The following is a 57,671-nucleotide window of genomic DNA, read 5'->3' as shown; positions in this document are numbered from 1 at the left end:
GGCCATTGACGATTTACTTACAGACATTGCCAACGGAGATAAGTACATGAAAGTTTACAAGCAAATGAAAATGTACAATGACGATGAGCTTAATCCTGTTTTAAGAGGCCAGAAATAATATCTCGACTACAACTGCATGTAATACAAATATGCCAAAACCAGAACACATAATTCTTATAAGGTTTTCGGCTATGGGAGATGTAGCTATGACTGTTCCAGTTCTTAGGGCTCTCACTGAAAAATATCCACAGTTAAAAGTTACAGTCTTAACCAGAGGTTTTTTTAAACCTCTATTTGAAGGGCTAAATAATGTTGAAGTTTTTTCCGCTGATTTAAAAGTGCGTCACAAGGGCCTTTTGGGGTTATATAAATTATCTAAAGAGTTAAAGCTACTAGGTTTTGATGCAGTTGCTGATTTACACAATGTATTACGCAGTAAAATCCTTAAGTTCTTTTTTGCTGGTAAAAAAGTTGAACAAATAGATAAAGGCAGGGCTGAAAAGAAAGCATTAATAGCTGGCAAAATATTTAAACAGATAAAAACTACACACCAGAGATATGCTGATGTGTTTGAAAAGTTAGGTTATCCAATTGATTTAGCTAAGCCAAAGTTTCCCTCGAAACGAATAATACCAAAGGAAATTTCAGAACAGGTAAGGCAAGATTATTCAATGGTTGGAATTGCACCTTTTGCAGCACACAAGGGTAAAATGTATCCTTTGGATAAAATGGAGAAAGTCATAGAACAACTTTCCAAGCAAAATCAAGTTTTTTTATTTGGAGGAGGGAAAAATGAAATTCAAATACTAAATGAGATATCTGCTAAATATGAAAATGTTGTTTCTGTTGCTGGGAAATTATCATTTATGGAGGAGCTCAATTTAATATCTAATTTAGATGTGATGCTTTCTATGGATTCAGGAAATGCACATTTGGCTGCGATGTTTGGTATTAAGGTTATAACCATTTGGGGAGTTACACATCCATTTGCTGGTTTTGCTTCATTTAATCAGTCAGAATCTAACATGTTGCTGGCTGATAGAGAACAGTATTCTTTAATACCAACTTCAATATATGGGAATAAATATCCAAAGGAATATGAGGATTGTTCAGGGAGTGTATCTGTAAAAAAAGTAGTCGAAAAGGTAATGTCTACAATTTCGAATACTTAACTAAACATCGTCATAGTCAACAACAACAGAATCAGAAGTTGGATGTGCTTGACAAGTTAAAACCAAACCTTCAGCTACTTCATTATCGGTTAAAATATTGTTCTGTCTCATTTCGGTTTGGCCTTCTGTAACTCTGGCTATACAACTACTACATATACCACCTTGGCATGAATAAGGTGCATCAATATCCTTTTTTAAAGTTGCTTCGAGAATAGTTTGATTTTTAGACATTTCAAATTCAAACTCCTCTTCATCGACAATTACTTTTATTTTAGAATTACCGTCAGATACAGAAACAGTTGATTTTTCATTCGACTCAACAGGCACAGTAAACAATTCAAATAGGATGTCATTTTCTTTAATGTTATTTTCCAAAAGAACATCTTTAACACTTTGTATCATTTGTTCAGGACCACATAAGTAGAACTTTTCAATTGTGACGTCTTTATATTTATTTTTTAAAATAAGGTTAACTGTACTTTTTTCTATACGGCCAAAAAGAGCGTCTTCTTCCTGAGTTTGACTATAGATAAAGTGAACATGAAATCGATTTCCGTATGTTTCCTTAAGTTGTATTAGGTCATTAGAAAACATGGCATCACTTAAAGATTTATTCCCGTAAACTAAAATTAAATTGCTAAATGGCTCATCTTCTAAAAGTGTTTTTGCAATACTTAAAATAGGTGTTATACCACTTCCAGCAGCAAAGGCCACAATAGTTCTTGTTTTAGCATTATTTGCTTCAAACACAAAACGACCATTTGGTTCTGCAACATCAATAACATCTCCAGCATTTAATTCATTATTAGCGTAGACCGAAAATGAACCACCTTCAACTGATTTAACCGCAACAGTTAATTTTCCGCTATTTTTAGAAGAACATATTGAATAATCTCTTCTAATTTCTTCACCGTTAATCTTAGCACGAAGTGTAATATATTGGCCTGCTTCAAAAATAAAGTTGTCTTTTAAGTCTTCAGGCACATCGAATGTAATAGCCACGGACTTATCAGTAACTTTATTTATAGATTCAATTTTTAATGGATGGAATTGTGACATTGCAATAATTTTTTGCAAAAATAATGAAGCCTAACATTAAAGTAATCTTTGTTTGTAACAAATTAACAATTAAGTTTACTAATAGAAAAAACTAACCAAACAGCTATGATTAAGCATTTTATTAATTTAGAGTGGAAACAATATTTTCGCTCCTCCTATTGGCAAAAGAGCTTAGGGCTTAATATACTTCTAGTATTTTTTGCACTATACTTTATAGTTGTCTTTTTAATTCTAGGCTTTGGGCTTTTGCCTATCCTCAAGAAAGTATTTCCTGATCAAGATCCATTTGTTGTTGCCAATGGATTTATTTTTTTTTGGATAATGATTGATCTATTGATGCGGTTCTTCTTACAAAAACTGCCAGTAATGAGTGTAAAACCGTTATTAACACTGCCCATTAAAAGGTCAACTGTGGTTCATTATGTTTTAGGGAAGTCTGCCTTATCGTTTTTTAATTTCTTGCCATTATTCGCCATAATACCATTCAGTATTATGCTAATCGTTAATGATTACTGCACATCAACTGCATTAACATGGATGTTTACAATGATAATTGTAGTGTTAATCGGTAATTTTTTAAACTTTATTATTGAAGCATTTTCTGCAGAACTAGAATTTTCGTTTCTACCATTAATAATTTTTGTTGGCACATTATATGGTTTAGATGCTTTTGGAATTGTTTCTATGACATCCTTATTAGGAGATGCGTTCTTAGGTATAGCTAATAACCCAATTTTTATTTTAGTTCCAATAGCAATACTTGCTCTTTGTTATTCTTTTAACTTTAAACTTCTGAAGGACAAATTGTTTTTAGATAGTTCCTTGAAATCCAAAATTACTGAAGTAAAAGCAGCAGATTTATCTTGGACAAAACGCTTTGGTGATATAGCTCCATTTATGCAATTAGATCTCAAACTTATATGGAGAAATAAGAGAACAAAATCATCGGTATGGATTATGCTCATTGGTCTGCTCTATGGTTTATTTTTCTACCCACAGCCTATGTATAGAGACATGGTATGGTTATTTCCGTTTATTGGAATCTTTGTAACAGGTATTTTCCTAATAAATTTCGGTCAATTTATACCAGCTTGGGATAGTGGTTATTACAAAATGTTAATGAGTCAAAACATTAAGTACGAGCAATATTTGAGATCAAAATTCATACTAATGGTTTTAAGTGTAGCGATAATATTTGTACTGAGTATTCCTTATGTATACTTTGGTTGGAAAATTCTAGTTGCTCATTTTGCAGCGGCCATATACAATATAGGAGTTAACTCACACATTATGTTATATGGCGGTTCATTTAATAGAAAGAAAATAGACCTCAATCAAAGAGCAGCATTTAATTATCAAGGCACTGGTGCCGTACAGTGGATAATCGGATTACCACTTATGATATTACCAATGATAATTTTTGCTATACTAAATTGGCTCATTGGATTTGAAACAGGTATAATAGCACTAATTCTCTTAGGTATAGCAGGTATTGTTTTTCATAAAAAATTAATGAGAATTATTACTAAACGCTACCTAGATTCAAAATATAAAATGATTAACGCTTTTAGTCAAGATAATTAATACAAAGACTACCCATGATATATACAAAAGACATTTCAAAAGCATATAATGGAACTACGGTTCTTAAAATTGATGAGCTCAATATTCCAAAAGGCCAAAGTTTTGGTTTAGTTGGAAATAATGGAGCAGGTAAAACCACATATTTTAGCTTATTGTTAGATTTAATAAAACCTACAACAGGCAGTATATCAAATGGAGAAATAATTGTAGACCAAAGCGAGGACTGGAAACCTTACACTTCGTCCTTTATTGATGAGAGTTTTTTAATAGGCTATTTAACACCGGAGGAATATTTCTATTTTATTGGTGATTTGCGAGGCCAAAATAAAGCAGACATTGATGCTTTAACGTCAAAATTTGAAGATTTCTTTAATGGAGAAATTATAGGCAAGAAAAAATACTTAAGAGACTTAAGTAAGGGTAACCAGAAGAAAGCCGGTATAGTTGCTGCCTTAATTGGAAATCCTGAAGTTATAATATTAGACGAACCCTTTGCAAATTTAGATCCAACGACTCAAATCCGTTTAAAACAGATTCTCAAAGATTTGGCTGAAAAACAAGGAGTTACCGTATTGATATCTAGTCATGATCTAATGCATGTTACAGATGTATGCGAGCGTATCGTTGTATTAGAAAAGGGTGAGATTATTAAAGACTTAGAAACTAATCCAGCAACATTAAAAGAACTTGAAGCTCATTTTGCTGGCAACCTTGAACCTGTCCAAGAGGAAGAGTAGAATTTAATTATAAACAATTAAGAAACTCATATCATTTTAATGTTGTGAGTTTTTTAGTTATAGCGGGTTCCTAGTTCTGAAAAACCTATATAAAACCCCATAAATTCAAAAAGATGTTTATTTTTACCAAATAGCACACTAAACACCCAAGATTTTAGTTATCTATTAATCAAATAGAATAAACGTTGAAGACCTATATAAAAATCTTTCTACCTCTTATTTGTATTGCGATAATTACCCAAAGTTGTTCTCGTAAGAAAGACACGTTTATCAACAGGAACTTTCATGCATTAGGCACAAAATACAATGTGCTTTACAACGGTAATCTTGCCTTAGATCGTGGGATCGAAACGGTTAATGACGCATATTCGGAGAATTTCTGGGAACTACTTCCTGTTGAACGAATGAGTATAGAGGATGATATATTTCTTCCGGGTCAAACAAAAAATGCAGATTTTGAAAGAGCAGAAGAAAAGGCTATAAAAGCAGTTCAAGTTCATGGAATGAACATAGAAGGCAAGGAGAAGAACCCGCAAATTGATGAGGCTTACCTTTTATTAGGTAAAGCTCGTTATTATGATCAGCGTTTCGTTCCGGCACTTGCAGCCTTTAATAATATCCTAAATAAATATCCAACTAGCGATAAAATTAATCAAGTAAAGATTTGGAGAGAAAAGGCAGACATGCGCTTAGACAATAATGAAATTGCTATTAAAAAACTTAAGCGATTATTAGAGGAAGAACAACTTGAGGATCAAGATTTAGCAGACGCTACCGCAACTCTCTCGCAGGCTTATATCAACACCAAATCTAAGGATAGCGCCATGGCTCAGCTAGAAATTGCTGCAGAAAACACTAAGATTAAAAGAGAAAGAGCGCGCTATCTTTTTATTAAAGGACAATTATATAATGAATTTGGCAAAAAGGATAGTGCCAATATGGAGTTTGACAAAATTATTGAAATGCATCGTCAGGTTCCTCGAGCATTTTATATAAATGCGCATTTAGAAAAGTCTAAGAATTTTGACGAGCTAAATGGAGATATAGTAGCGTTTCAGGAGTATTTAATGGAGTTAGAAGAAAACCGTGAAAATCGTCCTTTTTTAGACAAGATTTATCATAGGATAGCTGAGTTTCATCGTGGTAATATGTCCGACAGTTTAGCTGAAGCTTATTATAACAAGTCTCTGAGGAAAACAACCACAGATCAGTATTTAAAAGCACTAAACTACGAGACCTTAGGCAATATGTATTTTGATAAAAACAGCTATAAAACGGCTGGAGCTTATTATGATAGTACCATGGCGGCCATGGAACCAAAGACCAAGGAGTTTAGGATATTAAAACGCAAACGCGAAAACCTTGATGATGTAATTTATTATGAAGGAATTGCTGAGGTAAATGATAGTATTCTGAAAATGGTAAGTTTACCTGAGGAAGATCAAATAGCATTTTATGCTGAATATATTGAAATACTTAAGGTCAAAGCTGAAGAGGAAGAAAAATTAAAAAAAGAGCAGTCTCAAAGGCAATCTAATTCTGGTAATATTCAGATTGCAGATAATAAAATAAATAACCGACTAGGTTCTAATAAAAACCCTGGCGGAATACCTGGAAGTATTGGTGGAAATAAGAGCAGTTTTTATTTCTACAACCCAACCACAGTTGCTTATGGAAAGAATGAATTTCTAAAACTTTGGGGAGATAGACAATTACAAGATAATTGGAGATTATCAGATCAACGCAAAAGAATAAGCAATACAGAGCAAAGTGAAGTCGTTGCTTCAGAAGATAAGGACAATACTCTGTCACCAGATTTTTACATTGCTCAATTACCAACTGAACAAAAAGAAATAGATAGTATAGCCAAAGAAAGAAATTACGCGTATTATCAATTGGGTGTTATTTATAAAGAAAAATTCAAGGAGTTGGGTCTTGCAAAATCCAGATATGAGACATTATTAAAAAACGAGCCAGAAGAACGCTTAATATTGCCATCTAAATATAATTTGTTCCGCATTTATGAAGAACTTGGCTTAAATCGCAAGGCAGAGGCAATGAAGAAGGATATTGTAGAAAACTATCCCGATTCTAGATATGCTGAAATCTTGTTAAACCCTCAACTTGAATTAGCTAAGGACGAGAATAGCCCAGAAGCAATTTACACGAATTTGTACAATAAGTTTAATGAGCAAAAATATGCAGAGGTAATTGCTGAGGCAGATGAGAACATAAGAAAATTTGAAGGGGATGATTTCGTTCCTAAATTTGAAATACTGAAGGCGTCAGCAAGGGGAAGGCTATTCGGTTTTGAAGCATACAAGGAAGCCATCAATTTTATTGCATTGACTTATGCAAATACAGAGGAGGGTAAAAAAGCACAAGAGATTATGGATAATGCCATACCTTCCCTAGCTAAAAAAGATTTTATTGCAGACGACGCCTCTAAAAACTTCAACGTAATCTATCAATTTAATAAGGATTCTGGAGAAGATATAGATAATTTTATTAAAGTTCTAAACGAGGAAGTTGCCAAAGTAAAATATTTTGACCTTACAACCTCCAGAGACGTGTATGACGAAAACACTACTTTTGTTGTAGTGCACGGTTTAAAAAGTATTTCTGGAGCTCGTGGCTTTGCAGAATTGCTTAAAACAGAAGAAAAGGATAAAAGAGGAAGACCAATCCCTCCAAAAATTACCAAACCATTCTTTCCTATTTCATCGCCAAATTATGCTATTATTCAACGACATAAAAACTTAGAAACTTATTTAGAACAACAATAAACGCATACAATTATGTTTTCTTCAGAAGCTAAGAAATCTAAAAAACATATAACTATGGAAACAAACACACAACAGAATATTATAGCGCATGGGACTAAGATTGTGGGAGATATAACTAGTCAAGGTCCTTTTAGAATTGATGGTACAGTTGATGGAAATGTAAAAACATCCGGAAAGGTTGTTGTTGGAAAATCCGGATATGTTAAGGGTACCTTACAGGGAGAAAATGCTGATTTTGAAGGGAAATTTTCTGGCAAACTTGTTTTATCAGGAACACTGTCCTTAAAATCAACAGCACATATAGAAGGTGAAGTACACACTAGCAAACTTGCTGTAGAACCAGGAGCAACATTTAATGCAACATGTAGCATGAAAGGTACAGTAAAAGCACTTACAAATGAGCCTATCAAACAACAACAAACAAGTCAAAGACCAGAAAAACAGGCTTAATTCTTACGCAAGATTATCTGGTTTGGTCATACAGATGATGGCTATAATTGGTGTTGGAACATTTGCTGGAATTAAATTAGATGAAGCATATCCAAACGAAAAAAACCTGTATACCTTAGGCTTAACATTGGCAGGAGTTATTTTATCTATTGTTTATGTAATAAGGCGTATTATTGCATCTTCAAAAGAATAACAGTTTAATATATCATGGGAGAGTTTAAGAAAAGACAAGGCGTGTTCTTACTTCAATTAATTGGTGTGACTGCAGTATTATTTGCTGTACACAGTTATTTACTCTATCATTTTGCTAAGGATATCATTTTCTTTTTTCCTGTTTGGCAGATTTACGCCTTCCATGTATTTATTACATTGATACTTTATTCCGTAATAAACTATAGATTTTCATCTGGGAAAAAAGATATTTTTAATTTGTTTATGGTAATGACATTTTTAAAAATGTTTTTGGCTATTCTTTTTTTATTGCCATTATTACTTTCAAGTTTTGAAAATAAGCAACCAGATGTTTTCAACTTTTTCATTCCATATTTTTTATATCTATTCTTTGAAGTTTTTGCATTAACGAGATTCCTGCAAAAGCCTTAAATTTTCTTTTTTCACCCTTAAGGCAAACCAATAGATTTTATAGACAAAAAACTTTACAAATTAAGGGTGAAATAATGTTTGTCAATTCATATAATGTGTGTACATTTGCAGCGAATTTAAAACAAGGTATTTTAAAGCCGTAAAGAATGACATTAAGCACCTTTAAACGTTTAGCACTAACCGTTCTGTTTTTATCAGTGAGTTTAGTTGGTTTTGCTAGAGACTCTAAAGAAGGAGGAGACGACGAAAAATTCGACCCAAAAGAAATGATTTTGCATCACGTAAAGGATGCTTACGGAATGCACATCGCAACCCTTAACCAAGGTAAGGAGAATGAATTTCATATTACAATTCCTCTTCCTGTCATTGTTTATACAGACAAAGGATTAACAACTTTTTCATCATCTGCGTTTCACCACGATTACCATGGTCATGAGATAGTAGAAAGAAACGGGCAGCGTTTCGTAAATGTTCATGAGAAAGTGTATGTCCTGGACGAAGGCGCCTCAGAAGTGACTTTTGATGCAGAGGGTCATCCTACAAATGCTCATAGGCCAAAATTCGATCTATCAATTACAAGAAATGTTTTTATGATGTGGGTATCAATAGCTGTATTGTTATTGATTTTCCTTTCAGCCGCACGCAGATATAAAAAATCTGATGAATATGTACCATCTGGTATCGCAAGTTTTGTTGAGCCTCTTATTGTTTTCGTAAGAGACGAGATAGCAAAGCCAATGATTGGAGAGCATAAGTACAAAAAATACATGCCATATTTGTTGACCATATTTTTCTTTATATGGATCAATAATATTTTTGGATTGATTCCAATACTTAATGGTGCGAATGTAAGTGGTAATATCGCATTTACATTTACCTTGGCAGCTATCACTTTTATAATTACAACATTTAGTGGTAACAAGCATTATTGGCAACACATTTTCTGGATGCCAGGCGTACCTGTACCAATGAAAATATTTTTAATGCCTATAGAGATTATAGGAATGTTTGTAAAACCAATATCACTAATGATTCGTTTGTTTGCAAACATCACAGCGGGCCACGTTATTATCTTGGCATTAATGTCTTTAATCTTTGTATTTAAGACTGAGGCTATGGCACCAGTGTCTGTAGCATTTTCATTATTTATAACTGTTATTGAAATTGTTGTTACAGCAATACAAGCATATATATTTACAATCTTGTCAGCCTTATATTTTGGTATGGCAACAGAAGAAGCACATCATTAATTTAAATTTTATATTATGACTATTACAGGAATTGCAGCGATTGGAGCTGGATTAGCAGCTATTGGAGCTGGTATGGGTATCGGAAGAATTGGTGGGTCAGCTATGGAAGCTATGGCACGTCAACCTGAGATGCACGGAAAGATTCAAACTTCTGCATTAATTTTAGCAGCCTTCGTAGAAGCGGTAGCACTATTTGGTGTTGTTGTTGCTTTCTTACAAGGGTAAAAAGTAAAATACAGAAGTAACGGTTGGTTGCTTCTGTATTTTTAAAATTTAAGTTATTTAAATAGAATAGAATGGATTTAATTACACCAGAATTTGGACTTGTTTTTTGGACTTTAATAACGTTTTTAGTCCTACTTTTTATATTAAGAAAATTTGCATGGAACCCAATCTTAGGAGCGGTTAGTGAAAGAGAAGAAGGCATCAAGGATGCTTTAGCTTCTGCTGAAAAAGCGCGCCAGGAAATGGAAAATCTTCAAGCTGATAACGAGCGTATTTTACAAGAAGCTCGTGCAGAACGTGAGGCAATGCTAAAAGATGCTCGTGAGATGAAAGCTAAGATGATTGCTGATGCAAAGGACGAAGCTCAATCTCAAGCAAGTAAAATGATAGAGCAAGCTCAAGCAGCAATTGAAAGTGAGAAAAAGGCAGCAATGGCAGAATTGAAAAGCCATGTTGCAGGTCTATCTATTGAGATTGCAGAAAAAGTTGTCCGTGACGAACTATCTAACAAGGACAAGCAGTTAAAGCTTGTTGAGAATATGTTAGGTGAAACGACTTTAAATTAATAATTGATGGCAGGATCAAGAGCAGCAATACGATATGCTAAAGCAGTACTTAGTTTAGCCTCTGACAATAAAGTGGCTGACAAAGTCAATGCAGATATGAAGCAAATTGCTTCTGCAATTGCTAGTAATAGTGATTTAAGCGCAATGCTTCAAAGCCCTGTGGTTAGATCTTCAGATAAATTGTCGGTTTTAAAGGCTGTGTATGGAGACGCTAATAATGCAACTACAAACTTGATTAACACCTTAATTACAAACAAGAGAATTGCTTTGTTGGGTGATGTGGCAAACAAGTACAATCATTTATATGATGCACTTAGAGACACTCAGGTTGCAAAAGTTACCACAGCAACTCCTTTAACTAAAGACTTAGAAAAGAAAGTTTTAGCTAAAGTGAAGGAACTCACGGGTAAATCAACAGAGATAATTAATACAGTAGACGAGTCTATTTTAGGAGGATTCGTTTTGCGAGTTGGTGACTTACAGTATGATGCAAGTATTGCCAACAAATTGAATAAATTAAAAAGAGAATTCACATTAAATTAAAAGCTTACAGTAGTAGCTAAAGACTAAAATAAAATGGCAGAAGTAAAACCAGCTGAAATATCAGCAATCTTAAAACAACAACTTTCAGGTTTTGAAGCAGGTGCTTCATTAGACGAAGTAGGAACAGTATTAACTGTTGGTGATGGTATTGTACGTGCTTATGGACTTTCTAATGCACAATACGGAGAATTAGTAGAATTCGAAGGTGGATTAGAAGGAATTGTACTTAACCTTGAAGAAGATAACGTTGGTATCGTATTATTAGGTCCTTCAAAAGAAATTAAGGAAGGTGCTACAGTAAAAAGAACTAACCGAATTGCATCTATTAAAGTAGGTGAGGAAATGGTTGGTCGTGTAGTTGATACATTAGGTAACCCAATAGATGGTAAAGGACCAATAGGAGGTGAATTATACGAAATGCCATTAGAGCGTAAAGCTCCAGGTGTAATTTTCCGTCAACCAGTTGATGAACCATTACAAACGGGTATAAAATCTGTAGACGCTATGATTCCTGTAGGTAGAGGTCAACGTGAGTTGGTAATTGGTGACCGTCAAACAGGAAAGACTACTGTTTGTATTGACACTATTTTAAATCAAAAGGAATTTTATGATGCAGGTGAGCCTGTATTTTGTGTATATGTTGCCGTAGGTCAAAAAGCTTCAACTGTTGCAAACATTGCTAAAACCTTAGAAGATAAAGGTGCACTAGCCTATACTGTTATTGTAGCAGCAAACGCATCAGATCCTGCTCCAATGCAAGTTTACGCACCATTCGCAGGTGCTGCAATTGGTGAGTATTTTAGAGACACTGGTAGACCAGCTTTAATTGTTTATGATGATTTGTCTAAGCAAGCGGTTGCTTATCGTGAGGTGTCATTATTATTACGTCGTCCTCCAGGACGTGAGGCGTATCCTGGTGACGTATTCTACTTACACTCAAGATTATTAGAACGTGCAGCTAAGGTTATTGATGATGATAGTATTGCTAAGAACATGAATGATTTACCAGAATCATTGAGACCGCTTGTAAAAGGTGGTGGTTCTTTAACAGCTTTACCAATTATTGAGACTCAAGCTGGTGACGTATCTGCATATATCCCAACAAACGTAATTTCTATTACTGATGGTCAGATTTTCTTAGAATCAGATTTATTCAACTCTGGTGTACGTCCTGCAATTAACGTAGGTATCTCAGTATCACGTGTAGGTGGTTCAGCTCAGATTAAATCTATGAAGAAAGTAGCAGGTACTTTAAAACTAGATCAAGCTCAATTCCGTGAATTAGAAGCATTTGCTAAGTTTGGTTCTGACCTTGATGCAGCAACGCTTAACGTAATTGAAAAAGGTAGACGTAATGTTGAAATTTTAAAGCAAGCTCAAAATGATCCATTTACAGTTGAGGATCAGGTAGCGATAATCTATGCTGGTTCTAAAAACCTATTAAGAGAGGTACCAGTAGAGAAAGTAAAAGAATTTGAAAGAGATTACATCGAATTCTTAAATACTAAGCATAGAGATGTTTTAGATACATTAAAAGCTGGTAAATTAACAGACGAGGTTATTGATACATTAACTAGTGTAGCAAAAGATTTATCTGCTAAGTTTAAGGCTTAAATAAAAAGAAATGTCACTCTGAGCTAACGCAAGGAGTCTTTATAAACTAAAGAATGGCAAATTTAAAAGAAATACGTAACAGAATATCATCGGTGTCTTCAACGATGCAGATTACCAGTGCCATGAAAATGGTATCTGCTGCAAAGTTAAAAAAGGCTCAAGATGCTATTACTGCAATGCGTCCATATTCTAACAAGTTAACTGAGTTGCTTCAGAGCTTAAGTGCGACTTTAGATGCCGATAGCGGAAGTAAATTTGCAGACCAAAGAGAGGTAAACAATGTATTAATTGTTGCCATTACTTCTAATAGAGGACTTTGTGGTGCATTTAATTCAAATGTTATCAAAGAAGTAAATGCTCTTATGAGCGATACTTATGCTGATAAGAATGTTTCAGTTTTAGCGATTGGGAAAAAAGCAAATGATGCTTTTTCAAAAACAGGTAATGTTATAGCAAATAAAAGTGAAGTCTTCGATGACTTAACTTTTGAAAATGTTGCAGAAATTGCTGAGATGATCATGGATAAGTTTATTCATGCAGAATTTGATAAAGTAGAATTAGTGTATAACAGCTTTAAAAATGCTGCAACTCAAATCATAATGACAGAGCAATTTTTACCAATTGTACCTGTAGAAAGTGATGCAAGTAATAACTTAGATTATATCTTTGAACCTTCTAAGCAAGAAATTGTAGAGACATTAATTCCTAAATCCTTAAAGACTCAATTATTTAAAGGAATTAGAGATTCTTTTGCTTCTGAGCATGGTGCGCGTATGACAGCGATGCATAAAGCGACAGATAATGCAACAGAGTTAAGAGATCAGCTTAAGTTAACATATAACAAAGCACGTCAAGCTGCAATTACTAATGAAATCCTTGAGATAGTAGGTGGAGCTGAAGCCTTAAATAATTAGAAATATCATTTATTCATAAAAAAACCCCAACTCTTTTGAGTTGGGGTTTTTTGTTTTTCAATACAAAATCATCTTGTATTTTATCGACGAAATGCAATAATTACCGATAATATATATTTTTATTATATTGTCATCCCAAATCTTAACCTAGTTATGTAATGAAAAAGTTATTTAAACCACTCTTTTCTCTAAGCTTCGTATTGTTGTTTTTACTATCATATCAATGTGCAAGCCCAAAAGAAACAACAGTATTCCAACAACAAACTGAGTTTAAAATTAATAAAGTATATTTTCAAGAATGGTATGCTGGTATTGATGTCGGTGGCACAGGAGTAAATATTTTTGTACCTATAGTTAGTAAACCAGATTACATTGAAATTGATAGTGTATTTTTCAGAAATTTAAAAGGCAAATTAGTAGAAAGAGGAGGGCGTTATGCTGCACTTTTGAAAAATAAATCTAAAGCATATGTTTTCAATCCAAATAATAAATCGGATCAATATCCATTTATACTTAAGGATAATGAGTGTGTAGTAAGTTATATTGAAAATAATGAAACCAAATACATAAAAATACAGCAACCTAAAGAATATGCTGGGACTTATTATGAAAATGGGGCGCCATCATTATATATAAGACCAAAAGGTAATAGCTTTGCAACCTTAGATGATGATAATGAAAATTAGAAGAATAAAAATAGCATACAATAAGCCTCGCTAAAATAAGTGAAGCTTTTTTATTGTGTATCACCAATGGTCAATATATATTTAATATTTTTGGACATCCTTATAATTGACTAATTGAGCGCATTCAAATCACTTTTTAAGCAAACATTTATTTATGGTTTGGCCACAGTCTTACCAAGAATGTTAAGTTTTTTATTGGTGCCATTATATACTAGTGAAGCGGTATTATCAAGTCCCGCTGAATACGGGAAGGTGTCCGTAATATTCTCATACTTCGTCTTATTTAATGTCATATTGGCCTATGGTATGGAAACAGCCTTTTTCAGGTTTTTTAACAAGGAGGAAGACAAGGAGAAGGTAATTGGTACCTCGACAGTTTCATTACTAATTTCGTCACTAGGGTTTTTTGTTATTGCCTTGCTTTTACAGGATCGAATTTCCAATTTCATTGATATAGATGTAAAATATATTAACCTAGTTATTTGGATATTACTTTTAGACGCCTTGGTAATTATTCCATTTGCATGGCTAAGAGCAAATGAAAAACCAACGCGATATGCCATTATTAAAATAGTGAATGTATGTGTTAATATTGGTCTTAACCTATTTTTCTTGTTAGCACTTAAAAATGTTGCATCTACAAGTGGTTTATTCGAAACAATTTACAGACCTAATTTTGAGATTAGTTACATCTTTATAGCCAACCTTGTTGCTAGTGCGTTTACACTGGTTTTAATGGCATCATTTTATATAAAGCTCAAATATAAATTTGATAGAAATTTATGGAAACAAATGATGCGTTATGCATTACCAGTTTTAATTGCAGGGATTGCCTTTTCAATTAATGAAACCTTTGACAGAATCCTATTAAAAGAGTTATTACCATCTGATATTGCAGAAAATGAAATAGGAATGTATTCCGCATGTTACAAATTAGCCTTGTTTATGACGCTTTTTGCAACGGCTTATCGTCTAGGAATAGAACCCTATTTTTTCAGTCATGCAAAATCTGAAAACCCACAAAAAAACTATGCAAATATCCTAGAGTTTTTCGTGGCATTTGGCTCAATAATATTGTTGACAGTAGTTGTATTTGCTGATGTCTTAAAACCATTTATAATTAGAAGTGAGGCATACTGGGAAGCCATGTGGATTGTGCCAATAATACTATTAGCTAATTTCTGTTTAGGAATTTACCATAATCTATCAGTATGGTATAAGATAACTGACAGAACAAAGTTTGGCGCCTATATTTCTGTAGTTGGTGCACTTGTAACTCTAGTTATTAATCTAATGTTTATTAAGACTTATAGTTATAAAGCTTCTGCTATTGCGACACTTATCGCTTATGCTTCGATGATGATGTTATCCTATTATTTTGGAAGAAAATACTATCCAATACCTTATAACTTAAAAAAAATAGGATTGTATTTATCTGTTTCAATTGGTTTATCAGCCATGTCATTTTACCTATATCGAGAGAATTATGTTATAGGAATTGTAATGTTAGTTGTATTTTTGGGAATGGTTATTTTGTTGGAAAAGAACCAACTAAAACAAATCTTAAAACAATAATTCATGAAAATTAAAATTATAAATAAATCCAGGCACGACTTGCCACATTACGAAACCATTGCCTCTGCTGGCATGGATTTAAGAGCAAGTTTATCTGAAGCCAGAATATTAAAGCCTTTAGAACGCACCATAGTTGGTACAGGACTGTTTATTGAACTACCCATTGGTTATGAAGCACAGGTAAGGCCTCGCAGTGGATTAGCGGCCAAAAAAGGAATTACGGTATTAAATGCACCTGGTACTATCGACGCAGATTACAGAGGAGAAATAGGAGTAATTTTGGTGAATTTGTCTAATGAAGATTTCACTATTCAGAACGGAGAACGAATTGCGCAATTAGTAATTGCCAAACATGAGAGAGCAGAATGGGAGTTGACAGAAACACTTACTGATACTGAAAGAGGAGAAGGCGGTTTTGGAAGTACCGGTACCAAATAATCAACCAATCAAATTAAAAAAATTCTAAAATGAAAATAATAGTCCCAATGGCAGGTCGAGGCTCACGTCTTAGACCACACAGTTTAACAGTTCCAAAACCTTTAATACCCGTTGCAGGGCAACCTATTGTCCATCGCTTAGTAAAGGATATTGCTAAAGTCTTGAAACAACCTATTGAAGAAATCGCATTCGTATTGGGTGACCCAGCATTTTTTGGCGATGATGTGGTTGATAGCTTAACTGTTTTAGCTGAAGATTTAGGTGCTAAGGCCTCGATTTACAGACAAGATCAACCTTTAGGTACGGGTCATGCCATTATGAGTGCAAAACCATCCTTGTCAGGTCCTGCGGTTATCGCTTATGCAGATACCTTGATTAGAGCGGATTTTGAGTTAGACCCTTCAGCAGATAGTGTTATATGGACAAAACGTGTTAACAATCCAGAAGCATATGGTGTTGTAAAGTTAGATAGTAATGAAAACATAGTTGAACTCGTAGAAAAGCCTCAATCTTTTGTAAGTGACCAAGCAGTTATTGGGATATATTACTTTAAAGATGTTTCTGTTCTTAAGGACAAACTTCAAGAGGTATTAGACCAGAATGTTATGAACGGCGGTGAATATCAAATAAACGATGGTATTAAGCGTATGATGGCAGACGGCAGAATTTTTAAAACAGGTGCTGTTGATGAATGGATGGACTGTGGCAATAAGACTGTAACTTTAGAAACTAATTCAAAGATGTTGGCTTTTTTAGAAGTCGATAAGGAAGAGCAACTAGTAGATAATTCAGTAGTACTAGAAAATTCTACAGTAATAAAGCCATGTTTTATAGGTAAAGGGACTGTTTTGCGCAATACAACTATTGGCCCAAACGTTTCTATTGGTACGGATTGTATAATTGAAAACAGTAGCGTTAAAAATAGCTTAATTCAAAACCAAACAACCATTATAAACGCTAATTTAGACGAAGCTATGATTGGTAATCATGTTAAGTATAATGGTGAGTTTACTAAAATTAGTATTGGAGATTATACTACAATGGAATAAAATTTGAAGTCTACATTTTAATGTTAGACAAAATGAAAGGTGAAATCAGCTAAATACATATTTATATTTCTAATCGGTATTTTTTTAATGCCTCATATATCTTTTGCTCAAGTAGACTTTAACAAAAGACCCGATGACGATTTAGGAAATGTTGAAGACGAATTTCAAGAATACTTTTTTGAAGCCCTAAAGCAAAAGGGTATTGAAAATTACGATAGAGCAGTTGATGCGCTCCAAAAATGTTTAAACCTAGACAGTAAGCGACCGGTAATTTATTTTGAACTTGGCAAAAATTACAACAAGCTTAAGAATTATGGTGCTGCCGAAGATGCCTTAAAAAAAGCGGTAAGCATGCAACCTGACAACGAATGGTTTTTAGACGAACTATATGACGTTTATTTTCAACAAGACGACATCAATAATGCCATTAGAACCATTAAGCAATTGGTAAAATATCATCCTGATTATAAGGAGGATTTGGCAGCCTTGTATGTAAGAGAGAAAAAATACAAACAAGCGTTAGATATATTAGATGAACTAGACGAACAATATGGTCTCAGCGAAGCAAGAGATGCAATGCGCAATGATATATACAGTATTACAGGAAATGCAGATGACCGAATTGAAAATTTAGAACAACGCATAGCTAATAATCCAAATAATGAAGAGAATCATCTCAAATTAATATATAGATATAGCCAAACTGGTGATAAGAAGAAAGCCTATAAAGCAGCTAAGAATTTATTAAACATTATGCCAGATTCAAAGTTTGTTCACTTGGCTTTATACAAGTTCTATTTACAGGATGGAGAAGTAGACAAGGCTATTAATTCGGTGAAGATTGCGCTGAATAGCCCAGAAATTAATGCAGATGCAAAAGCAAAAGTACTTAAGGATTTTGTGAGTTTTGTTTCAAAAAATCCAGAATATGAAGCAGATCTTGTTGAGATAACCTCACAAGTAGATGATAATAAAGATGCTCAAACACATTCTGATTTAGGTCAATATTATTTAAAGGCTGGAGACAAAGTTAAAGCACTTGCAAACTTTAAAGAAGCATTAAAACAAGATCCTAATGACTTTAAGTTGATTAGGGATGTATTGCTCTTACAACTAGACATGAAAGATTATAAATCAGTAGTTGCAGAAAGCAATGAGGCCTTAGAATTGTATCCTGCACAACCAATATTATACTTGGTAAATGGCGTTGCCAAAAATCAATTAGGTCAAAATAATGAAGCTATAGAAAGTTTAGAAACAGGTATAGATTTTTTAATAGACAATCCAAAAATGGAAGCTGATTTTTACTCAGAATTGAGTTTAGCATACAAGGCCTTGAATAATATTACCAAATCAGAAACGTTTGCTAAAAAGGCACAAGCTATTAAAGCACAACAATAAATGAAATTTACCCAAGCATATAGATACTTTACCATAATCTTACTAGTTGTTGGATTTATTTCGGCAGTTGGCTGTAAGTCAGCTAAAAGTGTTATTGCCTCAGGAGAGGCAAGTGACAAACTTTCTGCGAAACAGGTAATTAAACAGCACCAAAAAAAGGATGCTAATTTCAAGACCATGCAAGCCAAGGTTAGAATAGATCTAAGACAAGGCCAAAAAGAACAAGGTCTTACGTTTAACTATAGAATGGAAAAAGATAAGGCCATTTGGTTAAGTGCACCGTTAGGATTGGCAAGGATGATGATAACTCCTGACAAGGTTAGATTCTATAACAAACAAGACAATGAATATTTTGATGGCGATTACGCTTTGCTTAGTGACTTTGTAGGTGTTGAATTAGACTTTGATAAGGTTCAGAATATTTTGTTGGGTCAGGCCATTTATAATTTAAAGGAAGAACCACATATGGTTGAGGTTTCAGAAAACTCATATGCACTACAGCCAAAGGATCAAAACGCCCTTTTAGAATTGTTCTATCTCATCAATCCATCTCATTTTAAAATGGATAGTTTGCAATTGTATCAACAATTGAAAAAACGATTTTTACAAGTCGATTATGCGTCTTATCAAGAAGTAAAATCTCAGATACTTCCAAAGGATATTAAAATTATTGCGGTTGAAGATGCTGATGAGGTTGGTGTATCCTTAGAATTTAAGTCCGTATCTATTAACGAAGCAGTTAGATTTCCATTTAAAATTCCCGCTGGTTATAAAGAAATAGTGATAAAATAATGACTATCACTCGCACATATCTTTTTATCTTATTTAGCCTGTTTCTTTCAATGAATTTTGCCCATGCTCAAAGTGCAAAACAAAAAGCATTAGAGGCAGAAAGACAGCAGAAACTCAGGGAAATAAAACAAATTAATGCTTTATTATTTTCTAATAAAAAGGAACAAAAATCTGTAATTACCCTTATTGAAGATATTAACTATAAAATTAGCGTTAGAAAAAATCTAATAAGAATCACCAATGAACAGGCTAATTTACTTACGCGTGAGATAAACTCTAATCAAAAGGAAATAACAAGCCTGAGAGCGCAATTACAAGAGTTAAAAGACGATTATGCCGCAATGATTGTAAAATCTTATAAGAGTAAATCTGAGCAAAGCAGAATCATGTTTTTATTGTCTTCAGAAAACTTTAAACAAGCCTATAAGCGCTTACAATACCTCAAGCAATATACAGACTACCAAAAGGAACAAGGAGAAGCCATAAAAGCAAAGACCGAAGAGTTGCAAGAATTAAATATTAAACTCACGCAACAAAAAAAGGACAAACAAAAGTTAATTGAAGAAAATAGAGTTGCCAAACGAAAGCTTGAAGATGAACTAAAAAACCGAGAGGTACTAATGGCGTCTATAAAATCTGATATGAGCAAGTTTAACGCTCAGATCAAGAAGAAAAGACAAGAAGTAAGGGAGTTAGACAAAGAAATAGACCGACTCATTAAAGAAGCCATCGCGGCCTCTAATAAGAAAGCTGGTAAAAAGACATCAACAGGTAAATTTGTATTGACACCTGAGGCTAGGAGACTTGCCTCAAATTTTGAATCTAACAAGGGTAAATTGGGTTGGCCAGTTTCTAGAGGAGTAATTAAAGGAAAGTTTGGAAGACAACGTTCTTTAACTGATAATACCGTTACCCAAAACTATAAGAGTATTTATATTGCTACCGAAGAAAATGCGGAGGTTAAGTCTGTATTTAATGGTGAGGTTTCAGGGATACTTGTTGTTAAAAACGGAAATCCTGCAGTGATGATAAGGCACGGTAATTATTTATCAGTTTATATGAATATGTCCAAGATATATGTAAAGAAAGGAGATAAGGTTACCACAGGACAAGCCATTGGTCAAGTTTTTACAAATAGAATTAAAGGAGAAACCTTGCTTGGGTTTAGAATATATAAAAACGATCAGGTTATTAATCCAGAACCTTGGTTGGCTAAATACTAAAAAAATTCCCTAACATTTCGCTAGGGAATTTAACTACTAAACTAACTCAAACTAAAATTTAGAGACGGACTACTACGAAACCGTTTTTGGTTTTTCTATGGTGTCTACCATTGAAAACGTAGTAGCGTTTGCCGTTAACACGAACAATTTTATATTGTCTTGGTAATTTCTTTACAACCGTTACTGTTGCTGGTTGTTTTACAACCACTTGTCTTGCGCAAGAAGTAGTGCTAAGCGCAAAAGCTAAAACTAAAGTATAAACTAGGTATCTCATCATTAATAAATTTGGTTTAATGATAAGACTGAGTAATATTAAAAAGGTTTAAAAGCTACTCAAAAATCGCTTTTAGCTCTGTAGCATCTTGTGGCTTCATCTTACCGGCAAGTACAAGGCTTAATTGCTTTCTTCGCAATGCGCCATCAAAGCGTTCTTTTTCGAGATCTGTTTCTGGAATCAACTCAGGGACTTTTATAGGTCTTCCCGTTTCGTCTACAGCAACAAAGGTATAAATAGCCTCATTTGCTTTTATGCATTCTCCAGATTCTCTGTCTTCAATCCAAACGTCTAAATAGACTTCCATAGAAGATGTAAAAGCACGAGACACTTTAGCCTCTACAGTGACTACACTACCTAAAGGAATAGCTCTGTTAAAAGCAACATGGTTTACAGAAGCAGTCACTACGATACGTCTTGAGTGGCGTCTTGCGGCTATACTTGCGGCTCTATCCATTCGTGCAAGAAGTTCACCACCAAAGAGGTTGTTAATAGGATTGGTTTCACTAGGTAAAACAAGGTCCGTAACTACAGTTTTAGATTGAAATGCTGTTTTGGGTTGCATAAAGTTTCGAAATTTATGCAAAGATAAGGTGCTAAAAGTTAAATAGTAGTAGCTTAATCTAATTTCTTGATCAATAACCAAGCGTCGCGGTTATGTTCTCGGCGGATTTTTCGTAGCGCACGTTGTGCTTCAGCTCTGGTTTCAAAACTTGAGTAAACCACCTCATGCAGTCCATATCGGTTAACACCAATTTTTCTAGCCTTATATCCTTTAGCTTTTAGTTGGTTTACTTTTTTAATAGAATTAGCTTCAATTCTAAAAGCACCTGCAACAATATGGTAATTACCACTTTGCTTTTCGAGTGAGAGTGTTGCAGCTGGTAAAGGATTACTGATTACAAATGTTGCTTCTTGTACCTTGGCATCTAATTGAGCATTTGCTTCTTCTTGGGCAATCTGGTTATGGTTTTCTATACTATTATTATAATAGTTATAACCAAAATAGCCTCCTAAGCCTAAAACCAAGACCGCTGCAGCAGCATACTTTAACCAATTAGTGTTAGATCGTTTCTCTGGAGTTAGTGCAATTGGCGCAACAGATTCAACTTTTTCTGCCTTTTCCTTGTAAACTTCTCTAGTTATTGATTCTGAAGAATAATGTGATAAACCGAAAGCATCAGTTAAATAATTGATATGATTAGATGGCTCAAAAACTATCTTTCCATCACTATTTAAAATAAGCTCACCAATATTCTCAAACTGAATGGTTTCACCTTCAATTAAATAAGACTTAATTGAACGCACTTGTTTAGAAACTTTATTTAACGCATTGTTGTAAGGTATCTTTTCTACCTCGGCAATGTAATTAGCTATAAGACCATCATTGCTTTGCAACTGCTCGTTAAAAGACAATACTTTTTTAGGTGGATAAAACGTATGTGTAGACTCATGTATTTTTGCCGATACACGATTAGTTAAAAAAGCACCAAAACCTGGGACTGTAACACAGTCGTAACGGTATAGTAAATCACTTATGTAAGTTTCTAGTTGCATACAGAAACAAAGTTAAAAATTTTTGTTTTTGATGAAAGTTTGTTGGAGTATAGTTATCAACATCGGAAAATTTTAGTTTCTTGCGTTTTGCAATTCAGCAATTTACCAATGACCGAACAACAATTAATTTATACTCTAGCGCTTCAACACGTGCCAAAAATAGGTGCAACTACGGCCAAGAAACTCATAAATCATTGTGGTTCTGCGGAGGCAGTATTAAAGGAAAAGAAGTCTAGCCTTCTAAAAATAGATGGTATAGGAACGGTTACCATCGATGGGCTTTTTGATGCAGTTCACATTAAAGAGGCAGAGTATGAACTCAAATTCATTAAAGATAATAATATTGAGACTCACTATTTTACTAGTGATTCTTATCCCGAAAGATTAAAGCATTGTATAGATGGTCCCATAGTTTTGTTTCAGTCAGGTAATATAAACTTGAAGGAACAATACATAATTAGTATTGTTGGCACTCGTAAGATTACTACAAACGGGATTGCATTTTGTGAGAAATTAGTTGAAACCTTATCACCATATAATCCTGTAATAGTGTCTGGCTTTGCCTATGGTACAGATATCACAGCTCAAAAAGCTGCAGTAAAACACAATTTGCAAACTATAGGTTGCTTAGCTCATGGATTAAATCAGATATACCCTAAGGTTCATAAAAAATATGTGGCCGATATTGAACGTCATGGTGGGTTCTACACTGATTTTTGGAGTACGGATAATTTTGATAGAAATAATTTCCTAAAGCGTAATAGGATAATAGCTGGCTTGTCTGAAGCAACCATCGTTATTGAATCAGCAGAAAAAGGCGGAAGTTTAGTCACTGCAGATATTGCCAACTCATACAATAGAGATGTATTTGCCGTACCAGGAAGAACAACAGATAGTCAAAGTGTAGGTTGTAATAATCTTATAAAACAGCAGAGAGCACATTTATTATCCGATCCTTTAGACGTGCCCTATTTATTAAATTGGCAACTCGATACTAATGAAAAACCAACAGTACAAAAACAGTTATTTGTAGAATTAGATGATAATGAGAAAATCATCTACAATTATTTAAAGGACAAAGACAAGGAATTATTAGATGTTATCGCAGTAGATTGTGATATCCCAAGCTATAAAATTGCAGGATTATTGCTGAATATGGAACTGAAAGGTGTAATTAGGCCCTTGCCAGGTAAATTATTTGAAGTCATTTAGAAGATTTTATCAGTTTAATTATATAAATAATACTGGCTATTATAATTACTAAGGCCGCATATGCCAGCCAATCCATTTTTTGAGCATCCATTATTCTAGACATAATTAGCAGAATCATGGCTAGGATTGTAAGTAAAGGACTTATCAGTTCTTTTTTCATATAGCTTAATATCCTACCTTTTCTCTAACACGCTTTAATACAGAGTCTGCCACTTCTTTAGCTTTAGAGGCACCTTTTGCCAAAGCCGCATCTATTTCCTTCAGATTTTCCATGTAGTATGTATACCGTTCTCTAGGTGCAGCAAAACGATTAATTATGAGTTCAAACAACGCTTGTTTAGCATGACCGTATCCATAATTACCACCTTCGTAATTTGCTTTCATAGTTGTGACATCAGCTTCGTTGGCTAAAATACTATAAAGAGCAAAACAGTTGCAAGTAGACCAGTCTTTAGGGTCTTCTAGTGGTGTACTATCTGTTTTAATAGACATTATTTGCTTTCGCAATTTCTTTTCAGGTAAGAAAATATTAATGGTGTTGTTTTTACTCTTACTCATTTTTGCACCATCAGTTCCAGGAATAAGCATTGTGTCCTTTTGAATATCTGCCTTTGGCAAAACAAAAGTTTCGCCACCCATTTTAGCATGAAAACGAGATGCAACATCGCGCGTCATTTCTATATGTTGCTCCTGGTCCTTACCTACAGGGATTATATCAGAGTCGTACAACAATATATCTGCCGCCATAAGCATAGGATATGTAAAGAGCCCTCCATTTACATCATCTAATCGATCTGCTTTATCCTTAAAACTATGGGCAAGTTCTAACCGTTTAAAAGGGAAGAAACAATTTAAATACCATGCAAGCTCAGTAACCTGAGGCACATCACTTTGCCTGTAAAATACAGTGCTGTCTATATCTAAGCCAAATGCTAACCAAGTTGCCGCTGTAGAATAGGTGTTACTGCGTAATACTTCAGCATCTTTAATTTGGGTTAAAGAATGAAGATCTGCAATAAACAAAAAGGAGTCATTTGCCTCATCCTTAGCTTTTTCAATAGCTGGGATAATAGCGCCTAAAATATTGCCCAAATGTGGTGTTCCTGTACTCTGAATTCCTGTTAGTATTCTTGCCATGTCAACATCCTGTTTTAGCAGGATTTCTTTTAAATGTTAAACGAAGAGCAAAGATAATTTTTTTAAAGGAACTATTTAATTAGTTTTGAAGCTATGGCAATAATAAAGTATCCATTTTGGATTTTTTATAGAGTGTGGTTTTATGTACTTGTTGCATTGCCAATTATTCTATTGCTTCCAATTCTTCTTATTTCAATTTCGAGAGAAAAGTGGTATCCATTTTTCTTTAAACTAGCACGTTTTTGGGCAAAGTTTATTCTAATAGGAATGGGTTTTAATTACAAGATTATTAGAAATCAGAAACCCGAACCTAAAAAGAGTTATATGTTTATTGCCAATCATACCTCAATGGTTGATATTATGTTAATGTTGGTATCCGTAAAGAATCCGTTCGTTTTTGTGGGGAAAAAGGAACTGGCTAAAATTCCGCTATTCGGTTTTTTCTATAAGCGTACCTGTATATTAGTAGATAGAAGTAGCGCTAAAAGCAGACAGGCGGTTTTTTTGAGGGCCCAGAAGCGACTAAAACAAGGGCTGAGCATTTGTATTTTCCCTGAAGGAGGAGTACCTGAGGAGCACGTTGTATTAGATAGTTTTAAAGATGGTGCTTTTAGATTGGCTATCAATCACCAAATCCCAATAGTGCCAATGACCTTTTATGATAACAAAAAACGATTTTCTTATACTTTTTTTAGTGGAGGTCCTGGTAGGATGAGAGCAAGGATCCATGAATTTTTATCTACAGAAGGTTTAACGATTGAAGACACTAAAGCACTAAATGAAAAGTCGAGAAAAATAATTTGGGACGAGTTACATAAACCTTTAAAAACATAAAAGCTACCCTAACCATGAGTAGCTTTTGTCATCATTGCATTCATCATTGCTTTCTGTATTGCAATAACCTAACCTAACTTAAATTTACCTAAAACTTAAAACTTAATCCTGTATACACTCCAATAAAGAATGGTCTAAAATTACCAGACGTATTATTGAATGTATTCAGTTGATACTTGAACGTTGGTTCAAGATTAAAATTCCATTTTTTGGACAGGCTATAATCTAAACCTAATCCAAAGTTTGCACTAAAACTTGTGCTATTAATATTGTTTGCCTCACCAATGAGAGTAGAACTACCATTGATATCTGCGTATATTTCATTTTCACTTAAGAAGAATGTACTAAAGCCACCAATAAAGTTAACGCCAAAACGTGAATCTAATAATCTATACTCTAACTCAAATGGTACTTCAATAAAACCAAACCTTTGATCTAAATCACCAACAAATTGAGTGTTAAATGCCTCTGGCATTGTCGCTCTATTAATCATAGAAGTACTAACCAAGGAAACAGATTGTACACCGTTACTTAAATCTACATTGCTTAATTGTGCGTTAACACCTCTAGAAACAGCATCAGAACCAACAAATCCAATAACATCTGCTGTAGTATAATTTAGATTTACTCTATTAACACCTGCTCTAACTTTTAACCTGTCAGTAATTGCGTATGAACCAGCAATACCATAGCTCATATTAATATCACTGCTCTTTGAGTTTTCGTTAAATTGACTATGCACAGGAGAGCCTTGTCCTAAAGAACTAAAATAAACAGGTGCAACATTAGGCGCTATGCTCCACCTGTTTTGCTTATCCTTTTCTTTTTCATTATTGGCTTTATCGTTTTCTGCAATAGCATTTTCTACAGATTGTTTGTTCACCTCATCAAATATTGAAACCGCATCTTCATTTTTCTCACCTGAAGCTGAATTGTCTTTTAACTTATCGCCGGTTTCATTGGTGTTATTTTCAGCAACCGCATTTTTAGATTTCTCTAATTCATTTTTAACAACATCTTTCATTTCAGTATTTGAAATGACACTTGAGTTATCAATTTGCTCTTTATTATTATCGGTAGTATTTGAAGCAACTTTTGTTGATGACTTGTTGTTTGCAACATCTAAAAGTTCATTGACAGAATTAGGTTTCTCTGGTTGTTGAGATGTCTTGTTAGAATTATCAGCAACCTTAGTTTTCTGTAGTTTATCTGAAGTAATATTATTAATTAGTTGCTTGGTATTTTGAGTAGCATCTTCTTTTGAAGATTCCGAAGCGTTCTCATTTGTATTATCAGCAACTTTCGAGGTATTTTCATCTGTAGAAATCAGCTCTTCTTTCTTAGAGATAATCTCGTTTGTATTATCGTCAGACACATCTTCTGTAGATTCAGAATTATTTTCTTCTCCTTTAATTTCAACGTCTACTACAGGTGTATTTTGATGTTCTGTTGGGTTATTATTGAATACTGAAACGCCAACAGTTAATAATAAAGCAATAACCGCAGCCACGCCACCTATTTGCCACCATAACATAATTACTCTGCGCTTCTTCTTTTTATTAGGCAAACTTTCACTAATGCGATCCCAAACCGCATCATTAGGCGTAACTTCAAAATCCTTAAACTTTTCTTGAAAAAGTCTATCTATGTTTTTCTTATTACTCATTTTATATTGATCGCGAATTTAAATTCGCTTTATAATCTTCTATTTTTTCTTTTAAAATCATTCTAGCTCTCGCTAAGTTAGATTTTGATGTTCCGGTTGAAATGTTAATCAATTCGCTAATTTCCACATGTGAATAGCCATCTAATACATACAAATTAAAAACCAATCTATAGCGATCTGGCAATTCTTGTATAATCTGTAATAAAAAATCTATACTAACATCACCATCATTAATATCAACACTTACATCTTCTATTCGTTCTTCATTAACAATGTCAAAAACGCCAGCACTATCTCTATAGCGTTGCAATGATGTATTAATCGCAATTCGTTTTAACCAACCTTCAAAAGAACCTTTATTATTATACTGATCTATTTTACTAAATACAGTTATAAATGCATCATGCAGATTATCCTCTGCTTCAGCATAGTTTTTAGAATACTTAAGACAAAGCGAAAATAATTTACTTGCAAACTGCTTGTATAATTGGCTTTGTGCTTTAGCATCTTGTTTTATACAATTATTTATGAGTTGATCTAAACTCACATTTTTTCGGTAATTAATTAATAATTATTGTACTACTGGTACTTCTACCAAATAGTACTGGTCTTGTCCGTTACTATCTTTGCCCTGATAAAATTTAAATATGTAGGTTTCGGTTCCTGTTACAGAAAATTCAAAACTTACAGTTACTTCTCCAGACTGCTGTGCGCAATCAAGATTAGTATATACAGAGTTAACAACCGCTATGGTTCTCTCATGCCCATCAATATCGTAGGCAAAATTATTAAACGCATAACAAAATGTAGGGCGCGTATAGGTTAATAGAATGTCATAGGTCTCACCATACACAAATTCCTCTGGCATTTCTACAGAATCAATTGGCATTACTTCAAGGTAGTAAGACGGTTCATCTTCATCCTCAAGACTACATGAGCACAAAAATGAAAACAGTATCACAGCTATTAAACCAAACCTTTTCATAAATAATTTTAATCAATTACATACAGTAGATGCAAAAAACCTAAAAGGGTTGCGTCCTAAAACAAAAAAATCCTGAAATTTTTCAGGATTTTAAAATATTACTTAGAATCATTAATGAGCGCCCTCACTTTTTCTTCTAGTTCATCCATTAAATCCGGATTATCTTTTATCAGAGATTTTACAGCATCTCTTCCTTGGCCAAGTTTAGTGTCTTCGTAGCTAAACCATGATCCACTCTTCTTCACAATGTCATGTTCTACCGCTAAATCTAGTACTTCACCAACTTTAGAAATTCCTTCGCCATACATTATATCAAATTCAGCAGTTCTAAATGGAGGCGCAACCTTATTTTTTACAACCTTAACACGGGTTTTATTACCCATAACATTACTGTTGCTGTCTTTTATTTGTGTAGAACGTCTTATATCTAAACGTACAGAAGCATAAAACTTCAGTGCATTTCCACCTGTAGTCGTTTCAGGGTTACCAAACATTACACCAATTTTTTCACGTAATTGGTTAATGAAGATCATTGTACAGTTTGTTTTACTAATTGATGCCGTAAGCTTTCTTAAAGCCTGAGACATTAAACGCGCATGTAATCCCATTTTTGAGTCTCCCATTTCACCTTCAATCTCACTCTTTGGTGTAAGTGCGGCAACGGAATCAATTACTACAATATCAATTGCACCAGAACGCACAAGATTATCTGCAATCTCTAATGCTTGCTCACCATTATCTGGTTGAGATATGATAAGGTTTTCTAAATCAACACCTAATTTTTCTGCATAAAAACGATCAAAAGCATGTTCTGCATCAATAAAGGCTGCAATTCCACCTGCTTTTTGCGCTTCAGCGATAGCATGTAACGTTAGTGTAGTTTTACCAGATGATTCTGGGCCATAAATTTCAATTACTCTTCCTCTTGGATAACCTCCTACACCCAATGCAATATCCAATCCTAGTGAACCAGAAGAAATGGCATCTACATCCTCTATTGCCTGATCACTCATTTTCATTACAGTACCCTTGCCATAAGCTTTGTCTAACTTATCTAAAGTTAGTTTTAGCGCTTTTAATTTTGCGTCTTTTTCACTACTCATCTAAACGTTTTTCTTAATTAATTGAACATCAAAAATACCACTTATTTTAATTATTTCAATTTTATGACGCAACCATTTTACACTTTTTACATCTACTAAATGAAAAAGGAAATAATTGCTATGAAAGCCTTTTAAAAAGTTGAGATAAGTCTTTTAAAATTTTCTACTTTTTAAATAAACCAAGTTAGCAAAGCATTAGGTGTTTCAGCTACTGTATTGAGACGGTAGCTGATAGCCGATGTAGATTAACCTTTTTAATTAGTTTTAGTTATAGTTAGTTAATCTAAGGAAAGCACTTTAATACTTTTAAGGTGCTTTTTTAATGCCGTTAAGTGAAAAAAATTACCTTTGTGCTTTATTCTTTAACCTTAAAACATTAGTATAGCATGCAACTGTACAATAACTTAAGTGCTAAGGAAAGAGCGGAGTTAATTGAAAAAGCGGGAAAAGAACGCTTAACAATCTCTTTCTATAAGTACGCCAAAATTGGCAATCCAGAAATTTTTAGAAACCACTTGTTCTTAGCGTGGGACCAATTTGATGTCCTAGGCAGAATTTATGTCGCAAATGAAGGTATAAATGCCCAACTTTCTGTGCCAGCAGAAAATTTTGAAGCGTTTAAAAACCACCTTGACACCATTTCTTTTTTAGAAAATGTAAGATTGAACATTGCTATTGAGCACGATAATTTTGCCTTTTTAAAACTAAAGGTAAAAGTGCGTCATAAAATTGTAGCAGATGGTTTAAACGATGATTCCTTTGATGTAACAAATAAAGGAATACATGTAGATGCGGAGCAGTTTAATGAGCTTATTGAAGATCCAGATACGGTATTGGTAGATATGCGAAATCACTACGAAAGTGAAATAGGCCATTTTAAAAATGCCGTAACTCCAGATGTAGATACGTTTAGAGAGTCCTTAGACCTAATAGAAGAAGATTTAAAAGAACACAAGGAGGACAAAAAGCTTGTAATGTATTGTACAGGTGGAATTAGATGTGAAAAGGCCAGTGCCTACTATAAGCACAAGGGATTTAAAAATGTTTATCAGTTAGAAGGAGGTATTATTAATTATGCCAGACAGGTTGAATCTAAAGGTTTAGACAACAAGTTTATTGGTAAAAATTTTGTCTTTGACCAACGTCGATCAGAGCGAATAAGTAATGACGTAATAGCAAATTGTCATCAATGTGGCAAACCAGCTGATTTGCATACAAATTGTGCGAACGAGGGTTGTCATTTATTATTTATTCAATGTGATGAGTGCAAAGAAAAAATGGACAATTGCTGTTCAACAAACTGTCAAGAGATTATTAAACTGCCATATGAAGAGCAAAAAGCAATGCGAAAAGGACAAGGCAACAGTAATGATATCTTCAAAAAGGGAAGGGCAGATCATCTGCCTTTTAAAAAGGACTTGAGAAATATTTTTGATACATTAAAACCACAATAAAAAAAGGCTCTTGAAAAAGAGCCTTTTTTAATATTAGTTTTTAATAAACCTATGTATTTTGGTTTCTCCAGATTCTCCTTTTAACGTCAAGAAGTACATCCCTTTGGCAATATTTGACAGGTCTATACTTTTAATGCCAACTGAATTTTGATTGCTTATAGCTAAAATAGACTTTCCTGTAACGTCAATAATATTAGCATTTGTAATGATTGTATTAGTGTCAATTTGCAAAACATCAGTTGCTGGGTTTGGATATATTGAGGTGCTTTCTGAAGAATCTTCATCAATGCTTAATGAACCGACGTTAAAGGAATGAGAAACTGTTTCTCCAAAATATGTAGCCTCCCAAGTCCATTCACCACTCATTGCAAACACACCACTAAAATTCCAGTAGAAGTAAGATGAATAAAAATCGTTGTTTAAATCAAAATTCCAATTATACAAAGTTGAATTATCAGGCCTAGTTATTTTTAGATTAATTGAAGAACCAGCAACTTGGTCCCTCAGGTAAAAAGCAAAGTAAATGTTATCAGCATTATCAAAACTATCACTTTCGTTTGTAGTTTCTGTTGTTGGGCATGCGTTAAAAACTGGCGGAGCTGAGTGAGTTATAACAGCATTGATGCCCGGACTATTATATGGTCTCTGAGTTTGCCACCAAGATTCAGTATTCATGGTATTGCAAGTGCCAGCGTATGGATCTACCAATTGAGTGTAATTAGCATCTGTGTAAACCTCAAAATGCAAGTGCGGGCCAGTGGATACACCAGAACTACCCATAACGCCCAAAAATTCGCCTTCACTAACCATATCGCCAATATTTTTTGAGGTTAATGAACCGTTCTTTAGATGACCATACCAAGCAATACTACCATCGCTATGTTGAATATAAACAGCATTCCAAGGCGTCGTGGTGCTAAAGTCACAGCTACGATCAAAATTCCCATCGTTTTTTGCAATGATTTGACCAGGTGCTCCAGCAATAATTTCAACCTCATCATTATCCATCAAATACCACCCGAACGGCCATGAATAAACGTCAAGGCCTTGATGGTTATAGCCATTAGTAGTATCATACGATCTGGCACCGCAGTTATAATCTGTAAGCTGATCAGGAAATGAAGTATTATGGTCTACATAGTTTGAAACACCATAGATTTCATTGTATGATGACGAACTAGATTTTTGTACTGGCCAAATGAATAAAGGATGTGTACCTCTGTTAGCCTCATTGTAGGCTAATCTATTTTGAGATTTTAGGAGTGCAATTCCACTAGAAGTCTCTTGTTCGATTAATGTACGTTGTTGGTCAGTTAGGCAGGATTCCTGTGGTGGATTAAAAATGTATTCACCTCCATTAGGTTCTTGTAAAGGGCTCTGGGAAAAACAAAATGTTAATCCTATTACCAAGCTTAAAAAAGTAATAATTGTTTTCATATCTATAGTGGTTGATTTTTATTACATCGTAAGGTCAAAAAAATGTGAGCATTTATTAAAAATGCGTCCACTACTCAATTAGAAATAAGGAGAATATCACTTCTAATTTACTAAATAAATAATACTATCTTTACTTTTTAATTATGAATCCTCCATCTAGGTTTTAAATCTAGACTTAAGATATATTATTTTTTATGGCTTGTAACAGTTGCTCAACTGGTAAAGACGGTCAACCAAAAGGATGCAGAAACAATGGAACTTGCGGTACAGACAGCTGCAATAAACTTACTGTTTTTGATTGGTTGTCTAATATGTCATTGCCCAACGGACAAGAACCCTTTAAAGGTGTAGAAGTTCGTTTTAAAAATGGCAGAAAACAATATTTCAAAAACACTGAAAATCTCACATTAAGTATTGGAGATATTGTGGCTACTCAGGCTAAGTCAGGTCACGATGTTGGTATGGTAACTCTAACTGGTGAATTGGTTAGAGTACAAATGAAGCGTAAAAAAGTAGACATTAATGACGATGAGTCTGTTTTAAAAATCTACCGAAAGGCTACCCAAAAAGACATTGATGTTTGGTCTGCATCTAGAGACAAGGAAGAGCCAATGAAAGTTAAGGCACGTCAGTTTGCTATAGACCTTAACCTTAAAATGAAGATTTCTGATATAGAGTACCAAGGTGATGGAAGTAAAGCAACGTTTTACTATACTGCAGAAGAACGTGTGGATTTCAGAGAATTAATAAAGGTATTTGCACGTGAATTTAGAACGCGTATAGAAATGCGTCAGGTAGGATTTAGGCAGGAAGCTGCTAGACTTGGTGGTATAGGTTCTTGTGGGCGCGAATTGTGTTGTTCTACTTGGTTAACGGATTTTAGATCAGTGAGCACTTCAGCCGCAAGGTACCAGCAGTTGTCATTAAACCCCTTGAAATTGGCAGGACAATGTGGAAAGCTAAAATGCTGTCTTAACTATGAACTAGATGCTTATTTAGATGCTTTAAAATCATTTCCTAAAAATGACACAAAGCTTTATACCGAAAAAGGTACAGCCGTTTGCCAAAAAACAGATATTTTCAAAGGATTAATGTGGTATGCTTACGAAGGAGAGTGGATGAATTGGCATGTTATAACTACGGATCAGGCCAATGAAATAATTGAGAAAAACAAGAAAAAAATAAAAGTTGCTAGTCTTGAGGAATATGCAGCAGATCATATCCAAGACACTAAAAATGAGTTTGAAAACGTTGTTGGTCAAGATAGTTTAACGCGTTTCGATAATCCAAAATCAAAAAGGAAACGTAAAAACAATAGGAAGAAACGAAATCGAAACCGAAATAGAAACCAAAATACAAATGCAAAAAAGAATTCGTAATGTCTTATTAGTTGTAGTTTGTTTTTTATGCATAGGTTGTGATTCTAATGCGGTTTATGACGTTTATAAGCCAGTTCCAAATCAATGGCACAAGGATTCCTTAGCAAGTTTCACAATGCAAGCCCCAGATACAATAAATAGTTACAACCTATTTGTTAATGTAAGGAATACAAATGATTATAAGTTTAGCAATCTGTATTTAATAGTTGAGTTAAATTACCCTAACGGAAAAACACTAAAAGATACATTAGAGTATAAAATGGCAAAACCTAATGGAGAATTATTAGGTACAGGTTTTACCGATATTAAGGAAAACAAACTTTGGTATAAAGGGTATGATCAGCAATTCATATTCACGGAAGAAGGAGAATACAAGGTAGATATTCAACATGCAATGAGAGAGAATGGTAGTGTAAATGGAGTTACTAATCTCGAAGGAATTACTGATATAGGATTTAGAGTAGAAAATGCTTTAAAATAGATTATTATGGCAAAAAAGAAAGAGACAACTAACAAAGCAAAAGCTGTTGACTTTTCAAAATACATTCGCTGGTTTTGGATATTATTTGCGAGTGGTATACTGGCATTTATTTTATTGTTTCTTTTAGCTTCATGGGGAGCGCTTGGTGAAATGCCAGATCACACTAGATTAGAAAACCCAGAAACAAACCTAGCAACAGAAATTATTTCTTCAGATGGTAAAACTTTAGGAAAGTTTTATTTTAATGATAATAGAACACCAGTAGGATATGAGAATTTACCTAAGCATCTGGTAGATGCTTTAATAGCAACAGAAGATATTAGATTTTATGATCATTCTGGTATTGATGGTAGAGGTACCTTAAGAGCTATATTTAAGGCTGGTACTGGAGGTGGAGCAAGTACAATTTCCCAGCAATTGGCAAAACAACTGTTTACCGATCAAGTTTCAAAAAACAGAATTGAACGTGCGCTACAAAAAGTAAGAGAGTGGATTATTGCAATAAGACTAGAGCGACAATACACCAAAGAAGAAATTATAGCACAATATTTTAATATATATGATTTTGGAAATAATGGTGATGGTATTCGTTCAGCTTCAAGAATCTATTTCGGAAAAGAACCTCAAGATCTTGACTTAAAAGAATCAGCCATGTTAGTGGGTATGTTCAAGAATTCTTCACTTTATAACCCACGAAGGAATCCAGTTGGTGTTAAAAACAGAAGAAATGTAGTTTTAGCGCAACTTCATAAATATGAGTTTATTTCTGAAGAGGTCAAAGATTCATTACAAGCAACGGAATTAGATTTAAACTATACGCCAGAATCTCATAGAGAAGGAATTGCAACTTATTTTAGGGAGTACTTGAGATCATTTATGAAGGATTGGGCGAATGATAAAAAGAACCGTAAACCAGATGGTAGTAAGTACGATTTATACCGTGATGGTCTAAAGGTGTTTACCACTATAGATTCACGAATGCAAACGCACGCCGAGAAGGCTGTTGAATTACACATGCCGCGTTTACAAGCTGAGTTTGATAATCAGAATACACCTAAGAGAAATCCAACAGCACCATTTTTGGAGTTAGATAAATCAGAAATAGACAAGTTACTACGAGATGGTATGCGTAGAGGAGAACGTTGGAGAATTCTAAAGAAACAAGGCAAATCAGACAAAGAAATAGAAGCTTCGTTTTATGAACCTTTAGAAATGACTGTTTTTAAATGGATTGATGGAAAACCTGGAGAAGTAGATACTATTATGAAGCCTATTGATTCTATGAGATATTATAAATCTTTTCTAAGACCAGGAATGATGTCTATGGATCCGCAAACTGGTCATGTTAAAGCATGGGTAGGCGGTATGGATTACAGGCATTTTAAATATGACATGGTTAAGCAAGGAAAACGTCAAGTAGGCTCAACATTTAAACCCTTTGTTTATGCTACTGCTATAGACCAATTGCAAATTTCACCATGTGATTCATTTCCTAGATCACCAATTACAATTGAGGCAGAGAAATATGGTAATCCTGAACCATGGACTGTTGAAAATGACAATGGTAATTATTCAGGTGTACAAACATTAAAGGATGCTTTGGCAACTTCTACAAATACTGTAACTGCAAGACTTATGAATGAAATTGGTCCTCAGCCTGTTGTTGAGATGGCTAAGAAACTTGGGGTTGAGCAAGAGATTTTACCTGTTCCAGCAATTGCATTAGGAACACCAGATATTAGTGTTTATGAAATGGTGGCTGCATACTCGACCTTTGCTAATAAAGGTGTTTATAATAGACCCGTTATGGTAACTAGAATTGAGGATAAAAATGGCACTGTACTTTATCAGTTCACACCAGAGAGTAAGGACGTTTTGAGTGAAGAAGTTGCATATGTAACTGTAAACTTAATGGAAGGGGTGACTCAAGGAGGATCTGGCACACGTCTTAGGACAAAAGGTTATGATAAATGGCGAGCAGAATACAGAGAGATAATAACAGGTTATCCTTATGAATTTTCAAACCCAATTGCAGGTAAAACAGGTACCACTCAAAATCATAGTGACGGCTGGTTTATGGGCATGGTTCCAAATTTAGTAACAGGTGTTTGGGTAGGTGCAGAAGATAGAGCTGCACATTTTAAAACGATCACTTATGGTCAAGGGGCTTCAATGGCATTACCAATATGGGGATTATATATGAAGGCCTGCTATGCGGATGAATCTCTAAATGTTTCTAAGGATGAATTTGAAAAACCATCCGAATTGTCTATAAATGTGGATTGTTCTGTTGTATCCAAGAACGACCAACCTGAAGATACAGACCTAGAAGATGATATAGAAGACTTCTCAGATTTTTAAACCGTTTTCATCTTTTTTTAGTTTCTTTTTTCTGTGAAAATAGACCGTAGTTTTGTAATTTTCATGTAATAAAAATATGTTTCATGATTAACAAAAAAGTACCTGGTGTTATTGAAGCCTTAGAGGGTGTTTCAGACAATATGACCTTGATTTTAGGTGGATTTGGTCTTTCGGGAATACCAGAGAATTCCATTGCTCAACTAGTTAAACTTAATGTAAAAGGCTTAACATGTATTTCAAACAATGCAGGTGTTGATGATTTTGGTTTAGGACTTCTTCTTCAACAAAAGCAAATTGACAAGATGATATCTTCTTATGTAGGAGAAAATGATGAGTTTGAGCGCCAAATGCTTTCTGGGGAATTAGAGGTTGAACTTATACCACAAGGAACTCTTGCAGAAAGGTGTAGGGCTGCACAAGCTGGATTTCCTGCATTTTATACACCTGCGGGATATGGCACTGAAGTAGCTGAAGGGAAGGAAGTAAGAGAATTTGATGGTAAAATGCATGTATTGGAATACGCCTTTAAAGCTGATTTCGGTTTTGTGAAAGCTTGGAAAGGTGATACAGCTGGGAATTTAATTTTTAAGGGAACAGCAAGAAACTTTAACCCTAATATCTGTGGTGCCGCAAAAATTACTGTAGCAGAGGTGGAAGAATTAGTTCCTGCAGGAGAGTTAGACCCAAACCAAATACACATACCAGGAATTTTTGTCCAAAGAATTTTTCAAGGAGCACTGTATGAGAAACGCATTGAACAACGAACTGTAAGACAACGCAATTGATATGTTAGATAAGAATGGAATAGCCAAGCGAATTGCTAAAGAAGTTAAAAATGGGTACTATGTTAATTTGGGTATTGGGATACCTACATTGGTAGCCAATTTTGTTAGAGACGATATTGAAGTTGAATTTCAAAGTGAGAACGGAGTTCTTGGCATGGGACCATTTCCGTTTGAGGGAGAGGAAGATCCTGATATAATTAATGCTGGTAAGCAAACCATTACAACCTTACCAGGTGCTAGTTTCTTTGATTCTGCCATGAGTTTTTCAATGATTAGAGGAAAGCACGTTGACCTTACTATACTTGGAGCAATGGAAGTTGCAGAAAATGGTGACATAGCCAATTGGAAAATACCAGGCAAAATGGTTAAAGGCATGGGTGGTGCTATGGATTTAGTAGCGAGTGCTGAAAATATTATTGTTGCAATGATGCACACAAATAGGGCAGGAGCCTCAAAACTATTAAAGCGATGTACATTGCCATTGACTGGAGTGGGATGCGTGAAAAAAATTGTTACAAATTTGGCAGTAATTGAAGTAACGCCAGAAGGCTTTAAACTTTTAGAAAGAGCGCCTGGTGTTTCAGTGGAACAGATAGAAGACGCAACAGAAGGAAAATTAATAGTTGAAGGTGAAGTACCTGAAATGGTGCTATAGAATTTAGAGTTAAAACCGTAGTATAGAATCAATGTGTTTCATTATTAATATGTAAGAAATATCCTCAACAACCTCTTAAAATGTTAAAATACAGTGTATTTTATCGATTAATAATGTATTTAAACTGATATTCTAAAAATTAGTTTCATATTAGCAGTCCCAAATAATAATAACCAAGTTTACCATAAACTTAATTTATGATTTGCCCCAAATTTATCATGAATTTAACTTATGAAAAAAAATAATCTACCAGAACCTACTTTAACCGAAAACTACATGTTTTCCAATTTTAAAAACACTATGAGGTTAGTCTCTAATGTTTTAAAATTAACAAAGAAAATTTTCATGCTATAACCGAAAGGAATTAGCATGAAAATTTTTATTTAGACCTATTTATTTTATAATTCCCTTAGGAATAGAATCTATTAAATTTTTTGTGTAGTCTTTTTTAGGATTATTAAAAATTTCATCTGCATCACCATTTTCTTCAATTTTACCTGCATTCATTACTAAAAGTTGATCAGCCATATATTTCACTACGGCCAAATCGTGTGAGATAAATATATATGTAAATTGAAACTGATCCTTTAAGTTATTAAGTAAATTTAATACTTGGGCTTGAACTGATATATCCAATGCAGAAACGGATTCATCGCAAACAATTAATTTTGGTTCCAATGCAATAGTTCTTGCAATCCCAATGCGTTGGCGTTGGCCACCAGAAAATTCGTGAGGGTATTTATAATAGCTAGATTCATCAAGACCAACGGCACTTAAAATTTCGAATACCTTCTTTTTTCTTGCTGAATGATCAGCCCCTATATTATGAACTACCATTGGCTCTATAATAGCATCACCAACCATAATTCTAGGATTCAGTGAAGCAAATGGGTCTTGAAAAATAATCTGTATTTCTCTTCTTAACTTCCTTAATTGTTGCTTGCTTAAATTGGTTATGTCTTTTCCATTGTATTTTATAGTACCAGAGGTAGCTTTGTCTAATTGAAGTATTGCGTTACCTAAGGTAGATTTACCGCAACCAGACTCACCAACTAAACCTATTGTTTCTCCAGGAAAAACTTTAAAACTTACATCGTTAACAGCTTTAAAGGCATTAGGCTTATTAAACCATCCAGCTTTTGAATAATATTCCTTTTCCAAGTTTATGATTTCTAGGATAGGAGCCTGACTATATAATATCTTATGTTGTTCTTGGCGTTGAGAATCTGTAATCACTTCTTTATCAATATTATTATCCATAAAGTCAGTAATAGTTGGCAATTTTTTAAACCGCTTTTCGGTAGATGGCCTTGCGCCAATTAAAGCTTTGGTATAATTATGTTTAGGTGATTTAAAGATTGTTTTTGTATTCCCTATTTCTACAATTTTACCTTTATACATTACAATGACTTCATCTGCAAATTCAGAAACCAATGATAAGTCATGAGATATGAATAATATACTCATTTTGGTTTCCTTTTGGATAGTTTTTAGAAGCTCAAGTATATCTTTTTGGACGGTAACATCTAATGCGGTTGTAGGCTCATCTGCTATTAATAACTTTGGGTTACAAGCTATAGCCATAGCTATCATTACGCGTTGTTTTTGACCACCTGAAATTTCATGCGGATAAGCTTTATAAATCCTTTCTGGTTGAGGAAGTTTAACTTTCTGAAATAGAGATATGACTTCTTCTTTAATTTCTGACTTACTGAGTTTAGTATGTCGTTGTATAATTTCTAAAACTTGTTTACCACATCGCATAGATGGGTTTAGTGAACTCATAGGTTCTTGAAAAATCATTGCGATTTCATTACCTCTGACATTTTGAATTTCTTTATCATTTAACCCAGTTAGTTCATTTCCATTAAATTTTATTGATCCAGAAGTGTTTTTGGAAATTGTCTTTGGTAACAAACCCATGATTGAAAGTGAGGTAATTGATTTTCCAGACCCAGATTCACCAACTACTGCAGTAATAGAATTTGCTTTAACCGTAAAGCTTATGTTATTAAGTATTGAAACCTCTTTATTCTTGCTAAAAATAGAGACTGACAAGTTAGAAACTTCAATTATTGGCGTGTTTGACATAATTAAAAGTAAATATACAGAAGAGATTTGTTGAAATTGACACGAATATGATCAAAATCCAAGATTTTTTAGAATTTCATAAAAGGTTAAAAAACAATACATTATGAAAACAAAAATTTTATTACATTGCATTTCATCGAATAAATATGCGTTTTATGGATAAAAATTCAAAAAATAGTATATATTAGCCTCCTAATAATTTCATTACAAACCCCAAACTAATGAGAAATTTTACCTACTTAATGTTGGTGCTTTTATTAGCGCTTCAATCTTCTTACTCTCAAGAGAAGTATTCTCGAATAAAAATTTCTAACCCTAATCAACAATTAATTAATTCAATAGGTGCCCAAGGTATCGATTTGAGTTGTGGTGCGAAGCATGAAGGAGAGTCCTTAATTTTAGAACTTTCTGAAACTGCACTGAACAAATTAAACAGTATAAATGTAAACTATGAATTACAGATAGATGACATCTCAGAATTCTATGTTCAAAGGGCAGAACAGGATATGATCTCAGGTAAATCTAGTTTCAAGCCAAAAACAAAATCTCGGACTTCTATTTCAAAATCTTCAGTTTCAAGTATTGTCATGGACAATATAATTCAGTACACAGGTGAAGATGAAATAGACTTTGTTGAACCACAGAATTTTCCTGATGTTAATACACTTACTATGGGAGGTTGTTTAACAATAAGTGAAGTTGAAGCACAACTGGATGCGATGCGTAACTATTCTCAAACTAATGGTTTAAATATAGTTTCAGTAAAATCAGATGCGTCTTCCTCTGGGCAAAAAACATGGGGAAATCCTACGGACAATTATACAAATCAGCATAATAACGGACCTTCAACATATTCTGGGACAGGATCAACGAGATGGAATCCACAATCCATTTATTACATTCGTATAACTGGTAATGAGAGCTCTACACCAGAAGGGACAAAGCCACAAATATTATATACATCAATGATTCATTCAAGAGAGTTGAGTGCATTGATGAATAATATTTACTTTATGTGGTATATTATTGAGAACTACAATACAGATCCTGGAATCAAAGAATTAGTTGATAATAATGAATTATACTTTGTTCCTGTAGTAAATCCAGACGGTTTAAGATATAACGAAGAAACTAATCCAAGTGGTGGCGGAATGCAGCGTAAGAATTTAAGACCATTATCCAATGGTACAATAGACCCAAATAGAGGAGTAGATTTAAACAGAAACTTTGATTATTATTTTGGCCTTAACAATGTTGGTTCAAGTGGTACTACTAGTAGTGGAACTTATAGAGGGCCTTCTGCAGAATCTGAGCCAGAGACACAGATAATGGTAGATTTTATTGAAAGTAGAAACTTTAAATCAGCAGTATGGAATCACTCATATGCAAATTCTGTTCCTCACCCTTATGGTGGAGATCCTAGTGCCAATACAGATAGAGAAGACGAATATTATAGATGGCATGAAGAAATGACCAGATATAACCGTTATTTATACGGAGCAACTATATTTTATGAGTCCAACGGTTTGCCAGATGATTGGATGATGGGTGGTGAGCCAGATAATAATGGTTCTACCGGACTAAGTCAGGCAATTATTGCCACGACTCCAGAACATGGAGGAGAAGGCTTCTGGCCAGCAAGATCGTCAATTGTTCCTATTGCAAAAAGATCTATGCGTATTTCATTAGCAACTGCCTATTATGGTGGTAAGTATGCTAAACTTCATGATTTAACGCAAAGTGATATCACAACGACTTCTAATGTCCCATTGGATTTTGGTATTGAAAGAATTGGTCAAACACAAAGTGGATTTACTGTTACGGTAACACCAATTTCTTCTAACATATTAAACATTACATCACCAGGAACTGTTACAGGAATAGATATTAATACTACACCTGTCGCGAATACCTTCAGAAATCAGACTGAAGTTACAGCAACCATGGATTTAGATCCAACAATCCAGGCGAATGATAAAATTGAATACAACGTAAAGTTCTCAAATGATGATGGTATTATTTATGAAGCGAATTACGAAAAGTATTACCAACCAACAGTACTTTTAAGTCATAATTCTGATACTGAAAATTTAACTGATGAATGGGATCAGACGAATGGTTGGACAGAAACATCTACCGATGCATATTCTGGGAATGATGCTATATATACAGGAACACACTCTAGTAACGCAACCAAAAGATTAACTACTAAGGCAAGCTATGATTTTTCTAGCTCTTCTGAAGTTGTGATTCAATTTTACACTAAATGGGACATTGAACGTAATTATGATTTTGTTGAGGTCCTTGGCTCTCCAGATGGAGGTACCAATTGGGTTTCTTTAAAAGGAAATTATACAAAACCAAATGCTACAAGTGCAACCACAAGCCATGACAACAAAAGTTCTTCATATGCTAATTTTCAAGCAAATAGTTCAGGAGAAGTTTATGATGGAGATCGCATGGATAATTGGGTGATGGAAGAAATTACTATAGACGGTAATTATGCATCATTACTCAGTTCTAATAATGTGAAAATTAGATTTAATTTTAGAACGGATGCGCTTAATGTTAACGAGAGTTATACAACAACAAATGATGGTTATTATATAGATGATTTTAAAATTATCAGTATTCAAATTCCATGTGTTACAACTGTTCCAACAGGATTAGCTGTTAGTGGGATTACGGATTCAAGTGCTAATGTAGCTTGGGACAATATACCTTCAGCTACATATGATATTAGATATAAAGAAGTTTTATCTTCTACTTGGACAGAGGTTACAGACTTGGTTTCTCCAAGCTATGCATTGAGTGGATTAACTCCTACTACAGACTATGAAGTGCAGGTAAGAACGAGATGTACTACGGCAACTTCAGCTTATACAGCTTCTGAAAACTTTACAACCACAGATTTAACCTATTGTACGGCAAGTGGCGGAAGTATTGCTGATGAATATATTGGAGGTGTTACTGTTAATTCAATTACAAATGACACTTCTCCTTCCGGTAGTGGAACATCTTCGGGTTATTCGGACTTTACTGGATCTTATATCTTTGACCCTTTACAAGTAGGAAGTACAGGGAATAGTATATCAGTTTCAAAATTCTGGAACAACGTTTATAATGAAGCTGTCTCAGTTTGGATAGATTTTAATAAAAACGGAGTATTTGATAGTTCAGAAAAGATATTGGAGGATGGCGCAAACCAAAATACGCCAATCTCAGGTACCTTTACTGTCCCTTCTGGCGCAGTTACAGGCAATACAACTATGAGAGTGATAATGAAGTATATTAATGGATCAGGCTCTTTACAAACCGATCCCTGTGAGGATTTTAGTTATGGTGAAGTAGAAGACTACAGTTTATACCTTTATGATGGTATGTTATTTACCAATAGCACATGGTATCCAAATGCACCAGATGGAACCACAGGATCTTTTAACGCTCTAATACTGGATGGTACATTTAATGCAAATTCTAATTTTGAAGTAAACGATTTAACAGTAAATACTGGCGCAACTTTAAATTTAAATAAAGCAAATGCAATTACCGTAAACGGTAATGTATCGACAAACGGTGATTTAGTTTTAAATTCAGATTCTAATGAGTTTTCTAGTTTATTAGTAACGGGTAATGTAATTGGAGATGTTAAATATAATCGTCATGTAAATTCCAATACAAATGACAACGATTTAATTGCACCTCCTGTAAGTGGAGAGTCATTTGTAGATTTCTTATTAAACAATAACAATGTATTTACAAATGGCACCCAGACGTTGTTCTTATTTGGTGATTTTGAAAAACCATCAAACCAGTATATGGTATACTCCAATACGGAAACTGCAATTTTGGATGCAGGTAAAGGTTATCGAGCAGCTTCTACTGATGATGGTACATTTGAATTTACAGGTGCAGTTACTACTAGCAATCTTGTAGTGCCAATTGAGCGAACAGGTACAACTTATACACAATGGAATTTAATTGGTAATCCTTATACATCATATATAAAACTGTCTGATTTTTTAACTGCAAACATATCTGAGCTAGATCCACTTAGTGCTGCGGTGTATGGTTATGATGCTGACGATTCTAATGGAAGTAATTGGGCAATATGGAATTTAGCATATTCTGATGCTAATCCAGGTACATTGATTGCACCAGGTCAAGGATTTTTTGTGTCGGCAAGAACGGGATCAAACGTTAATATAACTTTTAATTCAACAATGAGGTCCACTGGTAATTCAGATGATTTTATTGCAGGTCGTAATAACGCTACTACAATTGCAAACTCAGTTTTTGAAATTGAAAAGAGCAATGATGCTTTTGAGACAGAGTTATATTTTACCGATAATGCAACTACAGGTCTTGATTTGGGTTATGATGCTGAACATTTTGGCGGTGCCCCATCTAACTTCTCAATTTACACGGAGTTAGTTGACAATAATCAAGGAACTGATATGGCTGTACAATCAATCGCATTTAGCGACGTAACTAATAATGCCATAATTCCTGTAGGATTAAATCTTAATCAAGGTGAGCAAGCGACAATAAGAATGACTTCATCAAGTGCGTCATTTGACATATTTTTAGAGGATACTCAAGAAAACACATTTACTCTTTTAAATAATGCTGAATATACATTTACAGCAGACACTAATATGTCTGATATTGGTAGATTTTATCTTAGATTTAATTCAAATGTGTTATCTGCTAATGAAGCATCATTGGATCATGTACATATATATAATGATAATGACCTAGAGAGAATCATTATAAAAGGTCAATTAAACCAAAAAGCTATACTAACGCTTTATGATATACAAGGTAGAGAAATTCTTAGCAAAGCATTGGAGACCAATAACTCAATAAATACGGTTAATACAGCTGGATTTATGAGTGGAGTTTATTTGGTTAAATTGCAGAACGAAACAACAACTATTTCTAAAAAATTGATAATCAAATAGTTGTAAGTTAGCAATAACTTGAAATGGCCTAAACTACAATTTAGGCCATTTTTTATTATATGAAAGTAAAAACTGACATACCATTACGGTTTTTCCGCAATTATTAATAATATAGGCTTAAAATTTATTTTTAATTGTTGAGGGGTAAAAAAAAATTCCTAATTTGAAACGGAATGCTATTAATAAATTTATAAACCCTAACCATTATGAAAGTAAAATTACTTTTATTCATCTTCGCGATGAGTACCTCCCTCGTGTGGTCACAATCAAAGGTGTTTTGGCAACAACAGAATTTAAGCTCAAACACGATCACAAAATCAAGTCATCAATCATTAAAATCTTATCAAACTTTTAGTTTAGATGCTCAGTCCTTAAGGCAAGCATTGGTTAATGCACCAGATAGGAATTATTCTCGTAATAGTTCAAATGTTGTATTATCCTTTCCAAATTCTGAAGGCAAATTAGAGCGATTTGCAATCATGGAGGCCTCAGTTATGGATCCTGATTTACAGTCAAGATATCCTGATATAAGGTCTTATGTAGGTCAAGGAGTTGATGACGCATCATCAAGGATACGATTTAGCCTTACACCACAAGGATTTAATGGTATGATCTTGTCAGGTAACGGTCCAAGTACCTTTATTGAACCTGTAGATCGTAACTCAAACAACTATATCGTTTTTAATAGACGAAATAGAATTGATTTTAATAATGATTTTGAATGCCAAGTAACAGAACGTCTAAATAACTCTATAAGTTCTGGTGCAGTAATGAAAAATGCAGACGATTCCATTTTAAGAACATATAGATTGGTGGTTTCAGCTACTGGAGAGTATACCCAATATCATGGTGGGACAAAAGCGCAAGCGCTTGCGGCAATTAATACTACTATGACTCGTGTAAATGGGATCTATGAGACTGATTTTAATGTCACTATGGTTTTAATTGCAAATACTGATGATGTTATTTATACCAGCACTTCAAGTGATCCCTATGGAAATACTACTAGTAACTATAATTCTCAACTACAAAATACTTTAACAAGTGTTATAGGAGAAGCTAACTATGATATAGGTCACTTATTTGCAAACCTTCAAAATAATGGTAATGCGGGTTGTATAGGTTGTGTATGTGTTAATGGTCAAAAGGGTAGTGGATGGACTTCTTTAACGACTCCCGAGGGAGATCCTTTTGATGTTGATTATGTAGCACATGAAATGGGCCACCAATTTGGTGGAAACCATACGTTTACTTTCAGCAATGAGGGAACTGGTGCTCAAATGGAGCCAGGTAGTGGTTCGACCATAATGGGTTATGCAGGTATTACAGGCGCAACTGATGTACAATCTAATAGTGACCCTTATTTCCATGCTGCTTCAGTACAACAAATAACAGATTATATCAAAACAACGTCTTGTCAAACAAATACCAATACAGGTAATGCTGTCCCTGTTGTAAATGCAGGACCTAATCATACTATTCCAGCTGGGACACCCTTTGTATTAGATGGAAGCGCCACAGATGCAGATACAGGTGACGTACTCACATATTGTTGGGAACAATTTGATGTTGGTTCACCTACCACAACAAACCCTAGCGTGAATAACACATCAGGTACTGCTTTTAGATCTTTTAATCCAACAACAGATACAAAACGTTATTTCCCAAGATTATCGACTGTGAAAACAGGAGCTACGTCTTGGCAATGGGAAGCTGTACCAAATGTTTCAAGAAGTTTAACATTCCGACTTACAGTTAGAGATAACCAAGCTGGAGGTGGAACAAATAATAGCGATGATGTGGTAGTTTCAGTAACTGCAAACGCTGGCCCATTTGTTCTTAACTCACCAAATACTAATGTAACATGGGATGCTGGAACAACCAAAACCGTGACATGGGATGTTGCCGGAACAACCGGTAATGGCGTAAATGCGGCTAATGTTGATATATTTTTATCAACAGATGGAGGTGACACATATCCTATTGCACTTGCTACAGGAGTACCAAACGATGGTTCTCATGATATTGTAGTTCCTAACAATCAAGGGAATCAGAACAGAGTTATGGTAAAAGGTGCAAATAATATCTTTTTCGATATTTCTAACACCAACTTTACAATTGGTCCACCAGTTGTCTGTAATGCAACCGTACCTACCGGATTAGCAGCATCAAATGTTGCAACTACAACAGCTACGTTAAGTTGGGATGCTGTACCTGGTGCAAGTTATGATTTAAGGTATAGAGAAGTAGGGACATCTACTTGGACTACTGAATCAGTTACAGGAATCTCTTCTTCATTATCAGGTCTGACTGCATTGACACAATATGAAGCTCAAGTAAGAAGTACATGTACTGGTGGAGCAACTTCAGCTTACAGTGGTTTAGTAAATTTCACTACTACAGACGTACAATTGAATTACTGTAACTCGGCAAGTACAAATACAAATGATGAATATATTAGTCGTGTACAATTGAACACAATTGATAATTCGTCCGGACCTCAATTCTATTCAGATTTTACAAATATATCAACCACACTCACAAAAGATACTCAATATACTATTACCATAACACCAACATGGACAGGAACAGTGTATAACGAAGCTTATGGTGTATGGATTGATTATAATAGAGATGGAGATTTTACTGATGCTGGTGAGCAAGTATTTACTCAAGGTAATACGCAAGCCAATTCTGTTAGTGGAAGTTTTACTGTACCATCGGGTGCTGTAGAAAATTCCACAAGAATGCGTGTAACAATGCGTTATAATCAAGTACCAGGTCCTTGTGATAGTTTCACTTATGGTGAAGTTGAAGATTATACAATAATTATTGAAGGTAATGGACCAGATACAGAGGCACCTGTTATTACTTTAAATGGTTCTTCTAATGTTAATTTAAATGTTGGTGATACTTATACGGAATTGGGTGCAACGGCTACTGATAATGTAGATGGTGACTTAACATCGAGTATTGTAATTGGCGGCGATACTGTTAATACCAATATTGCAGGTACTTATGTTGTTACCTATAATGTAAGTGACGCCGCTGGTAATGCGGCTACAGAAGTTACAAGAACAGTTAATGTGATTGCAGATACGACGCCACCAGTAATTACATTAATTGGAGCATCAACAATAAATTTAGAATTAGGTGATTCTTATACGGATCAAGGTGCTACTGCATCAGATAATGTAGATGGTGACCTAACCTCAAGTATTGTTGTAGGCGGTGATACAGTAGACACCAACATTGTTGGATCTTATGTAATTACATATAATGTAAGTGATGTTGCTGGAAATGCTGCAACAGAAGTTACTAGAACGGTTAATGTTAATCCAGATACCACACCACCTGTAATTACTTTAATAGGAGCAAATCCAATAAATTTAAATATTGGCGATACGTATACAGAACAAGGAGCTACAGCTACTGATAATTTAGACGGAGATATTAGTGCAAATATTGTAATTACAGGAACTGTTAATACAGCAGTGGCAGGTACATATTTTGTAAATTATAATGTAAGTGACTCTTCAGGAAACGCGGCTACTCAAGTTACTAGAACAGTTAATGTAGCTGCAGATACAACACCACCAGTCATTAATTTGGTAGGCGCTTCAACTATTAACTTATTAGTAGGTGACACTTATACTGAGCAAGGTGCCACAGCTACAGATAATATTGATGGAGATTTAACATCTAGTATTGTTATTACAGGTAGTGTGGATACAAACACAGCTGGAACTTATCAAATTGCTTATAACGTAAGCGATAATGCTGGCAACGCTGCAACTGAAGTTATAAGAACTGTGAATGTTTCTGAACCATCTACAGGATGTTCAGGAGGTATCACTACTTATCCATATACAGAAGGATTTGAAGGTTCGATAGGTGCTTGGACACAATCTACTGCAGATGATTTGAATTGGACTGTTGACGCAGGAGGAACACCTTCTACTGGCACAGGGCCTTCAAGTGCAGTTGAAGGTTCAGATTATATTTATGTTGAAGCTTCAGGCAATGGAACAGGATATCCTAATAAGAGAGCAATAATTACATCACCATGTTTTGATTTGGGAGCTTTAACTACTCCGGAGTTTAATTTCAGTTACCATATGTTTGGTGCCGCTGATATGGGCTCTATAGCACTTGAAGTTTCTGATGATGATGGTGCAAACTGGACGACACTTTGGAGTCAAACAGGGAATCAAGGAAACCAGTGGTTGGATGTAAGTATTGATTTAACTACATATGCTGGCGGTAATATTCAATTAAGATTTAATCGTTTTGTAGGTAGTACTTGGCAAGCAGATATTGCTATTGACGATGTAGAACTATTAGAACCTGTTGCACCAACTTGTAATGACGGAATCCAAAATGGAGATGAAACAGGAGTTGATTGTGGTGGTTCTTCATGTGCACCATGTAGTACTTCAGACGTTGTGTTAAATGAAGGTTACTTTGAAACCGGATGGGATAACTGGATAGATGGTGGTAGTGATTGTGCAAGACGTCTTGATGCAGCAAGATCTTATGAAGGACAATACTCTATTAGAATTAGAGATAATTCGGGAGTAGCCTCAGCAATGTCGCTAAACAATATAGATGTAACGCCATATACATCAGTGGAAGTAGATTTCTATTTCTATGTTTTAAGTATGGAAAATGGGGAGGACTTCTGGTTAAGATTCTTTGATGGGTCTACTTGGAGTACTGTGCAAACTTGGACGAGAGGTGTTGACATTAACAATAACACCTTCTACAATGCTACTGTTACCATAACACCAGCACAGTATAATTTTGCCGTAAATTCAGGATTTAGATTCCAAAATGATGCATCTGGTAATAACGATCAGATTTTCATAGATCAAGTCACTATTACAGGTATTTCAAGTGGTTCAAGAGGTCAAAAAGATAAACTTGACATTGTTGGATATGGAGAACCAGAAGAATTATCTGAATTTGAAATCTCAATTTATCCTAACCCAGTTAAGGGGAACATAATGAATGTTGAAGTTTCTGGAGTAGAGACCTTTGGTTATTCAATTATTGATATAGTTGGCAAGACAGTGCTTAAAGGTAAGTCCGATGGTTCAATAAATGTTTCGAAATTAGATGGAGGTGTATATTTCATTAAAGTTAATGACGGTGATGAAATAATAACAAAGAAGTTTATTAAGAACTAATAAATAATAATCCAATAAAAAACCCAGAAGATTCACTTCTGGGTTTTTTATATATGTTTTATTTCATTTTCATGAAGTAGTTCATCACCTCTAAGCCTTAATAAGATTTGAGCTACTGCAACAGTATCTTTCTCACAGTATTTTATAATTCTATCTATATTTTCTTCTTGGTAATAAACACGATAGACTTCACTACCATCAATATCATCCTTTGGAGAAGGAATGCCTAAAACATTGGTTAAAAGCTTAAGAGAGGTATAAGTTTTATAATCACCAAATTTCCACAACTCAAGTGTATCTAAATGAGGTACTTCCCATGGTTTTTTGCCGAACAAGTTAAGTTTGTATGGCAATTCTATATTATGAATTATCATACGGCGTGCTATATATGGAAAATCGAATTCTTTACCATTATGAGCACATAGCAGATGTTTATTTTGACTAAAATGTGAAATTACCAGATCTTTAAAATCCTTCAATATTTTTATTTCATCATCATAAAATGAAGTTACTCTAAATGTCCTAATTTCACCTTCTAGTTTAAAATACCCAACAGATATACAAATGATTTTACCAAATTCAGCCCATATACCAGCCCTATCATAGAATTCCTCTGCTGTATATTCTTCTTTTCGTTGATATCGTGACTTAGTTTCCCATAACTCTTGTTTTGTTGGATCTAAATCAGCGTAGTTTTCAGTCTCAGGAACTGTTTCAATATCTAGGAATAATATGTTTTCTAGATTTAGTTTACTAATCATAAATCAAGCATTTTATAAGCTTCCTCTATGTATAATGTAATGTCTTTAGTAAACTGACCAATACCACTATCTGGTGACTTTTGATGACCTAATCTAACAATAATGATATTATCTTCAGGCTGTACAATAACATATTGTCCTAAATGCCCTCTCATCATTTTAAAGTTTTTACCATTTACATCTTTAAGCCACCAACCATAACCATACTCTGGACTTTCCGAAAATCTTGGTGTAATTGATTTTACTACAAAACTAGAATCTAAGATTTGTTGGCCATTCCATTTCCCATGGTCTTTGTAAAGCTTACCAAAACGCGCAAAATCTTTTGCATTACCAGCTATGCAACAATAGGCTTTTACTAAATCATGATCCTCACTATCTACTTGCCATAGCACATCATTCTCACTACCTAGAGGTTTCCAAAAGCTCTCTTCTAAATAATTATAAAGTTTTTTACCAGTAGCCTCTTCAATTACCATTGCAAGCATCTGGGTGTCACCACTTGCATATTTAAAGGCTTTACCAGGTTCTTTTTCCATTTTTAAACCATTCATTACCTTGGCCAGATCATCATCGAAATAAGCGCGTGTTGTAATAGATAATGGCGAGTAATAGGCTTCGTCCCAATTAGTGCCAGAGGCCATGCTAGATAAATCACCAACGGTCATCTTTGCCGCATCACCCTCACAAAAAGCAGGAAGGAAATCGCAAACAGGCTGATCCAAGCTTATTATATAACCATCTTGAATCGCTTTACCCATTAAACCAGAGACATAACTTTTTGCCATAGAAAATGAATTGGATTTAGAATCTTCGCCAAAACCATCATAATATTCTTCAAACCATATGCTATCATTTTTTATGATTACATAAGCAATTGTTCCCCAATCTTTATTAGCATTTATAAGCCTTTTAGTTGGTTTGGCACTGTTGTAATCCTTGTGATTTGACCATGGTTGGGGATTATCGCTTGCTTCAATTTTTTGATTATCAAAATGTTTGTAATCTTCTAAATAGGCAGTTGTATGGCCTCTCATGTATATAGTACGGACTGCTTTTAAAAGATAATCCGTATCAGTGATATAGAGTAGCCCAACGACAACAACTAAAAGTATAAGTAAGAATTTAAGAGACTTTTTTAGAAATTTCATGTTTGAAAAAGCTTAGAGTTATTGTTTTCGACTTTTAAGTTTTTTCTTATAAAAGTCTTTGTCTGCAATGTATAGGGTTTTATTGAATGTTGCAATTATATTCTTTTCGGCATCTACTAAACTCATAGTTTTAGTGAGATCCATTTGATTTTTTTCATGTACAGTTTTTTTGATGCTATCAATCTCCTCTTTGGTAAATATAAATTCACCGTAAATAGTTCCTTTGCCAGGTTTTTTATATTTAGCATCAACAGCTTTGTCCCAAACAATATATTGATCACCAAGTATTTGCAATAGTTGAATCATATAAATTGGGTCTGTTGCTGCCAACATGCTTCCACCAAACATGGTACCTGCATAATTGCGGTTTTTCCAATTTAATTTGAGTCTTATTTTTATATATAACAAATCTTCACTCACGTCTACAATTTTAGCCGTGGTTCGTCTATACATGGGTGACCAATTGAACCCGTATTTATATATCGTAGATACTTTAAAGTACTTTTTTAAAAGTTCTGTTCCAGACTTATACATTAAAATAAACTTTGCTGTTTGTTGTTACTCTCATGGTTTATGAGCCATTGTTTTTATAGAGACCTCCTGCATACCCTGTTAAACTTCCATCAGATCCAATGACTCTGTGGCATGGAATGATTATCCAAAGCGGATTTTTCCCATTTGCATTTGCAATAGCTCTGATAGCTTTAACATCGCCTAGCTGTTTTGATAATTCTAAGTAAGAAATAGTCTTGCCATAGGGTATGGTTTGAAGCTGTTTCCATACTGATTTTTGAAATACTGTTCCTTTTGGATTAAGATTTAAATTGAAAGATTTTAAATCTTCGTTAAAATAAGCCCTCAGTTGAGTTACACAATCTAATAATTCTTCTGGGATACTATCTGATTTTACTTTTTGTGAAGTTAACATAACAGAAGAAATTCCATTTTTATCACCAATAATATTGGCAAAACCAATTGGTGTTTCAATAATACAGCTAGGCATTATTTTTTTAAATTATCATTTTCAATTAGCCCAAGACGTTTCGCTCTTGTCTCCCAACTTTTTCTAGCCAGTAATTGAAGGTCAGATACATTGTCACTCTCATCCATAATTTCAAGACCGAGAAGTGTTTCAATGACGTCTTCCATGGTAACCAAACCACTTACAGAGCCATATTCGTCTACGACAAGCGCCATATGGTTTCTGCTTTCAACTAGCTGTTCAAACAACGTAGGAATAGGCATACTTCGATTAACTATGATTATATTCCTCTTAATTTCCGATAAAGGTTTAGTGCCATTTCCTAAGGCCATTTCTTTAAACACCTCATCTTTTAAAACCAAACCTGTAATATTATCTGCTTCTTCTGTATAAACAGGAATTCTAGAAAATCTAATATTCTGATTTACTTCAAAGAATGCTTCTATACTCGTACTTTCATTTTCGGTTTTCATAACCGTTCTAGGCGTCATTACGTCCTTAGCACGCACCTCCTTAAACGTCAATAAATTTTTAATTACTTTACTTTCACTTTCCTCAAAAACACCTTCTTCTTGTGCAATATCAGCCATAGCAACAAATCCTTCTCTACTTAAAACACTCCCATGACCCTTACCTCCAATTAATTTAGTTGTTAATTGTAGCAACCATAAAATCCCAGTCCACTTCAGTGGAAAAATTAAAACATTTAAAGCTTTGGATGTGAAATTGGCAAGTTGTTTCCAATAAGTGGCACCAATGGTTTTTGGAATAATTTCAGAAGCTACTAGTATTAAAATAGTCATCACAGTAGATACTACTCCAACCATGACATCTTCTGTAAATTCTATTCCCAGAATACTTCTTGTTGTTGTACCATATAATTCCGCATAAGCTACTTTTGCTTGTACACCTACTAAAATAGCACCAACGGTATGCGCAATAGTATTTAAAGTTAAAATTGCAATTAAAGGTCGATCTACATCTTTTTTTAATTCTTCTAAAGAATCTGCATATGCTTTACCCTCTTTCTTTTTTACATTAATAAAGGTCGGTGTAATACTTAAAAGCACAGCCTCTAATATGGAGCATAAGAATGAAAAGAAAATAGAAATTATGGCGTAAAATATAAGTAAGCCCATTAAGGTATAGTCATTTAGTTGGTGCTAATTTACGAAATCAATTTTACTACATCTTTTGCAAAATAACTTGCTACAATATCTGCTCCTGCACGTTTAATAGATGTGACTTGCTCTAGCATAACACTATCATGATCTAACCATCCTTTTTCTGAAGCTGCTTTTAACATGGCGTATTCACCCGAAACTTGATAAACTGCAATTGGTATGTCGAACGAATTTCTGATATCTCTCACAATATCTAAATAGCACAAACCTGGTTTCACCATCACGATATCAGCACCTTCGTTTATGTCCATTTCAGTCTCTCTGATTGCCTCATCTCTGTTGGCAAAATCCATTTGATAAGTTTTCTTGTCTTTTGGGATATTTTGAAGATCAACAGGTGCTGAATCCAAAGCGTCTCTAAATGGGCCATAAAATGATGATGCATATTTGGCAGAGTAACTCATTATGCCAACATCAATAAAGTTTGATTGGTCTAGCCCTTCACGTATTCCGAGGATACGACCATCCATCATATCACTTGGTGCCACAAAATCAGCTCCAGCTTCGGCATGTGAAATACTCATTTCCGCTAAAACTTCTACAGTGGCATCGTTTACAATTTTTCCATGTTCAATAATACCATCATGGCCATAGGAAGAAAAAGGATCGAGAGCTACATCTGTCATCACCAACATGTCTGGGCAAACTGACTTTACGGTTTTTATAGCTCGTTGCATTAAGCCATTTGGATTTAACGCTTCAGTTCCTTTGTTGTCTTTTAAAGCGTCGTCAACTTTAACAAAAAGCAATACGGATTTTAATCCCAAGCTCCATAATGTTTTTATTTCATCTTGCAACAGATCTAAACTATATCGATAGTAATTTGGCATGGACGCAATTTCTTCTTTTATTCCTTGACCTTCAACCACAAACAATGGAACTAAAAAATCATTGGGCGAGATAATGGTTTCTCTAACTAGACTTCTGATAGCCTCAGTTGTTCTTAACCTTCTATTTCTTCTAATTGGAAACATAATTATATCCAGTTTTTAGGTTCTTGCAATACCTTAATTAATTTTTCTTCTTCACTTCCTTCAGCAGGATGGTGATCATAAACCCACTGCACATGCGGTGGTAAACTCATAAGTATACTTTCAATGCGACCATTGGTTTTTAAACCAAACAAGGTGCCTTTATCGTGGACTAAATTAAACTCAACATAGCGACCACGTCTTATTTCTTGCCAATTACGTTGTTCTTTGGAATAATCAAGTTCCTTTCGTTTTTCTACAATTGGCACATAGGCTTCAAGGAAACTATCTCCAACATCAGTTACAAAATCATACCAATTTTGCATGGCCATTGATTCTGACTTTTTGCAATAGTCGAAGAACAAACCACCTATACCACGTGCTTCACTACGATGCGAGTTGTAAAAGTATTCATCGCAACGTTTCTTGTATTTCGGGTAGAATTCTAAGCTATGTTTATCGCATACTGATTTACATACATTATGAAAATGCCTACCATCTTCTTCAAACAAATAATATGGTGTTAAATCTTGACCACCTCCAAACCATTGATCTACAATTTCTCCATTTTTGTTGTACATTTCAAAATACCTCCAATTAGCATGCACCGTTGGAACCATTGGATTTTTAGGATGCAGAACTAAACTAAGTCCACAGGCAAAAAAATCAGCATCTTCAACCCCAAAATAGGCTTGCATGCTGTCTGGCAGTTTTCCGTGTACGCCAGAAATATTCACACCGCCTTTTTCGAAGACATTACCGTTTTGGATTACACGTGTTCGTCCACCACCACCTTCTGGTCGTTTCCAAATATCTTCTTGAAAAGTCGCTTTACCGTCAATTGCCTCAAGTTTTGAGGTAATCGTATCTTGTAATTCATGTATGTAATTGAAAAATTTATCCTTCAAAACCTAGTTTTTATATAATTCATACAACTCCATATCTAATGGCGATTCTCCAGGAGGAGTAAACCCATTTAAAAGTGTTTTTTGCCATTTAAAATCATTATTTAAGGCTACATCTATACTTGATTGGTTGTCTTTATTTGCTATAATTTGTAAGGTTTCAAGTTGAAGTTCATTTAATGCATATTCGTTTAAAACCTTTATAGCTTTTGTAATTAGCCCATTGCCTTTAAAGGGATAACCTATACAATATGCATATTCTCCTTGCTTGGTTTCCCAGTTTAATTCTTTGAGGTAAATTAAGCCAGCTAACGCTCTTGTTTCTGATTCTTTGATCGTAAACAGAAATTCTTCTCTATTTTGAAACTGTTTAACTTTTTTCTCAACAAAAATTTGAGATAAAGTCGGTGTTAGATTTTGCTCCAAAGTTTTTGGAAAGTAACGTTTAAGACGGTCTGTATTCGCAATGATGAAATTGCAAATTTTCCATGCGTCACCTTCATGGACTGGGTTAATTTCAAAACCATCAAATTGTGCTGTCATAAAGCTTTAATTTCTGAATTATTCAGCCTTCCTTCTTCCTTGAGCAAGGTGACAGTTTTAAGTGATGCCGCTGTTACACTTAAAGGTAAAACCAGAATTATACCAACAACAGGCACCAATAACAATAGGATGAATACTATTCCGTTACCAATAGCAATTCCTCGATATTTTCTAACAAACTGAACACTTTCACCATATTTAAAATGACGTTCTAGGGTATAGTCCATATTACCGAAACCAGCATAATAAGCTTGCACTAAAAATAAAAGAACTGTTGAGAAAATATTAATTACTGGAATAAACTTTAACATTAGGATTGGGATTGTAATCAACAACTCTTTTCCTAGATTTCTCAGGTTAATTCTGATACCTCTCCATAATTGTTGTCCGAAAGTTGTGTTGCGGTGTTGATGCTTTTCAATTCCTGTTAGGTGTGTTTCAATTTTTTCTGAAACGGGACTCATAAATGGTGCAGAGAGCGCCATAATTATATGTTTATACAGAATCAAACCGATAGCAATTATCACTATAGCTCCAATAAATGTCGATATAGAAGTAAATGTTTCTTTACCAAAGTCCCATGGCCAAATACTTGAAATAAATCTACCAATATTATCCGATAGACCATATGCAGTAACTCCAATTGTAAGTGCAGTTACAATGCTTATAACAATTGGAATAGCAAAGTACTTCCATAATTTCAATTTAGAAATTAGTGCAAATGTGCCTGAGTAAGCTTCTAATCCTTTTAGAATGTTTTTAAACATGATATTCTTTCACTGCGTCAATAAATGCCTTGGCATTATCCAATGGAATATTAGGTAATATACCGTGACCTAAATTTACAATGTATTTGTCTTTACCAAATTCGTTAATCATTTGGTGAACCATTTTCTTTATTTCAGAAGGCGGAGAAAATAATCTTGTGGGATCAAAATTGCCT

Annotated in this window: 51 protein-coding genes and 1 pseudogene (2 of these 52 running past the window's edge); 31 read left to right on the top strand and 21 right to left on the bottom strand. The window is 34.4% G+C overall.

The genetic code is table 11. The features are described 5' to 3' along the window. Both LBV24_RS03960 and LBV24_RS03955 read left to right on the top strand, forming a co-directional pair. Window positions 1-118: the 3' portion of a DUF4254 domain-containing protein gene (locus LBV24_RS03960; protein ID WP_224477649.1), read on the top strand. It extends 491 nt beyond the left edge of the window; 118 of the gene's 609 nt are visible here — the last part of the coding sequence; its start codon lies beyond the left edge, outside the window; its stop codon occupies window positions 116-118. 31 nt (window positions 119-149) lie between these two features. Further along, window positions 150-1,172, top strand: coding sequence for a glycosyltransferase family 9 protein (locus LBV24_RS03955; protein ID WP_224477298.1), 1,023 nt, complete (start codon window positions 150-152; stop codon window positions 1,170-1,172). Here LBV24_RS03955 and LBV24_RS03950 read toward each other — a convergent pair whose 3' ends face one another. Beyond that, window positions 1,173-2,231, bottom strand: coding sequence for a ferredoxin--NADP reductase (locus tag LBV24_RS03950; RefSeq protein ID WP_224477297.1), 1,059 nt, complete (start codon window positions 2,229-2,231; stop codon window positions 1,173-1,175). Between the two features lie 105 nt (window positions 2,232-2,336). Between LBV24_RS03950 and LBV24_RS03945 the strand changes: the two genes are divergently transcribed. The 19 genes from LBV24_RS03945 to LBV24_RS03855 all read left to right on the top strand — a co-directional run bounded on the left by LBV24_RS03945 (window position 2,337) and on the right by LBV24_RS03855 (window position 20,667). Then, window positions 2,337-3,815, top strand: coding sequence for a DUF5687 family protein (locus tag LBV24_RS03945; protein ID WP_224477296.1), 1,479 nt, complete (start codon window positions 2,337-2,339; stop codon window positions 3,813-3,815). 14 nt (window positions 3,816-3,829) lie between these two features. Beyond that, complete coding sequence (locus LBV24_RS03940; RefSeq protein WP_224477295.1) at window positions 3,830-4,552, top strand: ABC transporter ATP-binding protein; 723 nt, start codon at window positions 3,830-3,832, stop codon at window positions 4,550-4,552. A gap of 185 nt (window positions 4,553-4,737) precedes the next feature. Beyond that, a complete protein-coding gene (porW, locus tag LBV24_RS03935) occupies window positions 4,738-7,338 on the top strand; it encodes a type IX secretion system periplasmic lipoprotein PorW/SprE (protein ID WP_224477294.1) in 2,601 nt (866 codons plus the stop codon). A gap of 12 nt (window positions 7,339-7,350) precedes the next feature. Further along, window positions 7,351-7,788 (top strand): bactofilin family protein, encoded by a 438-nt coding sequence (locus tag LBV24_RS03930; RefSeq protein ID WP_114301937.1) that lies wholly within the window; start codon window positions 7,351-7,353, stop codon window positions 7,786-7,788. Beyond that, window positions 7,736-7,981, top strand: coding sequence for an AtpZ/AtpI family protein (locus tag LBV24_RS03925; RefSeq protein ID WP_224477293.1), 246 nt, complete (start codon window positions 7,736-7,738; stop codon window positions 7,979-7,981). Before LBV24_RS03930 ends, LBV24_RS03925 begins: the two co-directional genes overlap by 53 nt. A gap of 14 nt (window positions 7,982-7,995) precedes the next feature. Then, complete coding sequence (locus LBV24_RS03920) at window positions 7,996-8,391, top strand: hypothetical protein (protein WP_224477292.1); 396 nt, start codon at window positions 7,996-7,998, stop codon at window positions 8,389-8,391. 146 nt (window positions 8,392-8,537) lie between these two features. After that, window positions 8,538-9,641: a F0F1 ATP synthase subunit A gene (gene atpB, locus LBV24_RS03915; protein WP_224477291.1), complete on the top strand. Its 1,104-nt coding sequence runs from the start codon at window positions 8,538-8,540 to the stop codon at window positions 9,639-9,641. 15 nt (window positions 9,642-9,656) lie between these two features. Next, window positions 9,657-9,866, top strand: coding sequence for an ATP synthase F0 subunit C (gene atpE / locus LBV24_RS03910; RefSeq protein ID WP_181855271.1), 210 nt, complete (start codon window positions 9,657-9,659; stop codon window positions 9,864-9,866). A gap of 71 nt (window positions 9,867-9,937) precedes the next feature. Continuing rightward, complete coding sequence (locus tag LBV24_RS03905; RefSeq protein WP_224477290.1) at window positions 9,938-10,432, top strand: F0F1 ATP synthase subunit B; 495 nt, start codon at window positions 9,938-9,940, stop codon at window positions 10,430-10,432. Between the two features lie 6 nt (window positions 10,433-10,438). After that, window positions 10,439-10,975: an ATP synthase F1 subunit delta gene (atpH, locus tag LBV24_RS03900; protein ID WP_224477289.1), complete on the top strand. Its 537-nt coding sequence runs from the start codon at window positions 10,439-10,441 to the stop codon at window positions 10,973-10,975. A gap of 33 nt (window positions 10,976-11,008) precedes the next feature. Next, window positions 11,009-12,589 carry a F0F1 ATP synthase subunit alpha gene (gene atpA, locus LBV24_RS03895; RefSeq protein ID WP_224477288.1) on the top strand — a complete coding sequence of 527 codons (1,581 nt, stop codon included), beginning with the start codon at window positions 11,009-11,011 and terminating at the stop codon, window positions 12,587-12,589. A 53-nt stretch (window positions 12,590-12,642) separates the two neighbouring features. Further along, on the top strand, window positions 12,643-13,503 hold the full coding sequence (gene atpG / locus LBV24_RS03890) for an ATP synthase F1 subunit gamma (RefSeq protein WP_224477287.1): 861 nt from the start codon (window positions 12,643-12,645) through the stop codon (window positions 13,501-13,503). Between the two features lie 158 nt (window positions 13,504-13,661). Beyond that, window positions 13,662-14,189 carry a hypothetical protein gene (locus LBV24_RS03885; RefSeq protein ID WP_224477286.1) on the top strand — a complete coding sequence of 176 codons (528 nt, stop codon included), beginning with the start codon at window positions 13,662-13,664 and terminating at the stop codon, window positions 14,187-14,189. A gap of 114 nt (window positions 14,190-14,303) precedes the next feature. Next, window positions 14,304-15,764, top strand: coding sequence for an oligosaccharide flippase family protein (locus LBV24_RS03880; RefSeq protein ID WP_224477285.1), 1,461 nt, complete (start codon window positions 14,304-14,306; stop codon window positions 15,762-15,764). Window positions 15,765-15,767: 3 nt separating this feature from the next. Beyond that, window positions 15,768-16,202: a dUTP diphosphatase gene (dut, locus tag LBV24_RS03875; protein WP_224477284.1), complete on the top strand. Its 435-nt coding sequence runs from the start codon at window positions 15,768-15,770 to the stop codon at window positions 16,200-16,202. Between the two features lie 29 nt (window positions 16,203-16,231). Then, a complete protein-coding gene (locus LBV24_RS03870) occupies window positions 16,232-17,251 on the top strand; it encodes a sugar phosphate nucleotidyltransferase (RefSeq protein ID WP_224477283.1) in 1,020 nt (339 codons plus the stop codon). A gap of 87 nt (window positions 17,252-17,338) precedes the next feature. Then, window positions 17,339-18,652, top strand: a complete 1,314-nt coding sequence (locus LBV24_RS03865) for a tetratricopeptide repeat protein (protein ID WP_224477282.1) — start codon at window positions 17,339-17,341, stop codon at window positions 18,650-18,652. Then, entirely contained in the window at window positions 18,653-19,444 is a 792-nt protein-coding gene (locus tag LBV24_RS03860) for a DUF4292 domain-containing protein (protein WP_224477281.1), read from the top strand. Window positions 19,445-19,494: 50 nt separating this feature from the next. Then, on the top strand, window positions 19,495-20,667 hold the full coding sequence (locus LBV24_RS03855; protein WP_224477280.1) for a murein hydrolase activator EnvC family protein: 1,173 nt from the start codon (window positions 19,495-19,497) through the stop codon (window positions 20,665-20,667). A 58-nt stretch (window positions 20,668-20,725) separates the two neighbouring features. Here LBV24_RS03855 and LBV24_RS03850 read toward each other — a convergent pair whose 3' ends face one another. The 3 genes from LBV24_RS03850 to LBV24_RS03840 are packed head-to-tail and all read right to left on the bottom strand — an operon-like array spanning window position 20,726 to window position 22,498. Next, window positions 20,726-20,941 carry a DUF6515 family protein gene (locus LBV24_RS03850; protein ID WP_224477279.1) on the bottom strand — a complete coding sequence of 72 codons (216 nt, stop codon included), beginning with the start codon at window positions 20,939-20,941 and terminating at the stop codon, window positions 20,726-20,728. 55 nt (window positions 20,942-20,996) lie between these two features. Continuing rightward, complete coding sequence (locus LBV24_RS03845) at window positions 20,997-21,506, bottom strand: acyl-CoA thioesterase (RefSeq protein WP_224477278.1); 510 nt, start codon at window positions 21,504-21,506, stop codon at window positions 20,997-20,999. 53 nt (window positions 21,507-21,559) lie between these two features. After that, window positions 21,560-22,498 carry an HU domain-containing protein gene (locus LBV24_RS03840; protein WP_224477277.1) on the bottom strand — a complete coding sequence of 313 codons (939 nt, stop codon included), beginning with the start codon at window positions 22,496-22,498 and terminating at the stop codon, window positions 21,560-21,562. A 108-nt stretch (window positions 22,499-22,606) separates the two neighbouring features. On the opposite strand from LBV24_RS03840, the gene dprA reads away from it, so the two are divergent. Further along, window positions 22,607-23,710 carry a DNA-processing protein DprA gene (dprA, locus tag LBV24_RS03835; RefSeq protein ID WP_224477276.1) on the top strand — a complete coding sequence of 368 codons (1,104 nt, stop codon included), beginning with the start codon at window positions 22,607-22,609 and terminating at the stop codon, window positions 23,708-23,710. Between the two features lie 165 nt (window positions 23,711-23,875). On the opposite strand, the gene trpS is transcribed toward dprA, so the two are convergent. Then, window positions 23,876-24,847 carry a tryptophan--tRNA ligase gene (gene trpS, locus LBV24_RS03830; protein ID WP_224477275.1) on the bottom strand — a complete coding sequence of 324 codons (972 nt, stop codon included), beginning with the start codon at window positions 24,845-24,847 and terminating at the stop codon, window positions 23,876-23,878. Window positions 24,848-24,940: 93 nt separating this feature from the next. On the opposite strand from trpS, the gene LBV24_RS03825 reads away from it, so the two are divergent. Then, complete coding sequence (locus tag LBV24_RS03825) at window positions 24,941-25,681, top strand: lysophospholipid acyltransferase family protein (RefSeq protein WP_224477274.1); 741 nt, start codon at window positions 24,941-24,943, stop codon at window positions 25,679-25,681. Between the two features lie 88 nt (window positions 25,682-25,769). Here LBV24_RS03825 and LBV24_RS03820 read toward each other — a convergent pair whose 3' ends face one another. The 4 genes from LBV24_RS03820 to recA all read right to left on the bottom strand — a co-directional run bounded on the left by LBV24_RS03820 (window position 25,770) and on the right by recA (window position 29,435). Further along, window positions 25,770-27,347, bottom strand: a complete 1,578-nt coding sequence (locus LBV24_RS03820; protein ID WP_224477273.1) for a hypothetical protein — start codon at window positions 27,345-27,347, stop codon at window positions 25,770-25,772. A gap of 1 nt (window position 27,348) precedes the next feature. Further along, complete coding sequence (locus LBV24_RS03815; protein WP_224477272.1) at window positions 27,349-27,894, bottom strand: RNA polymerase sigma factor; 546 nt, start codon at window positions 27,892-27,894, stop codon at window positions 27,349-27,351. A 24-nt stretch (window positions 27,895-27,918) separates the two neighbouring features. After that, window positions 27,919-28,332, bottom strand: coding sequence for a hypothetical protein (locus tag LBV24_RS03810; RefSeq protein ID WP_224477271.1), 414 nt, complete (start codon window positions 28,330-28,332; stop codon window positions 27,919-27,921). Between the two features lie 98 nt (window positions 28,333-28,430). Then, on the bottom strand, window positions 28,431-29,435 hold the full coding sequence (recA, locus tag LBV24_RS03805; RefSeq protein WP_224477270.1) for a recombinase RecA: 1,005 nt from the start codon (window positions 29,433-29,435) through the stop codon (window positions 28,431-28,433). A gap of 386 nt (window positions 29,436-29,821) precedes the next feature. Between recA and trhO the strand changes: the two genes are divergently transcribed. Beyond that, window positions 29,822-30,889 (top strand): oxygen-dependent tRNA uridine(34) hydroxylase TrhO, encoded by a 1,068-nt coding sequence (trhO, locus tag LBV24_RS03800; protein ID WP_224477269.1) that lies wholly within the window; start codon window positions 29,822-29,824, stop codon window positions 30,887-30,889. A 33-nt stretch (window positions 30,890-30,922) separates the two neighbouring features. On the opposite strand, the gene LBV24_RS03795 is transcribed toward trhO, so the two are convergent. Then, window positions 30,923-32,326: a peptidoglycan DD-metalloendopeptidase family protein gene (locus LBV24_RS03795; protein ID WP_224477268.1), complete on the bottom strand. Its 1,404-nt coding sequence runs from the start codon at window positions 32,324-32,326 to the stop codon at window positions 30,923-30,925. 194 nt (window positions 32,327-32,520) lie between these two features. Between LBV24_RS03795 and LBV24_RS03790 the strand changes: the two genes are divergently transcribed. From LBV24_RS03790 to LBV24_RS03770, 5 genes are all read left to right on the top strand, one after another. After that, complete coding sequence (locus LBV24_RS03790) at window positions 32,521-33,705, top strand: PSP1 domain-containing protein (RefSeq protein WP_224477267.1); 1,185 nt, start codon at window positions 32,521-32,523, stop codon at window positions 33,703-33,705. Further along, on the top strand, window positions 33,686-34,186 hold the full coding sequence (locus tag LBV24_RS03785; protein ID WP_224477266.1) for a gliding motility lipoprotein GldH: 501 nt from the start codon (window positions 33,686-33,688) through the stop codon (window positions 34,184-34,186). The genes LBV24_RS03790 and LBV24_RS03785 overlap by 20 nt, the downstream gene beginning before the upstream one ends. 6 nt (window positions 34,187-34,192) lie before the next feature. Further along, the gene (locus tag LBV24_RS03780) at window positions 34,193-36,547 is read left to right on the top strand and encodes a penicillin-binding protein 1A (RefSeq protein ID WP_224477265.1); all 2,355 of its coding nucleotides are present in this window, start codon (window positions 34,193-34,195) and stop codon (window positions 36,545-36,547) included. 83 nt (window positions 36,548-36,630) lie between these two features. After that, on the top strand, window positions 36,631-37,332 hold the full coding sequence (locus LBV24_RS03775; RefSeq protein ID WP_224477264.1) for a CoA transferase subunit A: 702 nt from the start codon (window positions 36,631-36,633) through the stop codon (window positions 37,330-37,332). Between the two features lies 1 nt (window position 37,333). Next, complete coding sequence (locus LBV24_RS03770) at window positions 37,334-37,987, top strand: CoA transferase subunit B (RefSeq protein WP_224477263.1); 654 nt, start codon at window positions 37,334-37,336, stop codon at window positions 37,985-37,987. A gap of 393 nt (window positions 37,988-38,380) precedes the next feature. Here LBV24_RS03770 and LBV24_RS03765 read toward each other — a convergent pair whose 3' ends face one another. Further along, window positions 38,381-40,078 (bottom strand): ABC transporter ATP-binding protein, encoded by a 1,698-nt coding sequence (locus LBV24_RS03765; protein ID WP_224477262.1) that lies wholly within the window; start codon window positions 40,076-40,078, stop codon window positions 38,381-38,383. A gap of 221 nt (window positions 40,079-40,299) precedes the next feature. Between LBV24_RS03765 and LBV24_RS03760 the strand changes: the two genes are divergently transcribed. Together LBV24_RS03760 and LBV24_RS03755 are read left to right on the top strand one after the other, a co-directional pair. After that, window positions 40,300-45,042: a M14 family zinc carboxypeptidase gene (locus tag LBV24_RS03760; protein ID WP_224477261.1), complete on the top strand. Its 4,743-nt coding sequence runs from the start codon at window positions 40,300-40,302 to the stop codon at window positions 45,040-45,042. Between the two features lie 206 nt (window positions 45,043-45,248). Next, window positions 45,249-50,231, top strand: coding sequence for an immunoglobulin-like domain-containing protein (locus tag LBV24_RS03755; RefSeq protein WP_224477260.1), 4,983 nt, complete (start codon window positions 45,249-45,251; stop codon window positions 50,229-50,231). Between the two features lie 47 nt (window positions 50,232-50,278). Here the strand turns inward: LBV24_RS03755 and LBV24_RS03750 are convergent, their stop codons facing one another. The 10 genes and pseudogenes from LBV24_RS03750 to hemE form a co-directional block, all read right to left on the bottom strand. Then, window positions 50,279-50,992: a 3'-5' exonuclease gene (locus LBV24_RS03750; protein WP_224477259.1), complete on the bottom strand. Its 714-nt coding sequence runs from the start codon at window positions 50,990-50,992 to the stop codon at window positions 50,279-50,281. Continuing rightward, on the bottom strand, window positions 50,989-52,143 hold the full coding sequence (locus LBV24_RS03745) for a serine hydrolase domain-containing protein (RefSeq protein WP_224477258.1): 1,155 nt from the start codon (window positions 52,141-52,143) through the stop codon (window positions 50,989-50,991). The genes LBV24_RS03750 and LBV24_RS03745 overlap by 4 nt, the downstream gene beginning before the upstream one ends. Window positions 52,144-52,161: 18 nt before the next feature. After that, window positions 52,162-52,677: a PaaI family thioesterase gene (locus LBV24_RS03740; protein ID WP_224477257.1), complete on the bottom strand. Its 516-nt coding sequence runs from the start codon at window positions 52,675-52,677 to the stop codon at window positions 52,162-52,164. Beyond that, window positions 52,677-53,146: pseudogene (locus LBV24_RS03735) on the bottom strand (methylated-DNA--[protein]-cysteine S-methyltransferase). The gene LBV24_RS03740 and the pseudogene LBV24_RS03735 overlap by 1 nt, the downstream one beginning before the upstream one ends. Continuing rightward, window positions 53,146-54,264: a CNNM domain-containing protein gene (locus LBV24_RS03730; RefSeq protein ID WP_224477256.1), complete on the bottom strand. Its 1,119-nt coding sequence runs from the start codon at window positions 54,262-54,264 to the stop codon at window positions 53,146-53,148. The pseudogene LBV24_RS03735 and the gene LBV24_RS03730 overlap by 1 nt, the downstream one beginning before the upstream one ends. A 29-nt stretch (window positions 54,265-54,293) precedes the next feature. Continuing rightward, window positions 54,294-55,283, bottom strand: coding sequence for a porphobilinogen synthase (gene hemB / locus LBV24_RS03725; protein ID WP_224477255.1), 990 nt, complete (start codon window positions 55,281-55,283; stop codon window positions 54,294-54,296). A 2-nt stretch (window positions 55,284-55,285) separates the two neighbouring features. Then, window positions 55,286-56,188 carry an oxygen-dependent coproporphyrinogen oxidase gene (gene hemF, locus LBV24_RS03720; protein WP_224477254.1) on the bottom strand — a complete coding sequence of 301 codons (903 nt, stop codon included), beginning with the start codon at window positions 56,186-56,188 and terminating at the stop codon, window positions 55,286-55,288. A 3-nt stretch (window positions 56,189-56,191) separates the two neighbouring features. Further along, window positions 56,192-56,728: a GNAT family N-acetyltransferase gene (locus LBV24_RS03715; protein ID WP_224477253.1), complete on the bottom strand. Its 537-nt coding sequence runs from the start codon at window positions 56,726-56,728 to the stop codon at window positions 56,192-56,194. Beyond that, on the bottom strand, window positions 56,725-57,495 hold the full coding sequence (locus tag LBV24_RS03710) for an EI24 domain-containing protein (protein WP_224477252.1): 771 nt from the start codon (window positions 57,493-57,495) through the stop codon (window positions 56,725-56,727). The genes LBV24_RS03715 and LBV24_RS03710 overlap by 4 nt, the downstream gene beginning before the upstream one ends. Then, window positions 57,488-57,671, bottom strand: the 3' end of a protein-coding gene (hemE, locus tag LBV24_RS03705; protein ID WP_224477251.1) for a uroporphyrinogen decarboxylase. Its footprint extends 842 nt past the window's final position; the window shows 184 of its 1,026 coding nt (coding positions 843-1,026); its start codon lies off the right edge, out of view; it ends in the stop codon at window positions 57,488-57,490. The genes LBV24_RS03710 and hemE overlap by 8 nt, the downstream gene beginning before the upstream one ends.

The organism is Winogradskyella vincentii, from assembly GCF_020166345.1.
Classification (GTDB): Bacteria; Bacteroidota; Bacteroidia; order Flavobacteriales; family Flavobacteriaceae; genus Winogradskyella; species Winogradskyella vincentii.
This window is presented reverse-complemented; position numbering and strand designations above follow the sequence as displayed.

Bases quoted from the DNA above. Each gene is read 5' to 3' on its own strand.
- LBV24_RS03955 (WP_224477298.1), top strand. From the start codon at position 150: ATGCCAAAACCAGAACACATAATTCTTATAAGGTTTTCGGCTATGGGA.
- LBV24_RS03950 (WP_224477297.1), bottom strand. From the start codon at position 2,231: ATGTCACAATTCCATCCATTAAAAATTGAATCTATAAATAAAGTTACT.
- LBV24_RS03945 (WP_224477296.1), top strand. From the start codon at position 2,337: ATGATTAAGCATTTTATTAATTTAGAGTGGAAACAATATTTTCGCTCC.
- LBV24_RS03940 (WP_224477295.1), top strand. From the start codon at position 3,830: ATGATATATACAAAAGACATTTCAAAAGCATATAATGGAACTACGGTT.
- LBV24_RS03930 (WP_114301937.1), top strand. From the start codon at position 7,351: ATGTTTTCTTCAGAAGCTAAGAAATCTAAAAAACATATAACTATGGAA.
- LBV24_RS03925 (WP_224477293.1), top strand. From the start codon at position 7,736: ATGAGCCTATCAAACAACAACAAACAAGTCAAAGACCAGAAAAACAGG.
- LBV24_RS03920 (WP_224477292.1), top strand. From the start codon at position 7,996: ATGGGAGAGTTTAAGAAAAGACAAGGCGTGTTCTTACTTCAATTAATT.
- atpB (WP_224477291.1), top strand. From the start codon at position 8,538: ATGACATTAAGCACCTTTAAACGTTTAGCACTAACCGTTCTGTTTTTA.
- atpE (WP_181855271.1), top strand. From the start codon at position 9,657: ATGACTATTACAGGAATTGCAGCGATTGGAGCTGGATTAGCAGCTATT.
- LBV24_RS03905 (WP_224477290.1), top strand. From the start codon at position 9,938: ATGGATTTAATTACACCAGAATTTGGACTTGTTTTTTGGACTTTAATA.
- atpH (WP_224477289.1), top strand. From the start codon at position 10,439: ATGGCAGGATCAAGAGCAGCAATACGATATGCTAAAGCAGTACTTAGT.
- atpA (WP_224477288.1), top strand. From the start codon at position 11,009: ATGGCAGAAGTAAAACCAGCTGAAATATCAGCAATCTTAAAACAACAA.
- atpG (WP_224477287.1), top strand. From the start codon at position 12,643: ATGGCAAATTTAAAAGAAATACGTAACAGAATATCATCGGTGTCTTCA.
- LBV24_RS03885 (WP_224477286.1), top strand. From the start codon at position 13,662: ATGAAAAAGTTATTTAAACCACTCTTTTCTCTAAGCTTCGTATTGTTG.
- dut (WP_224477284.1), top strand. From the start codon at position 15,768: ATGAAAATTAAAATTATAAATAAATCCAGGCACGACTTGCCACATTAC.
- LBV24_RS03870 (WP_224477283.1), top strand. From the start codon at position 16,232: ATGAAAATAATAGTCCCAATGGCAGGTCGAGGCTCACGTCTTAGACCA.
- LBV24_RS03865 (WP_224477282.1), top strand. From the start codon at position 17,339: ATGCCTCATATATCTTTTGCTCAAGTAGACTTTAACAAAAGACCCGAT.
- LBV24_RS03860 (WP_224477281.1), top strand. From the start codon at position 18,653: ATGAAATTTACCCAAGCATATAGATACTTTACCATAATCTTACTAGTT.
- LBV24_RS03855 (WP_224477280.1), top strand. From the start codon at position 19,495: ATGAATTTTGCCCATGCTCAAAGTGCAAAACAAAAAGCATTAGAGGCA.
- LBV24_RS03850 (WP_224477279.1), bottom strand. From the start codon at position 20,941: ATGAGATACCTAGTTTATACTTTAGTTTTAGCTTTTGCGCTTAGCACT.
- LBV24_RS03845 (WP_224477278.1), bottom strand. From the start codon at position 21,506: ATGCAACCCAAAACAGCATTTCAATCTAAAACTGTAGTTACGGACCTT.
- LBV24_RS03840 (WP_224477277.1), bottom strand. From the start codon at position 22,498: ATGCAACTAGAAACTTACATAAGTGATTTACTATACCGTTACGACTGT.
- dprA (WP_224477276.1), top strand. From the start codon at position 22,607: ATGACCGAACAACAATTAATTTATACTCTAGCGCTTCAACACGTGCCA.
- trpS (WP_224477275.1), bottom strand. From the start codon at position 24,847: ATGGCAAGAATACTAACAGGAATTCAGAGTACAGGAACACCACATTTG.
- LBV24_RS03825 (WP_224477274.1), top strand. From the start codon at position 24,941: ATGGCAATAATAAAGTATCCATTTTGGATTTTTTATAGAGTGTGGTTT.
- LBV24_RS03820 (WP_224477273.1), bottom strand. From the start codon at position 27,347: ATGAGTAATAAGAAAAACATAGATAGACTTTTTCAAGAAAAGTTTAAG.
- LBV24_RS03810 (WP_224477271.1), bottom strand. From the start codon at position 28,332: ATGAAAAGGTTTGGTTTAATAGCTGTGATACTGTTTTCATTTTTGTGC.
- recA (WP_224477270.1), bottom strand. From the start codon at position 29,435: ATGAGTAGTGAAAAAGACGCAAAATTAAAAGCGCTAAAACTAACTTTA.
- trhO (WP_224477269.1), top strand. From the start codon at position 29,822: ATGCAACTGTACAATAACTTAAGTGCTAAGGAAAGAGCGGAGTTAATT.
- LBV24_RS03795 (WP_224477268.1), bottom strand. From the start codon at position 32,326: ATGAAAACAATTATTACTTTTTTAAGCTTGGTAATAGGATTAACATTT.
- LBV24_RS03790 (WP_224477267.1), top strand. From the start codon at position 32,521: ATGGCTTGTAACAGTTGCTCAACTGGTAAAGACGGTCAACCAAAAGGA.
- LBV24_RS03785 (WP_224477266.1), top strand. From the start codon at position 33,686: ATGCAAAAAAGAATTCGTAATGTCTTATTAGTTGTAGTTTGTTTTTTA.
- LBV24_RS03780 (WP_224477265.1), top strand. From the start codon at position 34,193: ATGGCAAAAAAGAAAGAGACAACTAACAAAGCAAAAGCTGTTGACTTT.
- LBV24_RS03775 (WP_224477264.1), top strand. From the start codon at position 36,631: ATGATTAACAAAAAAGTACCTGGTGTTATTGAAGCCTTAGAGGGTGTT.
- LBV24_RS03770 (WP_224477263.1), top strand. From the start codon at position 37,334: ATGTTAGATAAGAATGGAATAGCCAAGCGAATTGCTAAAGAAGTTAAA.
- LBV24_RS03765 (WP_224477262.1), bottom strand. From the start codon at position 40,078: ATGTCAAACACGCCAATAATTGAAGTTTCTAACTTGTCAGTCTCTATT.
- LBV24_RS03760 (WP_224477261.1), top strand. From the start codon at position 40,300: ATGAGAAATTTTACCTACTTAATGTTGGTGCTTTTATTAGCGCTTCAA.
- LBV24_RS03755 (WP_224477260.1), top strand. From the start codon at position 45,249: ATGAAAGTAAAATTACTTTTATTCATCTTCGCGATGAGTACCTCCCTC.
- LBV24_RS03750 (WP_224477259.1), bottom strand. From the start codon at position 50,992: ATGATTAGTAAACTAAATCTAGAAAACATATTATTCCTAGATATTGAA.
- LBV24_RS03745 (WP_224477258.1), bottom strand. From the start codon at position 52,143: ATGAAATTTCTAAAAAAGTCTCTTAAATTCTTACTTATACTTTTAGTT.
- LBV24_RS03740 (WP_224477257.1), bottom strand. From the start codon at position 52,677: ATGTATAAGTCTGGAACAGAACTTTTAAAAAAGTACTTTAAAGTATCT.
- LBV24_RS03730 (WP_224477256.1), bottom strand. From the start codon at position 54,264: ATGGGCTTACTTATATTTTACGCCATAATTTCTATTTTCTTTTCATTC.
- hemB (WP_224477255.1), bottom strand. From the start codon at position 55,283: ATGTTTCCAATTAGAAGAAATAGAAGGTTAAGAACAACTGAGGCTATC.
- LBV24_RS03715 (WP_224477253.1), bottom strand. From the start codon at position 56,728: ATGACAGCACAATTTGATGGTTTTGAAATTAACCCAGTCCATGAAGGT.
- LBV24_RS03710 (WP_224477252.1), bottom strand. From the start codon at position 57,495: ATGTTTAAAAACATTCTAAAAGGATTAGAAGCTTACTCAGGCACATTT.